At 51.3% G+C, this 57,671-nt stretch carries 41 protein-coding genes (2 of these 41 only partly in view); 11 read left to right on the forward strand and 30 right to left on the reverse strand.

What is annotated here, in order from left to right:
- The 6 genes from thrS to JTN23_RS12280 all read right to left on the reverse strand — a co-directional run.
- A protein-coding gene (thrS, locus tag JTN23_RS12255; protein ID WP_247235120.1) for a threonine--tRNA ligase crosses the window boundary here: on the reverse strand, window positions 1-1,158 show its 5' portion. 798 nt of this gene lie to the left of the window's left edge; only the first 1,158 of its 1,956 coding nucleotides appear in the window; its start codon is at window positions 1,156-1,158; its stop codon lies beyond the left edge, outside the window.
- A 27-nt stretch (window positions 1,159-1,185) separates the two neighbouring features.
- Window positions 1,186-2,427 carry a tetratricopeptide repeat protein gene (locus tag JTN23_RS12260; RefSeq protein WP_247235121.1) on the reverse strand — a complete coding sequence of 414 codons (1,242 nt, stop codon included), beginning with the start codon at window positions 2,425-2,427 and terminating at the stop codon, window positions 1,186-1,188.
- Between the two features lie 49 nt (window positions 2,428-2,476).
- Window positions 2,477-3,364, reverse strand: a complete 888-nt coding sequence (locus JTN23_RS12265) for a class I SAM-dependent methyltransferase (RefSeq protein ID WP_247235122.1) — start codon at window positions 3,362-3,364, stop codon at window positions 2,477-2,479.
- Between the two features lie 6 nt (window positions 3,365-3,370).
- A complete protein-coding gene (locus JTN23_RS12270; RefSeq protein ID WP_247235123.1) occupies window positions 3,371-4,966 on the reverse strand; it encodes a hypothetical protein in 1,596 nt (531 codons plus the stop codon).
- Entirely contained in the window at window positions 4,953-5,366 is a 414-nt protein-coding gene (locus JTN23_RS12275; protein WP_247235124.1) for an EVE domain-containing protein, read from the reverse strand. The genes JTN23_RS12270 and JTN23_RS12275 overlap by 14 nt, the downstream gene beginning before the upstream one ends.
- A gap of 75 nt (window positions 5,367-5,441) precedes the next feature.
- On the reverse strand, window positions 5,442-5,909 hold the full coding sequence (locus tag JTN23_RS12280) for a DUF2452 domain-containing protein (RefSeq protein ID WP_247235125.1): 468 nt from the start codon (window positions 5,907-5,909) through the stop codon (window positions 5,442-5,444).
- A 200-nt stretch (window positions 5,910-6,109) separates the two neighbouring features.
- Between JTN23_RS12280 and JTN23_RS12285 the strand changes: the two genes are divergently transcribed.
- Window positions 6,110-7,180: an AMP-binding protein gene (locus JTN23_RS12285; protein WP_247235126.1), complete on the forward strand. Its 1,071-nt coding sequence runs from the start codon at window positions 6,110-6,112 to the stop codon at window positions 7,178-7,180.
- Window positions 7,181-7,213: 33 nt separating this feature from the next.
- A complete protein-coding gene (locus JTN23_RS12290) occupies window positions 7,214-7,999 on the forward strand; it encodes a hypothetical protein (RefSeq protein WP_247235127.1) in 786 nt (261 codons plus the stop codon).
- Here the strand turns inward: JTN23_RS12290 and JTN23_RS12295 are convergent.
- A complete protein-coding gene (locus JTN23_RS12295; protein WP_247235128.1) occupies window positions 7,976-8,983 on the reverse strand; it encodes a helix-turn-helix transcriptional regulator in 1,008 nt (335 codons plus the stop codon). The two genes, JTN23_RS12290 and JTN23_RS12295, sit on opposite strands and share 24 nt — an antisense overlap.
- Window positions 8,984-9,118: 135 nt before the next feature.
- Here JTN23_RS12295 and JTN23_RS12300 point away from each other — a divergent pair, with 135 nt between their 5' ends.
- Window positions 9,119-10,549: an aldehyde dehydrogenase family protein gene (locus JTN23_RS12300; RefSeq protein ID WP_247235129.1), complete on the forward strand. Its 1,431-nt coding sequence runs from the start codon at window positions 9,119-9,121 to the stop codon at window positions 10,547-10,549.
- Window positions 10,550-10,649: 100 nt separating this feature from the next.
- On the opposite strand, the gene JTN23_RS12305 is transcribed toward JTN23_RS12300, so the two are convergent.
- From JTN23_RS12305 to topA, 4 genes are read right to left on the reverse strand one after another with little or no spacing between them, the layout of a single operon-like run.
- The gene (locus JTN23_RS12305; RefSeq protein WP_247235130.1) at window positions 10,650-11,531 is read right to left on the reverse strand and encodes a bifunctional 5,10-methylenetetrahydrofolate dehydrogenase/5,10-methenyltetrahydrofolate cyclohydrolase; all 882 of its coding nucleotides are present in this window, start codon (window positions 11,529-11,531) and stop codon (window positions 10,650-10,652) included.
- A 46-nt stretch (window positions 11,532-11,577) separates the two neighbouring features.
- Complete coding sequence (locus JTN23_RS12310; RefSeq protein ID WP_247235131.1) at window positions 11,578-12,393, reverse strand: aldo/keto reductase; 816 nt, start codon at window positions 12,391-12,393, stop codon at window positions 11,578-11,580.
- Between the two features lie 28 nt (window positions 12,394-12,421).
- Window positions 12,422-13,123, reverse strand: a complete 702-nt coding sequence (locus JTN23_RS12315; RefSeq protein WP_247235132.1) for an SIR2 family NAD-dependent protein deacylase — start codon at window positions 13,121-13,123, stop codon at window positions 12,422-12,424.
- Between the two features lie 6 nt (window positions 13,124-13,129).
- Window positions 13,130-15,484, reverse strand: a complete 2,355-nt coding sequence (topA, locus tag JTN23_RS12320) for a type I DNA topoisomerase (protein ID WP_247235133.1) — start codon at window positions 15,482-15,484, stop codon at window positions 13,130-13,132.
- Window positions 15,485-15,794: 310 nt separating this feature from the next.
- Between topA and JTN23_RS12325 the strand changes: the two genes are divergently transcribed.
- Entirely contained in the window at window positions 15,795-18,074 is a 2,280-nt protein-coding gene (locus JTN23_RS12325) for an aconitate hydratase (RefSeq protein ID WP_247235134.1), read from the forward strand.
- 135 nt (window positions 18,075-18,209) lie between these two features.
- On the opposite strand, the gene JTN23_RS12330 is transcribed toward JTN23_RS12325, so the two are convergent.
- Together JTN23_RS12330 and JTN23_RS12335 are read right to left on the reverse strand one after the other, a co-directional pair.
- The gene (locus tag JTN23_RS12330) at window positions 18,210-18,923 is read right to left on the reverse strand and encodes a hypothetical protein (protein ID WP_247235135.1); all 714 of its coding nucleotides are present in this window, start codon (window positions 18,921-18,923) and stop codon (window positions 18,210-18,212) included.
- Between the two features lie 171 nt (window positions 18,924-19,094).
- Window positions 19,095-19,583, reverse strand: a complete 489-nt coding sequence (locus tag JTN23_RS12335; protein WP_247235136.1) for a hypothetical protein — start codon at window positions 19,581-19,583, stop codon at window positions 19,095-19,097.
- Between the two features lie 421 nt (window positions 19,584-20,004).
- On the opposite strand from JTN23_RS12335, the gene JTN23_RS12340 reads away from it, so the two are divergent.
- A complete protein-coding gene (locus JTN23_RS12340; protein ID WP_247235137.1) occupies window positions 20,005-22,074 on the forward strand; it encodes a TonB-dependent receptor in 2,070 nt (689 codons plus the stop codon).
- An 8-nt stretch (window positions 22,075-22,082) separates the two neighbouring features.
- Here the strand turns inward: JTN23_RS12340 and JTN23_RS12345 are convergent, their stop codons facing one another.
- The 3 genes from JTN23_RS12345 to JTN23_RS12355 are packed head-to-tail and all read right to left on the reverse strand — an operon-like array spanning window position 22,083 to window position 29,610.
- On the reverse strand, window positions 22,083-23,264 hold the full coding sequence (locus tag JTN23_RS12345; RefSeq protein ID WP_247235138.1) for an Nramp family divalent metal transporter: 1,182 nt from the start codon (window positions 23,262-23,264) through the stop codon (window positions 22,083-22,085).
- Between the two features lie 39 nt (window positions 23,265-23,303).
- Window positions 23,304-27,074, reverse strand: a complete 3,771-nt coding sequence (locus JTN23_RS12350) for a hydantoinase B/oxoprolinase family protein (RefSeq protein WP_247235139.1) — start codon at window positions 27,072-27,074, stop codon at window positions 23,304-23,306.
- Window positions 27,075-27,120: 46 nt separating this feature from the next.
- Window positions 27,121-29,610 (reverse strand): PIG-L family deacetylase, encoded by a 2,490-nt coding sequence (locus tag JTN23_RS12355; protein WP_247235140.1) that lies wholly within the window; start codon window positions 29,608-29,610, stop codon window positions 27,121-27,123.
- 215 nt (window positions 29,611-29,825) lie between these two features.
- On the opposite strand from JTN23_RS12355, the gene JTN23_RS12360 reads away from it, so the two are divergent.
- Entirely contained in the window at window positions 29,826-32,048 is a 2,223-nt protein-coding gene (locus JTN23_RS12360) for a sodium-translocating pyrophosphatase (RefSeq protein WP_247235141.1), read from the forward strand.
- Between the two features lie 77 nt (window positions 32,049-32,125).
- Here JTN23_RS12360 and treY read toward each other — a convergent pair whose 3' ends face one another.
- The 7 genes from treY to trpS form a co-directional block, all read right to left on the reverse strand.
- Window positions 32,126-36,355, reverse strand: coding sequence for a malto-oligosyltrehalose synthase (treY, locus tag JTN23_RS12365; protein ID WP_247235142.1), 4,230 nt, complete (start codon window positions 36,353-36,355; stop codon window positions 32,126-32,128).
- Window positions 36,348-38,192, reverse strand: coding sequence for a malto-oligosyltrehalose trehalohydrolase (treZ, locus tag JTN23_RS12370; protein WP_247235143.1), 1,845 nt, complete (start codon window positions 38,190-38,192; stop codon window positions 36,348-36,350). The genes treY and treZ overlap by 8 nt, the downstream gene beginning before the upstream one ends.
- Before the next feature lie 2 nt (window positions 38,193-38,194).
- Window positions 38,195-40,384, reverse strand: coding sequence for a glycogen debranching protein GlgX (glgX, locus tag JTN23_RS12375; protein ID WP_247235144.1), 2,190 nt, complete (start codon window positions 40,382-40,384; stop codon window positions 38,195-38,197).
- Window positions 40,385-40,787: 403 nt separating this feature from the next.
- Complete coding sequence (locus tag JTN23_RS12380; RefSeq protein ID WP_247235145.1) at window positions 40,788-41,354, reverse strand: 50S ribosomal protein L25/general stress protein Ctc; 567 nt, start codon at window positions 41,352-41,354, stop codon at window positions 40,788-40,790.
- Between the two features lie 46 nt (window positions 41,355-41,400).
- Complete coding sequence (locus JTN23_RS12385; RefSeq protein WP_247235146.1) at window positions 41,401-42,345, reverse strand: ribose-phosphate pyrophosphokinase; 945 nt, start codon at window positions 42,343-42,345, stop codon at window positions 41,401-41,403.
- Between the two features lie 42 nt (window positions 42,346-42,387).
- Complete coding sequence (locus JTN23_RS12390; protein ID WP_247235147.1) at window positions 42,388-42,960, reverse strand: phosphatase PAP2 family protein; 573 nt, start codon at window positions 42,958-42,960, stop codon at window positions 42,388-42,390.
- Entirely contained in the window at window positions 42,957-43,934 is a 978-nt protein-coding gene (gene trpS, locus JTN23_RS12395; protein ID WP_247235148.1) for a tryptophan--tRNA ligase, read from the reverse strand. Before trpS ends, JTN23_RS12390 begins: the two co-directional genes overlap by 4 nt.
- Window positions 43,935-44,118: 184 nt before the next feature.
- Between trpS and JTN23_RS12400 the strand changes: the two genes are divergently transcribed.
- From JTN23_RS12400 to trxA, 3 genes are all read left to right on the forward strand, one after another.
- Window positions 44,119-44,793 (forward strand): DUF2461 domain-containing protein, encoded by a 675-nt coding sequence (locus tag JTN23_RS12400; protein ID WP_247235149.1) that lies wholly within the window; start codon window positions 44,119-44,121, stop codon window positions 44,791-44,793.
- Window positions 44,794-44,878: 85 nt separating this feature from the next.
- Complete coding sequence (dnaE, locus tag JTN23_RS12405; RefSeq protein WP_247235150.1) at window positions 44,879-48,529, forward strand: DNA polymerase III subunit alpha; 3,651 nt, start codon at window positions 44,879-44,881, stop codon at window positions 48,527-48,529.
- Between the two features lie 92 nt (window positions 48,530-48,621).
- Complete coding sequence (gene trxA, locus JTN23_RS12410; protein ID WP_247235151.1) at window positions 48,622-48,945, forward strand: thioredoxin; 324 nt, start codon at window positions 48,622-48,624, stop codon at window positions 48,943-48,945.
- 53 nt (window positions 48,946-48,998) lie between these two features.
- Here the strand turns inward: trxA and JTN23_RS12415 are convergent, their stop codons facing one another.
- From JTN23_RS12415 to JTN23_RS12440, 6 genes are all read right to left on the reverse strand, one after another.
- Window positions 48,999-50,213, reverse strand: a complete 1,215-nt coding sequence (locus JTN23_RS12415; RefSeq protein WP_247235152.1) for an aspartate aminotransferase family protein — start codon at window positions 50,211-50,213, stop codon at window positions 48,999-49,001.
- A 50-nt stretch (window positions 50,214-50,263) separates the two neighbouring features.
- A complete protein-coding gene (locus JTN23_RS12420) occupies window positions 50,264-51,460 on the reverse strand; it encodes a hypothetical protein (RefSeq protein WP_247235153.1) in 1,197 nt (398 codons plus the stop codon).
- A gap of 32 nt (window positions 51,461-51,492) precedes the next feature.
- The gene (locus tag JTN23_RS12425; protein WP_247235154.1) at window positions 51,493-52,335 is read right to left on the reverse strand and encodes a type 1 glutamine amidotransferase; all 843 of its coding nucleotides are present in this window, start codon (window positions 52,333-52,335) and stop codon (window positions 51,493-51,495) included.
- Window positions 52,336-52,371: 36 nt separating this feature from the next.
- On the reverse strand, window positions 52,372-53,469 hold the full coding sequence (locus tag JTN23_RS12430) for a carboxylate-amine ligase (protein ID WP_247235155.1): 1,098 nt from the start codon (window positions 53,467-53,469) through the stop codon (window positions 52,372-52,374).
- A gap of 23 nt (window positions 53,470-53,492) precedes the next feature.
- Window positions 53,493-54,602 (reverse strand): ATP-grasp domain-containing protein, encoded by a 1,110-nt coding sequence (locus JTN23_RS12435; RefSeq protein ID WP_247235156.1) that lies wholly within the window; start codon window positions 54,600-54,602, stop codon window positions 53,493-53,495.
- Window positions 54,603-54,693: 91 nt separating this feature from the next.
- Complete coding sequence (locus JTN23_RS12440) at window positions 54,694-55,404, reverse strand: esterase family protein (RefSeq protein WP_247235157.1); 711 nt, start codon at window positions 55,402-55,404, stop codon at window positions 54,694-54,696.
- A gap of 166 nt (window positions 55,405-55,570) precedes the next feature.
- Between JTN23_RS12440 and JTN23_RS12445 the strand changes: the two genes are divergently transcribed.
- Both JTN23_RS12445 and JTN23_RS12450 read left to right on the forward strand, forming a co-directional pair.
- Window positions 55,571-56,401, forward strand: a complete 831-nt coding sequence (locus JTN23_RS12445) for an alpha/beta hydrolase (RefSeq protein WP_247235158.1) — start codon at window positions 55,571-55,573, stop codon at window positions 56,399-56,401.
- Window positions 56,402-56,446: 45 nt separating this feature from the next.
- A complete protein-coding gene (locus JTN23_RS12450; protein WP_247235159.1) occupies window positions 56,447-56,893 on the forward strand; it encodes a hypothetical protein in 447 nt (148 codons plus the stop codon).
- 43 nt (window positions 56,894-56,936) lie between these two features.
- On the opposite strand, the gene JTN23_RS12455 is transcribed toward JTN23_RS12450, so the two are convergent.
- Window positions 56,937-57,671, reverse strand: partial view of an acyl-CoA reductase gene (locus tag JTN23_RS12455; protein WP_247235160.1) — the 3' portion only. It continues 285 nt past the right edge of the window; only the last 735 of its 1,020 coding nucleotides appear in the window; its start codon lies off the right edge, out of view; its stop codon occupies window positions 56,937-56,939.

Here is a 57,671-nt window from a genome sequence, read left to right on the forward strand (position 1 = left end):
GCCACGTACACGCGTCAGACCATGCAGCTCCCCACTTTGTTCGTAGCGGTATACAGTACCAAACTCAGCCAACCGCAGTGGAAGGTCGCGGTAGGAGCGGGGCTTGGTCTTGTAGATCTCACAGTGGTGAGGACAGTTCATGGGTTTGAGCATGTACTCCTCATCCGCATCGGGAGTCCGGATGGGCTGGAACGAATCCTTGCCATACTTCTCCCAGTGACCGGAGGTTTCATACAGAGCTTTGCTGCCGATGTGAGGAGTCACTACGGGCAGGTACCCGGCCCGCAGCTGTGCCTTGCGCAGGAAGCTTTCCAGACGCTCACGCAGCATGGCGCCCTTGGGCAGCCACAGGGGCAGTCCCTGGCCTACTTTCTCGGAGAAGGCAAATAGCTCGAGCTCCTTACCCAGCCGGCGGTGGTCACGCTTCTTGGCTTCTTCGATCAGTGTGATGTACTCTTCCAGCTCTTTCTGCTTTGGAAACGTAACCCCGTAGATGCGGGTTAGCATTTTGTTCTCCTGGTTGTTGCGCCAGTATGCTCCCGCTACGTTAGTGATCTTCGCGGCTTTGATAAAGCTGGTACCCGGTATATGAGGTCCGCGGCAGAGATCAGTAAAGCTACCCTGGGTATAGAGGGTAATGGAGCCATCCTCCAGACCGTCGATCAGTTCAAGTTTGTACTCATCGCCCTTCTCGGTAAAAAAGTTGATGGCATCAGACTTACTTATCGGCTTACGTATGTACTCGTTCTTCTGACGGGCCAGTTCCAGCATCTTGGCTTCGATCTTAGGAAAGTCTTCCTGTGAGATAGAGTGTTCGCCAAGATCTACATCGTAGTAAAATCCTTTTTCGATGGAGGGACCGGTTCCGAACTTAACACCCGGATACAGCGCTTCCAGCGCTTCGGCCAGCAGGTGAGCCGATGAATGCCAGAACGTAGACTTGCCTTCATCGTCATTCCATGTAAGCAGCTTGATCTCAGCATCGGATTCAATGGGGCGCGTAGCATCCCACACTTCACCATTTACTTTGGTCGCCAGTACATTTCGAGCTAGTCCTTCGCTGATGCTCAGCGCTATATCCAGACCGGTTGCCCCTTTTGGATATTCGCGCACACTACCATCGGGCAGCGTGATGTTAATATTCGATGAATCGTTCATTCAAGAAATGCTATTAATCGGAATGTATTATTTAATAATGATTTTTCGGCTTGAGTCAGTTCCCATGTTAATGGAGCTGCGTGGCTGAATAGTACTGATTTTTACGCGGGTCGTATCCAGTAATCGTGTCGGCTCCGAGCTTACCTGCCGGTCAGAATTCGATGAAGGGGTAGGTACATAGGCCCCGGCCTCTCTTCGCTGGATGCGCCAGATACCCGCACTGGCCAGCGTATGGCCCGGGGTGAACTGCGATTCTACGGTATAGTGCTCCGCAGCTTTATCATGGAAGCCCAGTCGCTCGTAGGTCAGTCCGACGAGGTAGTTGATCTCGGGAAAATCCGGCCGGTCCTTAAGTACTTTCAGGTACGCATTGAGCGCTGGCTGATACAGCTTAAACTTGGTATTGATGTTTCCGATCTGGTAGTAGGCATCCGTTAGTCCTGGGTTCTGAGCCACGGCGTTCCGGTAGCTGATCAGGGCGCTGTCCAGCTGGCTGGTAGCCAGGTAGATCTGCCCCCTTTCAAAATGCAGTTCAGGATCCTTGGGGTACCTCTTCAAGGCCAGGTTATTGTAGTACAGGGCGTTCTGATGGTCACCCAGCGAGTTCAGTATCCGGGTATTTTGCTGGTAAGCTCTGAGCAGGCGGGGGTTCAGGGTCAGGGCCTGCTTAAAGCTCGAAATACTGGTGAGTGAGTCACCCATCCGGCTTTGCAGCATCCCCTTCACATAGTACGCGCTACCGTCGTAGGGCGACATCTGCAGGGAGCGGTTGAGGTAACGCTGCGCGTCCCGGTACCGGTTTTTCTCCTGTAGGATATCCGCCATCAGGATGTACAGCTCGGAGTTGTCCTGCTGGAGTGCTTCAGCACGCTGTGCATCTTCCAGAGCCGCATCCAGTTTGTTCAGCTCCCGGTTGATCTGTCCGCGTAGCAGATAGTACTCGCCTACGTTATCCTTATAATCAATGGCTTCATTGATATCATTAAGAGCCAGGTTATACTCTTCCTGTCCGAAGTAGATACGCGCCCGCTTAAAATAATTAGCGTCCAGGTCGATCTGGCGTCTGATGTTATTAGTAAGTGCTTCCAGGGCATCCTTGTTCCACTCCGACTTGAGCTTGGCGGTAGGGGTAGGAGGTATGCGCGTAGCATTTCGGGCATCACTTTGACACGAAGCCAGAAAGCCTATAGCAACGCAGGCGGTAAGTACTAACACAGAGCTGAATGCGGACCTACTTCCCTTCATACCCGAGCAATAAATAAGTTTCAAAAATTAGTCAGCTTTTTATTACTGCAAAGTTGAGGAATTAAGATGTATTTTACACGGATAGGTCCGAAAAACGGGAAAAAACTCCCAGCGGCAGCTTTTTGTCAAAAGAGTCCTGCAGGTAAAGCTCCCCAAACTCGTGGTTAGGTACCTTCCCAAAATGCGCCCGGACCAGGTTCTCGATGATCAGTGCCGAGAAGCCCAGTGAGTACAGGTTGATGATAAAGAAGTAGTTCTCTTTCTCCAGGAGCTGGGCACACAGTCCGAGCATCTCGTTAATGTGCTCTTCGAGCAGCCATTTTTCACCGTCCGGTCCGCGTCCGTAGGCCGGTGGGTCCAGGATGAGGCCGTGGTAGCGCTTGCCCCTGCGGACTTCCCGCTTCACAAACTTCATGGCGTCCTCTACCACCCATCGGATATTGTCGAGGCTGCTGAGTTCCATATTCTCCCGCGACCAGCTGATCACCTGCTTTACCGCATCCACGTGCGTAACATCGGCTCCGGCCGCCCGGGCCGCCAGGGAGGCGCCACCGGTATAGGCAAATAGATTAAGAACATTGGGCTTCTGGACCGGCATAAGCGAGAGCTTCTCCGTCAGGTAGTCCCAGTTGGTAGCCTGCTCGGGGAAAAGCCCCACGTGCTTGAAGGAGGATAGCGCCAGCTTGGTACGCAGGTGTAGCCTGCCCGTACGGTACTGGAACACCCAGCGCTCGGGCATGTCTCCTTTGGTCAGCCACTGGCCTTTTTCCTGCGAACCTTTGTCCCGCTTAAACACAGCATCGGAGCGCTTGTTCCACTCCTGCTCTGATAACGACTTATCCCAAACCGCCTGCGGTTCGGGACGAGTCAGGGTATAGGGGCCAAAGCGTTCGAGCTTTTCAAAGCCTCCGGTATCGATTAGTTCGTAGTCGGTATGTTGGGTGGGGGTAAGTAGTAGCACCAGGTATTAGAATGAGATTTTACTTAGATAAAAAACGTTGCGGCGTCCGCGGCTCTGTACGTCACCGGCTGAAGCGTTAACAATACGCTGCTCACCCCAGGCCAGGTAGTAGTTGCCGTACCAGTGGTTGATGTCGTCGGTACTGGTTTTGCGTACCTTGTCGCCTTCCATGCTGGTGGCCAGCGCCACCTGACGATCCCCGTCCACGACGGATTCGCCTTTGATAATTTTGCTCCGGATAGCACCATCGTGAGAGTAAACCAGCTGGGTACGTCCGTTGGGAGTTACCTGCAGGTTTATTTTTTCACGCAGTTCCATGCTCTTAACCCCATCGAAGTTGATACTGTTATCCCACATCAGGTTTCCGTCTTTGCTGATACCGGCTACTATCGCATGGGTGTACACAAAGCCATTGAACACCTGGTTGCTGTAAGTGCCCCGAGGGCCATACATCGGATTCCAGAGCCAGGGGTTGTACAGGCCATAGCCAAAGGGTGAGCCGTACATCATGGGATTGCCCCAGAAGGAGCTCATCCCGTACATGCCGGGGTTCTGGGTGCGGTACTCGGGATAAAATACCTCCGAAACCAGGATGTACTGGTTGTCCTTCTGTACAATATCGTGTACCAGCAGGCGGTAGTTCAGCTTCAGGTCGCCCCCGCTTTCTTTCTTCTTGCGGATCCGGCGCTCCATCTTCTCCTGCTGCCTTTCGTTCATGAAGTTGAAGAAGTTGTCGAAGTCCGTAAAGCTGTGGTACTGGGTGTATTTGACTTCATCGTCCACGATCTTACTGATAAAGAGACCCTGAGAAGCCGCGTTGTTCGTGGTTTGCATGTTGCGGTACCCGTAGGTGCCTATCAAAAGTTTGACCGAATCGTTAAGTACCTGCAGGCGGCCATTGAGCAACGAGTACTCGTCCTTGGGATCTACCATTACCTGCGAGTCCAGTTGACCCCTCTCGTCGTAGGAGCGGGCCACTATTTTAATCTGCTTTCCTTTCTTAACGGCAAAGCTCACGTTGACCAGGCGGTGCGTGGTATCAATCTCGATGGACTGGATGGCATTGGAGCCCCGGATGGCCGAAGGCAGCACCTTGGTCTGCAGGTTGAGGAGGTTGGTATGGATCAGTATGGGCTCTTCTTTGACCATACCTGCCATAAACACCGAGTTACCCAGGGTCTTGAAATCCGTGATCTGGAAACGATCCAAGGTATTGATGGTAAATGTCTCGACAAATCCGGGACCTATATTGACCTTTACAATCTGGTAAATATTGCTTCGGAACCGGCTGAACAGCAGGAAAGCCGCCTGCCCGTCGTAGGTGGATGACACTAGGTCAAGATTGGCTTCGATGGTACCATCAATGGACCACACGCGGTCCAGATTCACATCAAACTTTTGGACATTGTAGGTACTGCGCGTAGGCTTGGATACCAGCAGGACGCCCTTTTCCCCCAGCGGAATCGTCTGATAGGCTTCACTGCCGACTGGTACGGGCAGTTCAACACGTTTGACGTCTTGCGAATAGAGGGGGGAGTGGAAGAGTGTAACGGTAAATAGCAGGAGGAATGCTGACTTCAGCATTGCATTAGTTTTGTTCATGGGCTAAACCTAAGATTATATCAAATTCTTCGGGCCGTAGGGGAAGGACGGATAAGCGGGACTGACGAATGAGCGACAGGTCCTGGAGACGGGTATCGGACTTCATCTGGCTGAGACTGACCGTACGGGGAAACCGCTCAACGGGTACCAATTCTACTACCACCCAGCGCGGGTCATCGATAGTAGGGTCGGGGTAGTTTTCCCGGCTGACTTTGGCCAGTCCTACCACTTCTTTTCCTTCATTGCTATGGTAAAAAAGAACCAGGTCGTTCTCCTTCATTGCCATCAGGTTATTACGCGCCTGATAGTTCCGTACGCCATCCCATATGGCTCGCTTTTCATTAACGAAATGATCCCATGAATATTTGAAAGGTTCAGATTTTACAATCCAGTAGTTCATTAGAGTTGAATAGAGATAATATAAAGAGGATTTACTGCTTGAATAGGGGCCTTTGAGGTCTTTGATAACATATGATTATTCGGAAGTGCCTGGCTGAACATCAGCCTGCTCTTCCTCCTGGTTGTACGCTACATCCCAGGTGTGGTCAGCCAGCATATGGGCCCTGGCTACAAAGCGTCGGAAGGGTCGGGAGCGCCCCCACTCATTGGGAGCAATCATGGAGAGTACATCCGTTCCATCCTGCCGCTCGTATAGATAATAGGTATGGTTGATGACCGGCTCAAAACTCATCTGGGCCGAGTAGATCCGCTCCGATACCTCCACCCGTTTTTTTATGAGATTGGCCTGCTCGGCCAGAAGCTGCATTTGCTTGTAGATCTGGGCCATCTGCAGGTCTGTCTGCTGTCGCATAGCCAGCACCGATCGGCCTTTTACCTTACCCATATCCTCCGGACGGATCACGGCTCCACCTACGGTGTGCCCGTATTCCATCAGGCCCGGATTCTGGGCAATTTTTTCATTTTCTTCTTCCTGATCTGACATAGTACCTCCTTTGATTGGCCGAAATTAAGGTTGTTTATCTTACCTTCAAAAACTAATGATTAACTTTCGGGTCTAAAAAACACTTAAAAAGTAGTACCCGAACCACTTGTCATCTACCAGTACCGGACACTTGTTCTGTGATAATATTAAATCTAAGCCGAACTTAGCACACCTATCACCTACACTAGCACCAGCACCCTATGCACTGGCATACCAACCGACGACTGATCGCTTCGCAGGCTGTACCCGAGCCTGAGTACTTCCGGTTGGCTTATGATTTTCTTAGATCCTGGTCCCACAACCAGCCCCACTACCAGTTGCATACGTCCGGCTCCACCGGAGAGCCTAAGCCCATTACGCTGCTTCGGGAGCAGTTGGTAAGCAGCGCGCATCTGACGGGTAAAGCCTTGCAACTACCCAAAGGTACCCGTGCGCTGGTGTGTCTGAATGTGCGCTATATTGCCGGGGTTATGATGCTGGTGCGGGGGATGGAGCTGGACTGGGATCTTACTATTGTAGAGCCGTCGGGGAATCCTTTGCTGCAGGTACCTACCGATCATGCGTTTGACTTCGTAGCTATGGTACCCCTGCAGTTGTCCACTATTCTGGAAAATAAGGAAACGCGCAAACGGGTGAGCAGCCTCGGCAAAGTACTGCTGGGAGGGGCTCCGGTCGGAGTGGCTCTGCACGAGCAGATCCGACGGATGAGCATACCCGTGTGCCAGAGCTACGGCATGACCGAAACGGTATCGCACGTGGCGCTGCGGCTTCTGAACGGAAAGGAGGCCAGTGATGACTTTACGCTACTGGAAGGGGTAGAGTTCGGACTGGACCAGCGGGGATGCCTGTACGTATCAGGACCAATGACGCTCCACCAGACCGTTCAGACCAATGATCTGGTGGAAATTACCTCGGAGCGCAGCTTCCGCTGGATCGGGCGCGTTGACAATATAATCAACTCCGGAGGCATCAAGATACCACTGGACAAAGTGGATCAGCTAGTGGAACAGATTTTATATGACATTGGATGTCCTTTTGACTGTTTCAGCTGGTTTGAACCTGACGAAAAACTAGGGCAGAGGCTAATCCTTGTGGTAAAGAATCAAGATATTTATTTCCCGGCCGATAATGTCTGTAGCGAAATGAAGCGAAGGGAATCGGTATATCTGGTTCCTAAACACATCTACTTCGTGGATGAATTCATTAAGACCCCAACCGACAAAGTTGATAAGAGGCGTACGGTAGCACTGCTGAAACGAGTAGATGAGTAAACACAACAAATAAGAAATACAACGATACCTTGCATGAGAACTGAACATCTGCGATACAATGAGGTACTGATTAACTACCAGACTGCCCCCGTAGTACCTGCTCCTTACTCTTATTACTACACGATGCGTATAACCCCTGCCGATGGAGCTGGTGTACACGTGCAGTTTGATATGAAATACCTGGATAGGGAGGAGCTTGACGAAGACGAGATTATAGGGGAAGGATTTACCCTGAATGATGATTTCTCATGGCAGGGAGATTTGCCCCAGGTGTGGGCTACGGAACTGAACTCTATTCTCACCCACAGCCAGTACGTAGAAGAGGCTGAGGATAACGAATTGGAAGAGTTCATTGAAGTAGTACTGACCCAGCAGGGGGATGCGGAGTCAGGTAGTCCGGAGGATAAGGAAACCTGGGCGTACTTCCTGCAGGAGCTGATGCAGGCTATTTACGAAGCCGCTGGTCGGGAGAAACAGTTTGAGATGGAATACCTGCGGATCAGCAACAAAAAGGAAACCTGTATCAGCCTCAATGCTTCCTTTGTCAATAAGACCTTCTCCGTACAGCTGGATAAGCAACCCCGGGAGCAACTAGCCTGGAAAAAGCTGGAAGATGTAATGGGTACCGTGTTCAAGGCGGAGTTTGTGCCAGATCAGGCGTACGAGAGCCGGCCCAACCAGGATGGCGTCTACCTCACTACCGGAGATGGACTATGGTACAAGCTGGGTGAGTCGGTACTGAATCCTACACCCAAGAGCAAGGTACTGACGCAAATAGAAAATCTGTTCGATAAACTAGAACGACGCGTTACGGTCTAGCTCGTGGCGTAGCTCGTCTACCAGCTCTCTGATCCGGTCTACTGATGGGGCCGGTTCGGGGAGTCCAAGACTTACAAATGCTTTCACTTCCCATACTTCCAGCACGTCCTTGATGGATATCTCCGTGCTGGGTACACTGGCTATATCCGAGCTGAGTAGCAGGATGCCTTTGATCTTGACCTGATTGTAGGCCCGACGGTACACGATCCCCTGATTTCTGAGAATGAATACGTAGTTGGTGCCGTCTTTGATTTCGTACCAGTTACGTACAAATGACCCCACCAGCAGCGCTCCCGGAAAGGCAAAGTCGTCGCCGGCTTCGAAAGCCCGGTAGTTGCCCGAAGGCAGGTTGGGCAGCTGAAACGTAGGCAGCCGGTTCAGGAAAGAAGGGTTCTGGTAGTTGTGCAGGTAGTCAGCTACGGTACTGCTTTTGACCCACTGGATGGACTGGTGGGAAAGCTGATGGTCATCGTGCTTGCTACCCACGCCGTTGCTCGCTCCATCGTACTGATTATTGAACTGAGGAGGCTGGAATCCTGACTTAGCGGTATACACGGACTCCCTTTGGTAAGTGGAGCCACCCGTGTGAACAGGCTTCAGAGCCACCTGGCGGGACACCATACGCAGCGTAGGCCTGGGGCGCTGGTACTTATCAAGTATCGCTGACAAAAGCTGGGGAGCAGCTGGTTCATGTAACAAAGGGGGAGGGGGAGGCGGCGGCGGGGGCGTCTGATGTACAGGGGGCAAGGGAAGACCTAGTTCAGGTGTATCCCTGATTTTCCGCAGATCATTCTTCAGCAGGTTATCCACCGACACCCCAAAGGCCAGCGCCATGTTCTTCAGGTTGGTCAGGTTGGGGTTGGCCCGCGCCTCTTCATAAGCACCTAGTAGCGAACGCTTAATTCCTATTTTACGGGCAAACTGCTCCTGGGTCAGACCATTCAGCCGGCGTAGGTACTTTATATTGTTGCTTACGATGCTCATAGATGATGCTTGTTAAAGCAATATAAAGGATTTTGACAAAATATTTAGTAAAAGCTGATTTAAGCAAGCTATTACCTTATTTTTTCTCGTAATTGTTATTATTTACAGTATATCTTAGGTAGTAAATCATAGGCTATGGATGTACCATTAGTAAAACAGGATATACAGCAGGAGGCCCGTCGGCTCTTCGAGAAGCAGAGGCAGTTTGCCTCAAGAATGGCGCAGACTACTGCATCAGAGCGGATCGAGCGCCTCAACCGGCTGTACAACTACCTGCTCAGCCATCTGGAAGAAGCGCAGGAGGCTACCTACCGTGATTTCAGGAAACCGGCGGCCGAAACCATGCTGGGGGAGATCTACGTCCTGACCAGCGAAATCAAGTACACCAGCAAGCACCTCCGGCGCTGGATGAAGCCCCAAAAGGTACCTACGCCCCTAGGCGCCATTGGTACCAGTAGCTATATCCAGTACGAGGCCAAGGGCAATGCTCTTATTATCTCTCCCTGGAACTACCCCATCAACCTGGCCCTGAAGCCGCTCATCTCAGCCATAGCTGCCGGATGTGTGGCTATTATCAAACCCTCAGAACTCACTCCACATTCATCGGCCTTTGTTCGTAAGGTAGTGGAAGCGGTATTTCCACCTGAAGAGGTAGCGGTCATGGAAGGAGGCATGGACGTATCGCAGGCGTTACTGGCGTTGCCTTTCAACCATATCTTCTTTACGGGCAGCCCCCAGGTAGGTAAAATAGTGATGAAAGCAGCGGCCGAGCACCTAGCTTCGGTAACGCTCGAACTGGGAGGCAAATCTCCCACCATAGTGGACGAAACGGCCGATATAGCTGCTACGGCCCAGAAAATTGCCTGGGGTAAATTTCTTAACAATGGTCAGACCTGCATAGCTCCCGATTACGTGATGGTGCATTCTGGGGTGAAAAGCCGCTTTATCGATGAGTTCAGGAAGGCCGTGGCATCTATGTACAATCAGGACGGAAAACCTACCGAAGACTCCGATAGCTACGCCCGGATTGTGAATGACCGTCACTTTCAGCGGCTGAAGTCGTACCTGGATGATGCCATTAATAAAGGGGCTTCGGTAGAGCTGGGAGGAAAAACCATAGCTGCGGATAACTTCATCGAGCCTACCCTGATCACCGGAGTTAATGATTCGATGATGCTGATGCAGGAGGAAATATTTGGTCCGCTGCTGCCGGTGATGGAGTACCATGATCTGCGGGAGGCCGTCAACTATATCAATGCGCACGAGAAGCCACTGGCCTTATATGTACACAGCCGGAGTGACCGTAATGCCGATTACGTACTATCCAGTACCAGCGCCGGTAATGCCCTAGTAAATGAGCTCCTTTTTCAGTTCGGAAACCCCGAAATTCCCTTCGGAGGGGTCAACAACAGTGGTATCGGCAAGTCCAACGGCTACTTCGGCTTCCAGGAGTTCTCTAACGCCAAAGGAGTGATGAAGCGGAAGTTTGGTACTACCCGTTTTCTGTACCCACCTTACACCGATAAGATCAAAAAGCTGCTCAACTTTATGGTGAGGTACTTGTAAGGTGGGTAGGGTTTATGTGGTTAGGTAGTAGCATAAAGCACTAAAAAAGCAGCAGGAAACACCGTGGTGATTCCTGCTGCTTTTTTATCAATACTGACTACTACTTATATATTTCCTTCCGGGCAGCCATGAGGGTGTTGGTCAGGAGGCCACAGATAGTCATAAGGCCTACACCACCCGGTACCGGGGTAATGTAGCTGGCCTTGGGAGCTACATCCTGGAAGTTTACGTCGCCTTTGATCGCGAAGCCGCTTTTCTTGCTGGCATCGACTACCCGGCTGATTCCTACGTCTATTACTACGGCTCCTTCTTTGACATACTCAGCCGTTACAAATTCAGGACGCCCCAGCGCTACAATCAGAATATCGGCCGACTGGCAGATTTCTTTCAGGTTCTGGGTCTTGCTGTGACAGATGGTGACGGTACAGTTGCCGGGGTAGGTATTGCGCTGCATCAGGATGCTCATGGGCAAGCCTACGATCTGGCTGCGGCCAATCACGACGCAGTGCTTACCGGCCGTTTGGATATCCGCCCGCTTCAGCATTTCGATGATTCCGAAAGGAGTAGCCGACAGGTAGGCAGGTAGTCCCTTGCACATACGGCCTACGTTGATAGGGTGGAAGCCATCCACATCCTTGGCCGGATGTACCGCTTCCATGATGGTATTCTCCGAAATGTGCTTAGGCAGCGGAAGCTGTACAATAAATCCATCTACGTCGGGATCGTTATTCAGTTGCTCTACGGCACCCAGAAGCACAGCCTCGGTCACGTCTGAGTCAAAGCGAAGAAGGGTAGAGGTAAAGCCAATCTCTTCGCAGCTCCGGATCTTGGAGGCTACGTAGGTTTCGCTGGCTCCGTCGTTCCCTACCAGTATAGCGGCCAGATGTGGCTTTTTCCCACCTTTAGAAGTCCAGTAGTCTACTTCGGTTTTGATTTCGGCTTTGATCTGCGAGGAAATCAGTTTTCCGTCAAGGAGTTGCATGCGTTTTATTTAATAAGGGGTAGTTTGGTTTAATAAGGGTCGGGTACTATAAATAGGTCATCGGGTCATCGGCCACGCGGGTACCATCATGAAGCTGATTCAGAGCGTCCATCTCCATAGGAGTCAGCTCAAAGTCCCACACATCAAAGTTCGCTTTGATACGCTCCGGATTCACCGACTTAGGTATCGTGACTACCTGGTGCTGCATGGACCAGCGGATCAGTACCTGGTAGGTTGACTTCCGGTGCTTTTTGGCAATGTCAACCAGTACCGGATGCTGAGCCTTTTCTCCCCGTACCAGCGGAGCGTATCCTTCGGGTTGGATCTTGTGATGGATACAGAAGTTAACCACGTTGGGCAGGTACAGGAAGGGGCTAAACTCAAACTGATTGACCGCCGGAATGACATTGGCATACTCAAACAGTTCTTTGAGGTGAGGCTCGTAGTAGTTGGATATTCCGATGGCCCTGACCCGCTTCTCTTCGTATAGCTTTTCCAGCGCCTGCCAGGTTTCTTTCAGATCCTTTCGGACCGGCCAGTGGATCAGGTACAGGTCTATGTAGTCTGTCTGGAGTCTTTTCAGGCTCTTGTCGTAGGCCCGCAGAGTTTTGTTATAGCCCTGCTCGTCGCGCCACACTTTGGAGGTGATGAATACCTCCTCCCGCACGAGTCCGCTGTCTTTGAATCCCTGACCTACTTCCTCCTCGTTCTGATAAATGCTGGCGGTGTCCAGGAGCCGGTAGCCTACTTCAAGGGCGGTAGTTACGGCATTTCGGACCTCGTTCTTCTCACCGGGCGCGTAAATACCCAGGCCCAAGATGGGCATCTTAACGCCGTTATTTAATAGAACGCTGGATTGCATAGTGGCTCTATGGGTTAATAGTAAGCATTTATTGAAGAAGGTACTCTTTGAGTCGGGCAGCGCCGACTGTAGCCTTCTCCTGAATAAAAGTCATGTTGGATCGTCGGGATACTTCAGGCATGGACGGATCGATGAGGTAGATGGGTACACCACCACGTACGTAGTAGATCAACCCGGCGGCCGGATATACGGCCAGCGAGGTACCAATCACCACGAAGATATCCGCTTGTTCGGTGATCTCCACGGCGGTTTCCATCATGGGTACTTCTTCACCAAACCACACGATATGCGGGCGAAGCTGACTACCGAGTTCACACAGGTCTCCCTGGTTCAGTTCCGTACCTTCCAGCGTATAGACCAGCTCCGGATCTTTGGTACTTCTGACCTTGAATAGTTCACCGTGCAGGTGTACGACATGGGTTGATCCGGCTCTTTCGTGCAGATCATCCACATTCTGCGTGATGATGGTTACGTCAAAGTGGTCTTCCAGTTCGGCCAGGATCCGGTGGGCTGCATTGGGCTCGGCGGTGCGGGCCTGTTGACGGCGCTGGTTGTAGAATTGGAGTACCAGCGCCGGATTACGATGCCAGGCTTCGGGGGTAGCTACGTCTTCAACCCGGTGGTTTTCCCACAGTCCGCCACTATCGCGGAATGTTTTGATGCCGCTTTCGGCACTTATTCCTGCTCCTGACAGGACCACCAGTTTCTTCTTCGCTTCCCCCGTAGCCATAGTTATTTAATCCTTTTTTGTCTTTTTAGCAGCGGTTTTACGCCCTCCCTTGGCTTTGGCGGCAGCCGGTTTCTCTTCTGTACCTTCGGCCAGCTTCAGCACATCCTCATAGGTGAGGGAGGTAGGTTCAGTACCACGAGGTATCTTGATATTACGCTTACCAAAAGCTATGTAGGGGCCGTACTTGCCGTTTAACACCTTGGCGTTTGGATTCTCGTCGTACTCGCGTATGATCCGGTTGCTTTCCTGCTTGCGCTTCTCCTGAATAATCTCAATGAGCCGCTCTTCGGTCACGGCCATGGGATCATCCGTAGGCGAGAGAGAGTAGAACTTATCGTCGTGCTTGACGTAGGGGCCGTACTTACCTATGTTTACCACCATTCCCTTGTCTTCGTAGAAGCCTACCTCACGGGGTAGCTTGAAGAGTTCCATGGCTTCCTCAAAGGTGATGGTCTCCATGAGCTGGCCTTTCTGCAGGCTGGCAAACTTGGGTTTTTCTTCGTCCTCCACATCCCCGATCTGCACGTACGGGCCGTACTTACCTACCCGTACAGATACCTTTTTGCCCGAGTTAGGGTCTTCGCCCAGTTCGCGGGTGGTGAGGCTGCGGTCTATCTTTTCGCCTTCGGCTTCCGCTACTTTCTTATGGAAGCCTTTGTAGAAGTTATCGATCATTCGCTGCCACGATACTTTCCCTTCGGCGATGTTATCGAAGTCTTTCTCTACGTTGGCCGTAAACGAAAAGTCAACTATATCCTGAAAATGATTCACGAGGAAGTCATTTACGATCATACCCGTACTGGTCGGGAATAGCTTGGCTTTCTCGGTACCGTAGGTTTCTTTGCTGACTTTCCCTTTGATCTCATTATTCCTAAGCGTTAACTCCTTGAACTCCCGCTCCTGACCGGGCCGGTCTTCCTTCACCACATAGCCACGGCGCAGAATGGTAGAAATGGTAGGTGCATAGGTAGAGGGACGCCCGATACCCATTTCTTCCAGCTTCTTTACCAGACTCGCTTCAGTATAGCGGGGAGGGTTACGGCTGTATCGCTCGGTAGCTTTCATGTCCGACAGGTTGAGCTGCTGGCCAATATTCAGGGGAGGCAGCATACCTTTCTGCTCTTCATCCGAATCATCATCATTCGATTCAAGATACACCTTCAGAAAGCCTTCAAACTTTATGACTTCACCCTGGGCTACCAGCTCTTCCTTCGTAGTAGAGATGCCGATGGTAGCAGTAGTACGCTCAAGCTGGGCATCGGACATCTGCGAGGCAATGGCCCGCTTCCAGATCAGTTCGTAGAGGCGCTGCTCGTTGCGGTCCTTGCTGGCCACCAGCGTCGAGAAGTCGGTAGGACGAATGGCCTCGTGCGCCTCCTGAGCTGATTCAGACTTGGTTTTATAGGTGCGCCGCTGATGAAACTCGGTACCGTATTCGCTGTTGATCTGATCCTTGGCTTTACCCATGGCCTCTTCCGACAGGTTGGTGGAGTCGGTACGCATATACGATATCTTACCGGCTTCGTAGAGCTTCTGAGCGATGGTCATGGTCTGTGACACCGAGAAACTCAGCTTGCGGGAAGCTTCCTGCTGTAGAGTGGAGGTAGTAAATGGGGGCGCTGGTGATTTTTTAGCGGGTTTGGTTTCAAGGTTTTTTATGGAGAATTCGGCCTGGATGCACTTCTCCAGAAAAGCATACGCTTCGGCTTCCTTGTCGAAGTTCTTGGGAAGCTCCGCGTTCAGGATCTTTCCATTCCCCAGATCAAAACGGGCCGTCACCTTAAAGCTGCTCTTCGACTGGAAGGCATCAATTTCGCGCTCACGATCCACTATCACGCGAACCGCGACCGATTGCACCCGGCCAGCCGAAAGGGATGACTTACCGATACGTATCTTCTTCCAGAGTACCGGCGAAAGCTCATACCCTACCAGGCGGTCCAGAATACGGCGCGCCTGCTGGGCATTGACCAGATCAAGATCTATATTACGGGGACGCTCAATGGCATTCTGAAGCGCTGACTTGGTAATCTCTCTGAACACGATCCGCTTGGTGTCGTCGGGCAGTCCCAGGGCCTCTTTGAGGTGCCATGATATCGCCTCACCTTCGCGGTCGTCGTCCGTCGCCAGCCATACCTGCTCGGCTTCCTTGGCTAACTTCTTTAACTCATTTATTACTTTAACCTTATCAGCTGATATTTCATAAACAGGTTTAAAGCCATTCTCAACGTCAACACCCATATCATGTTCGGGTAGGTCCCGAACGTGTCCAAAGCTCGATTTTACAGTAAAATCTTTTCCTAAATAGCTCTCTATTGTCTTGGCCTTCGCCGGTGATTCTACGATCACCAGATTCTTTGACATAATAACTTTATTTAATGGTAACGGCGCTAAGATTGCTCAAATATAGGTCAGAAACTAACAAATCGTAAACAGCCGGTGTAAATGGATTGTTACAAATCATACAACCGACCTGATTTTGCAAAAGGTTCTGAGGGGGCTTTTTTTATTCTTGGCTACTGATTGTAAATACTATCCTAATTAGAAGAAAATTGAAATTAATCAAGAAAAAGCAGATAAAAATCTCGCAAAAAAGAATCGTGAAACCGGTAACGTACGGGGATTTTTGTAATTTTAGGCGTCTTTTAAATAAAAGTAATCTTTCACAATAATTATGGCATTTGACATAGACATGATCAAGGGCGTGTACGCCCGTATGGGGGAGCGTATCGAGTCTGCCCGTAACGTGGTAGGCCGTCCCTTAACACTCGTTGAAAAAATCCTATACTCACACCTTTGGGAAGGTAATGCAGCCCAGGCTTACGAGCGTGGTAAATCATACGTCGATTTTGCACCAGACCGTGTAGCTATGCAGGATGCTACGGCTCAGATGGCCCTGCTGCAGTTTATGCAGGCAGGTCGTCCGCAGGTAGCGGTACCTTCTTCTGTTCATTGCGATCACCTGATCCTGGCTGAAAAGGGTGCCGAGCAGGATCTGCTTGATGCTAACAATAAGAACAGGGAAGTATATGATTTTCTTGCATCTGTTTCAAAAAAATATGGTCTTGGCTTCTGGAAGCCCGGATCAGGTATTATACATTCTGTAATTCAGGAAAACTACGCATTCCCCGGTGGAATGATGATCGGTACCGACTCACATACGCCTAACGCGGGTGGAGTAGGTATGATCGCCATTGGTGTGGGTGGTGCTGATGCCAGCGACGTAATGTCAGGTCTGGCGTGGGAGCTGAAGATGCCACGACTGATCGGTATCAAACTTACCGGTAAACTAAGCGGTTGGGCTGCTCCTAAGGATGTTATTCTGTGGGTAGCTGGTCAGCTTACTGTAAAAGGAGGTACCGGTTATATCATTGAGTACTTCGGTGAGGGAGCCGAGAGCCTTTCGTGCGCTGGTAAGAGTACAATCTGTAACATGGGTGCTGAGGTAGGTGCTACTACTTCTATCTTCGCCTATGATGACAAGATCGACTCGTACCTGCGTGGTACTGACCGTACAGATGTAGCCGATGCTGCTGCTGCCGTAAGACAGCACCTGCGCTCAGACGACGAGGTATACGCTAATCCTGCACCTTACTACGATCAGATCCTGGAGCTTGATCTTTCGACCCTGGAGCCGCACATCAACGGACCATTCACTCCGGATTTGGCGTGGCCTCTGTCTAAGTTTGCTCAGGCGGTTAAAGAAAACGAGTGGCCGGAGCGTCTGGAAGTAGGTCTGATCGGATCATGTACCAACTCATCGTACGAAGACCTGACCCGTTCGGCTTCTATCGTGGAGCAGGCTGCTGCCAAGAATCTGAAAGCGAAAGCGGAGTTTACCATCACACCAGGTTCGGAAGTAATCCGTTACACGGCTGAGCGCGATGGTATCTTCAAAACGTTCGAAAAGATTGGTGGGGTAGTACTTGCCAATGCGTGCGGACCTTGTATTGGTCAGTGGGCTCGCCACATGGACGATCCTTCACGTAAGAACTCCATCATTACTTCATTTAACCGTAACTTCGCCAAGCGTAACGACGGTAATGCCAGCACGCATGCATTCGTAGCTTCTCCTGAGATCGTTACGGCTTTCGCTATTGCCGGTGACCTTACCTTCAACCCCATGACAGACACCCTTACCAACGAAAATGGTGAGCAGGTGATGCTGGACGAGCCACAGGGTATCGAACTGCCGGTACGTGGCTTCGCGGTAGAAGATGCCGGTTTTGTAGCTCCTGCGGTAGATGGTAGCCAGGTAGAGGTACTTGTAAGCCCTACTTCGGATCGTCTGCAGCTGCTCGATCCTTTCAAAGAGTGGGAAGGTACTGATATCACGGGTCTGCGACTGCTGATCAAGGCGAAAGGTAAGTGTACTACTGACCACATCTCGATGGCTGGTCCATGGCTGAAGTACCGTGGTCACCTGGATAACATCTCCAACAACCTGCTCATCGGTGCCATCAACGGGTTCAATGATAAGGCTAACAGCGTTAAGAACCAGCTAACCGGCGAATACGGTGAAGTACCTGCTACGCAGCGTGCCTACAAAGCCGCCGGTATCGGTACTATCGTGGTAGGTGACGAAAACTACGGTGAAGGTTCATCACGTGAGCACGCCGCTATGGAGCCACGTCACCTGGGTGTTCGTGCGATCCTGGTGAAGTCTTTCGCCCGTATCCACGAGACCAACCTGAAGAAGCAAGGTATGCTGGCCCTGACTTTCGCCAATCCTAACGATTACGAAAAAGTACACGAGGACGATACTATCGATATCGTAGGTCTGCAGAACTTCGCTCCTAACCAGCCTCTGACCGTGGTACTGCACCACGCCGATGGTTCGAAGGACGAGATCACTGTAAACCATACCTACAACCAGCAGCAAATCGAGTGGTTCAAGGCTGGTTCAGCTCTGAACATCATCCGTAAGCAGGTAGAAGCTGGCAAAGTAAGCTAATTGACTTACAGTAGCTTAGCTATTTGTAGCTGAATGCCTGGTTTAATAAAAGAGCGGCAGCCCGTACGGGCTGCCGCTCTTATTTTTGGAATAGTACGTATAATCTGCTACTTAACTATCAGGAATGCTAGGGCTTTACTTAGCGGACAGTTCATTACCATACTTCAGTAGGGCTTTTAACTCTTCTTTATTAGTGAAGTTGGTTTTGTGTTCCTTCATGTACTCGTTAAGTGCCTTTTTATGATCCGAATATAATCTTAGCAGGCTGCCCCTATTAGCCAGGTAAATGGCGTTATTATTATCTACCAGATAGTAATTTTCATGCCTTGCCAGCAGCACATCTCCTTTTATATCCAGATGCTGTACCCTTCCATTATGATCTGAATAGGTTTTGTAGCGTGTAATCGAGGAAGCACCGGACGACTGGTTGTACCCCCCCATCTTTTCACTACGTACCTGGATCAGCATGGGGTGGATAGCGAGCTTCACCCCTTCGGAATCATTCACTACTTCGACAAATCCCACCTTGGGGTTATACAGGTACTGGTCATCGGCTATTTTGATATTCTTGATCGTATACTCATTGGCAAGGGCCATGGTATCACCACGGGGATTCAGGAACTGCATCTCATTCAGAAGTACATTGTAGTTGAGCTTCGTGTCAATCGTAGTACCGTTAAAGAAGAAGATAGTACCTGTGGTGAAGTTAGGGTAACGGTACTGATCTTTTAACGAAACAGACTTACGCAGATCTTCCACATTTTTCACCCGTATGATATTCTGAGACTGAGCCCAGAGGAATGACGTATAGCATGAGCAAATAGCGGTCAATAGCATTATTTTTTTCATAGCTGGATGGGGTTATAGAGATAAAGAAAGAGTGAGTGGAAAGTTCATCCTTAAAAGGAAAACTACACCTAAAGCTACCTGTTTTATAATTTATAAGAACAGAGGCAATCAGAGCAGCTGTCAGGTATAGGGGCGTAGTAAGATGACGGAATAGTAACCAAAAGAAAAAGATTACTGAACAGAAAGCTGATCAATGTACTCAAGGAGCGTGATAAGATCCTTCGTCTTCGTCAGGCTATTGGCGTTCTTTCTGAGGTACTGGTTGATTTCCCGGCGATGGTTCGGGTACAGTTTGAGGAGGATGGACTTGAGGTTGGACGTATTGATCTTATACGGAGTATTGTTTTTATCAACCAGGAAGAAATGGCTGTCCCGGACAAATATCGTATTGCCCCGCATATCCCTCAACTGGCGGCTGGTACTGTCCTCAGTGAGTAGGATAGTCTGGTATAATTTGCCGGTTCCAAACACTCGTGGAGTTGTCATGAGCTGTGCCGAAAGATTTACTTTTTTTAGAGAGGCAAAAATTAAGAGAAAGCCATAGGGAGGTACGTACTGGTAAAAATCATTGTCTATTTTGATTCCTGCTATACCTTCCCCGTTAGCCAGCGCCAGAGTATCTCCTTCTTCCGTAACAAAGTGCATTTCCCGAAGCAGCATGTTGTAGTTAAGAGGAGCCTTTACAAAACTACTGTCATGAAATGTAATGGTGCTGGTAATAAAGGAGGAGTAGCTATAGTTTTTCCGAATAAGCTTCGCATCATAAATAAGGTTCGGATACTCATTTTTCGCACTCTGCACTAATACCTGAGCAAAGCAAGCCCAGGAACAGCCAAAAAGAAAAAGAACACTTGCGACAGCTACTTTAAGAGAGGAGATAGAAAGAGGCATTGATCAATGGTACTATAACTTACCGGCATTGGCCGGTAACATTCAGAATGTACTTGAGCAAAAGTACCATCTACTTATAAAACCGGATCTACCGTATAGTAAAAAATGAGGTACCGAGCCGGTGGTATGACATTTGTTTGGTTAGGAATAGTTAATGAACTTTGACCCCTTACTTTTCAATCCATAACCCATGTCTTTATTTGAACGTAATACTACTTTGTATTCCTGTACGCTGCTGGCTGCCTTACTGACAGGTCCATCGCTCCAGGCGCAAAACGATACCCTCAGGGTGAATCAGCTGGAAGAAGTTACCGTCAACGCTTACGAATCCAGGAGAACCCTGCTGGAAACTCCGGCGGCTGTCAGTGTAGTAACGCCTCGGCTGATGACCCGCTTTGCCTCCACGACCTGGATTAACGCTGTTAATACGGCTCCTGGTGTTAGAATGGAGGAAAGATCGCCCGGGAGTTACCGCTTTTCCATTCGAGGGAGCTTGCTGCGCTCGCCTTTCGGGGTGCGTAATGTGAAGTTTTACTGGAATGGTATTCCCTTCACGGATGCCAGTGGTAATACACCACTGAATGTACTGGACTTTGCTTCGGTGGAGCGGATGGAGATTATCAAAGGCCCCGGAAGTAGCTTGTACGGCGCTGGCACCGGAGGAGTTGTACTGCTTTCGACGCCATCCGGCAATGCAGGTACCCAGCGGGTGGAGCAGCAGGTAGGAGTTGGTCAGTACGGCTTCAGGAGCTGGAACACCATGCTCCAGACGGGCGGAGCCAACGTGCTGTACGGACATCAGCAGCAGGAAGGGTACCGGGAGCATAGCGCTATGGTACGTGATGCCCTTACGTTTACCTTGACCAATCAGCTGAGTGAGCGGGGCTCCTTGTCCCTGCTGGGGCTTTACTCTGACCTCCACTACCAGACGCCCGGCGGTATCACTCTGGAGCAGTACCAGACCGACCCCCGGATGTCCCGTCAGCCTACGCGGGTACTGCCCGGTAGCCGGGAGCAACAGGCCGGAGTATATACCCGCTACGCCATGCTGGGGGGAAGCTACGACTACCGGTTGTCGCCCCGCTGGACGCAGACACTGTCGCTGTACCTGAACACGAACGATTTCAGAAACCCATTTATCAGCAATCAGGAAAAACGGACCGAGCTGGGACTGGGTGGTAGAAACGTGTGGCGCTACAGCTTTGACAATACCAGCTGGAATGCCACCTGGACCAGTGGTATAGAAGCCCAGTACCTGCAGTCCATTCAGCGTACTTTTGAGAATATCCGGGGTACTACCGGCACGCTGCTGACCGATGAAGAGCTCATGACAGGTACCTTGTCGGCTTTCACACAACTGGAAGCTGAGCCTCTGGATGGACTGATCACTACCGTAGGATTGAGCTACAACACGCTACGCTACGACTTTCAGCAGTTCTTCCCGGCCCCCTATAACAGTCAGAAGCAAAGCTTTAACGCCGAACTGGCTCCCCGCATCGCTGTCCTGAAGAAGATAGGTGATGACTGGGCCGTATTTGGTAGCTACAGCCAGGGATTTTCGCCCCCTACCCTGCAGGAGATTCGCCCCTCGGCCGGTGGATTCCGGGCTGATCTGGCGGCTGAGCGGGGTATCAACCGCGAAATTGGTATACGCCGGGCCGGACGCCGACTATCCGGTGAGGTAAACCTATACTCATTCGGGCTACGGGAGGCCATTGTACGCCGCACCAATGAGAACGGATCAGAGTACTTTGTCAACGCGGGACGGACCCGACAGAATGGTGTAGAGTGGCAGGTAGGCTACAATATCTACACGAGTACGGTGGGTACTCTTAACAACCTCCGCGCGTGGCACAATGGTACCTATACCAACTACCGCTTTGTGGATTTCCAGCAGGGCGATGCGCAGCTCTCGGGTAAGCTACTGCCGGGCATACCTCGTCTGAGTCATGCTACGGGTCTTGATGTGGAGGCTGCTCACGGACTGTCGCTCTACCTGACCTACCAGCACGGAGGCAACGTATTCCTGAATGAGGCCAATACCGTGGAAGCTTCACCTTACGATCAGTTTATAGTGCGGGGCAGCTGGAGACGCAACTGGGGCGCCCACCTCTACACGGACCTGTCGGCCTCGGTAGAGCGGGTAAAGGCAGACATTTACAGCCTGGGCTATGACCTGAATGCCTTTGGTAGCCGCTACTTCAACGCAACGCCCCGACAAAACGCCTGGCTGGGTATCAAGGCCGGCTGGCGGTGGTAGTATCGTTATTAGGTGAAATTTTTAAGGGCAGTAAACAGGCTATTGAGCCCCAGCAGTACCGTCACCCCGAATATCAGGTACAGGAAGGAGTTCTGAAGGCGACTGTTCTGATGAGCCACCGGCAAAAGTTGGGTGTCATTGACGGCCCGGATGATCTGCCAGGTTACGAAGGGAAGGAGCAAACCATTGGCCGCTTGTGCCGCAATAATAATAGGGATGGGTTTGATCTGAAGAAGTCCGAAGACTAACCCAACCAGTAGTACACCACGCCACACCCAGTCAGAGTGACTGGGTGTACTTTTTAGTAGAGTGCGGGCAGTAATGGAGGCGGCTAGAGGAGCGGTGATAACAGACGTAAAGCCTGCCCCGAACAAACCTATGGCATAGAGGCTACCACCCGATGGGCCCAGTCTGGCGGAAAGTACCTCGGCGGCTTTAGCAAAGCTAAATGCACCCTCAACAAAGGTACCTCCCAGCAGTATACTTATAGAAATGATTCCGCCAATCAGGACGGCCAGTACAATACCCTGCCGCATCTCCCGTATGGTTTGTCCCTGACCAATGCCGGAGGCCAGGAACAGGTTATAGGGAACAATGGTAGTACCGACAAGCCCGGTAATGATCAGAGCTGAACCAGCGGGAAAAGAGGGAACAAGGGCGTCTCTGACTAATAGAGGTAGGGCGGGTGCGCCCTGTACGCCCACCCACACAAAGGCAATACCCATCAGAAAAACAACTACGCCCAGTATTCGGGAAAGCGTAGTGGTAGAGCGGATGGATAGCAACAGAAAAGCCAGTAGCCCGACGAGCCCGGTCAGTACCCAGGCGGGTACATCTACCAGTAACTGAATACCGGCTACGGCGCCCAGAATGTTACCCGCCTCGTAGGCAGCGCAGCCGGTAATGACACCAAGGGCCAGGAGCCAGTTAATGGTCCGACCCCGGCTGCCGTGCCGGGCCGAGAGTATTTCGCCCAGATTCTTACCCGAACCAATGGTAATGCGGGCGGCGGCTTCCTGAAGTAGGATGGTACTGAACGTTGAGAATACCAGAGTCCACAGCAGCGAAGTACCGTAGGTAGCTCCCGCCAGTCCGCAGGTGGTGACGGTACCGGGGCCGATAAAAGCCGCCGAAATGACCGACCAGAAAAGCAGGCTGGAAAATCCTGACCGGAGGGTGAGGTACTTCATTCAGCAGGAAGATAATTATCGGGTTGAAACATGTACTTGTCAGGCCTGGCCATAACCTCCACCGCCGGGAGTTTCGATAATCAGGCGCTCGCCCGGATGTACCTGCTTGCTGCAGATAGCGGGAGATTTTTCGAGTACTCCATCTTTATGGACAAAGGTAATGATAGAGGTCTTGCCCGCCTCCCCACCTTCCAGCCCGTAGGGGGAGAAATGGTTGTGTTGCCCGATGAGCGTTACGTCCAGGTTTTCCTTGAATTCAAATTCGCGGATAATTCCATCCCCGCCTTTCCATTTACCCGCTCCCCCTGATCCTGTCCGGATGCCAAACCTGCGCAGCCTTACCGGGTAGCGCCGTTCCAGCTCTTCCGGGTCGGTAATGCGGGTATTGGTCATATGCTGATGTACCCCCGAGCGGCCTCCAAAACCAGGTCCGGCTCCGGCTCCTCCACCTATAGTTTCGTAGTACCCAAAGCGGTCATTGCCGAACAGGAAGTTATTCATGGTACCCTGGCTGCAGGCCGCCAGCCCAAATGCCTTCAGGAGCGTATCCACCAGTCGCTGGCTCACTTCGGTGTTGCCTCCCACTACGGCAGGGCATAGCGTAGGATCATCTTCAAAGTGGGGGTGGAGAAAGGAGTCCTCCGGTAGTACCAGGTCTACATGATTCATTAGTCCATCGTTCAGCGGGATTTCTTTGCCTACCAGTAAGCGAAGTACATAGAGGATGGCGCTGTGAATAATGGATATATTGGCATTCAGGTTCTGTGAGTGAACCTTGGATGTACCCGTAAAGTCAAAGCGTATCCGGCGGTTATCTACCGATACCTGCAGGGCAATGCGACGACCGTCGTCAATGTATTCAACAGCCTTCAGTTGCTTCCCGATCAGCGGTTTGAGCGCCTGCCTTACCTGTTGAGAGGCACTGCGCTTCAGTAGTTGCATATAGGTGATTACCTTCCGGACACCGTGCTCGTGTACCAGGTTGAGGAGCTCTTCCTGTCCCCTTCGCAGCGACGAAAGTGCGGCTACAATATCAGCCTCGTTTTCGGCCAGCATACGGGTAGGATAGGGGCTTTCGGTAAACAACTTCTTGATGGCTTCCCACTGCATCTCGCCCTGTCTTACCAGGTACTGGGGCAGTATAGCCACTCCCTCTTCGTGCAGTCGGGTAGCATCGGGAGGCATGGAACCGGGGCGTTTGCCACCGATTTCGGCGTGGTGGGCCCGGTTGACCACGTAACCTACGCACTGTTGGTATTCTGTAAAAACACCCGCGATGAGTGTGACATCCGGCAGGTGCGAGCCTCCGTACCTGGGATGATTGGTGATGACTACATCACCCGGACCTATCTCTAGTACCTCTTTTACCAGTCGGGTACAGATACCCAGACTACCCAGATGCACGGGTATGTGCGGCGCATTGACCAGTAATTCCCCTTTCGGGTCCAGCAGGGCGCAGGAGAAGTCGAGGCGTTCTTTGACATTGACTGAAAAGGCCGAGCGCTGGAGCTGAGCCCCCATTTCTTCCGCAATGGCCGTAAAGCGATTGGTAAACAGCTCCAGTTCTACTTCACGGGTATGGTGAATGGCCGTCGTGGATGCTCCAGTTCGCTTATCCGAAACAATAATATCCCCGGTAGCCTGAGTGATGGCTTCCCAGCCTTCGGGCAGGTAGGTGGTAGAGGTGGCATTGCGAAGTATAGCCGGTCCGGTCAGGACATCTCCGGCCCCGAGTGTCTGCCAATCGTATACCCCTACTTCCTGCTCAGTCATGTAGGGGGATTTGAGGGTGAGCCTGGGTTGAAGCTTTTGAAAATGCTCAGGAGACGAAACGGCGGACGTTTCTTCCTTCTTCTCCTGAATCATCATTCGGAGGCTTTCTACTTCTACGTCGCGGTTATGGGGGAGGTAGCCAAACTGCGTCTGGTAAAGCTGCTCAAACTGCCGGAGTGTATCGGCCCCCTGGTAGGGTACTTCAATACTGCTCTCCTGCCCGCTGTACCGCAGGAAGACCGAACAGAAGCCTACTTCGGTTTCGCCTACCGCCTCCTGTTGTACTTCCTGAATACCTTTGGCCTGTAGTTCCTGGATCAGGTCCGGGAGTTGTGAGGCAATTTCGGTCCATTTCTGTAGTACCTGTACCGATACGATCCGGCTTACCTGTGCTTCTCCCATACCCAGGGCACTGAAGAGCCCCGCGTCAAAAGGAATGATCACGTGCTGGACGCCCAGGATTTCGGCGAGCTGGCACCCGTGCAGACCACCGGCGCCCCCGAAGGTAAGCAGCGCGTAGTCACGAGGATCCACTCCCTTAGCTACTGAGATACGGCGTATGGCTTCGGCCATTTTCTCGTTGGCAATGCGTTCCAGTCCCAGCAGTATTTCCTTACCTGTCAGGCTGCTTCCGCTGCTGTTGGTAATCTCATCCTGCAATTTTGTGAGGGCTTCCTCCGCCAGCTCCCGGTGAATGGGTATCCCCAGCTGCGTAGGGTCCATCTTGCCGAGCAGCAGGTTTACATCCGTAATGGTGAGCGGGCCCCCGGCTCCGTAACAGGCCGGTCCCGGATGGGCTCCGGCGCTCTCGGGGCCTACCCGCAGGCTGAACCCGTCGTACCAGCATACCGAGCCTCCGCCGGCCGCAACGGTTTCGATGGCAAGGGCCGGGCTGTGCATTTCGAGGGAATTGATCCGGGTGGTGTATTGGATATCCGGGCGTCCGGCAATACGGGCGGTGTCGGTACTGGTACCACCCATGTCAAATGTAAGTACCTTATCAAAACCTAGCCGCTGGGCCAGCGAAGTAGCGGCTACCATGCCACCGGCCGGTCCGCTGAGCAGGCTGTCTTTGGCCCGGAAGTTATTTGCCCCGACCAGGCCTCCGGCACTTGTCATTACTTTCAGCGAAGCATCACCCAGTGAGGTTCTGATCCGGCGGAGGTAGGTATCCAGCACGGGCGACAGGTAGGCATTGATGACGGCCGTCTGGGTACGCCTCAGGTAGTGCAGACCCGGGAACAGCCGGGCCGACTGGGAGAGGTAGGGTATCCCAATGGACTTGAGATAGCTGGCGATCTGCTCTTCGTGGATCGGATTGCGGTAGGAATGTAAAAGGGAGATGGCTACTGACTCAAAACCATGGGTAGTGCAGTAGCTGCCAAGCCGGGCCAGTTCGTCCTGCGTAAGGGGTACATCGATGGAGCCATCCGGCTCCAGTCGTTCCCTGATGCCAAATACGGCCTGATAAAGTAAGGTAGGCTCGGGTATATTCAGCTGAAACAGATGCGGTCTTTGCTGCGTCCCGATCCGGAGCAGGTCTTCGAACCCCTGCGTCACTACCAGCAGGGTTTTAGCCCCTTTCTTCTCCAGCAGCGCGTTGGTACCCTTGGTGGTGCCCAGCCTCATGCTGAGCGGAGGGAACGGCTTGCGGAGGGGAGTCCCTGTCACCAACCGGGTAGCTAGTACAGGCGCCTCCTCTCCGGTGAAAAGCTCAAAATCAACGTTATAAATCGGTGTTAAATTATCTTCTAACGTAATAGTCTTGCTTTCGTAGTTGATAGACAGGAGCTTAGTCATGCTATGACTTCCCTGCAGACGAAAATGATACCCATTTAGCAGGTGGCTGGGGTGCTGCCAGGGGGCCTCAAACTCATAGTAGTTGGCGTCAACCTTACGTATTATACGGCCCCGTAGGTATCCACTGCTGAGTACTTTAGCTCGGTGTCGCTGACCCGAAGGGTCGATGGCAAGACAGTCTGTAAAAGTACCTCCGGTGTCAATCCAGATTTTCCAGGGAGTGGTGGCAGTTGTCAATTCGTACGGTGGTTTTGGGTACTTAGTCAGGTAAATAGGGCTTTGATCAGTTGGCTTTACCTACCGAGATCAGATTGGCAAACAACCGGTAGGCTCCGGTAACACCGGCTGGCAACTCTCTGAAAAAGGAAAGACCGGTGTAGATATAGTGTCCCTTTCCGTAGGGAGCATAGATCAGGCTACCCTCTTTGGGAGTTTCTCCTACATCATTACTCGAGAATACAGGCTGGTACTCCGGTGCCCATTCTTCGGCGAAGTAAAGGCCCCGCTCCTGTACCCATCCTTCAAAATCCTTCGGGCCAATCTTGTTCGGAAAGTTCAGCAGGGGGTGGTTGGGTTTGAGCACGCGCATCTCGGCATCTTCCTCCGCCACCCGGTCACGTCCGAGCTTAAAGGGATAAGGTCCCAGCTGAGGTACCTTCTGCCCCTGTGGGGTAGCGTACTGTACTACCATGGTACCACCATTTTTTACGTAGTTCATCAGCTTGTCCTGATAAAAGCGCAGCCGTTCCTCGGTGTTGTAGGCTCTTACACCTACTACAATGGCATCGTAGCCACTCAGGTCCTTGCTTAATTCGCCTTCATTAAGCATCACTACCGTAGCTCCCATCTGACGAAGCGCCGCCGGTACATCATCACCAGCACCGGCTATATAGCCGATCCGCTTAGCCAGATTTTGAACGTCCACCCGGGCCAGTTTGGCCTCCGCCGGAGGGAATATAGTCTGCGTAGGAATGTGCGCGTACTGGATGGTCCTGAGCGAAGTGGCGTACTCCTGACCATTTACCGTAGCCACAGCCCGTAGCGCCGCTTCCTGGTTCTGGGCAGGAGGTACTACCGTAAATTGGTACGTTTCTTCCTGATACTTATCGTTGAACTGGAAACTGTGAGAGGCGGGCTCTACATTCCATCCGGCCGGTACCTGGAGCTTGACGGTACCTTTTACATTTTTCTGCTGAGCCTTTACCAGTACCAGTACCTGCTGGGGAGAACTACTGGTAAATATATAGGCAGACTCATTTAGATTGGTGGTTACGGCAGGTCTGATCTCGAATGGACGGTACTGCTCACCGGCTACCGGATCGGTGAATTTGTAGACCCACGGCTGACTGAATGTAAATGGCTGTCCGTCTATTTCAAATGTATAGCGGGTGACGGTCTGGGAGGTATTTTCAGGATATCCGATGGCGCGCTGGTCGTTGATCTGGAATATACCTTTCTGAAGCGGCTGCTCAAGCCAGTAGGGCTGGCTGCTCTTGAGGCTGGTGGGCAGGCTGGCCCGGATCATCAGGTTTTCGGCTTTGTTGAGCTGCAGACTCTTGTTTAGGGTACTATCGCCCGCCCGTCCGGTCCACTGGATACCTACCAGCTTTACGGGGTAGTTGCCCCGCTTTACTACATTTATTCTCAGGTCCACGGGAGTACCCGGCACGGCTGAGTACTCGGTTGGGTTCGTTTCAAACCACAGCCCCAGGCACTGCTGAATGAGGCTCTCCACCTCCTGCTTTTTGGCCTGTACCAGTACATTCTTCTGGTCCAGCTTATGCAACTCTTTATGAATACGCACCAGGGTAGGTACCGAGGCGGCTGGCTGACTCATGTTGAAAGTACTGATCGCTTCCTTCACCAGACGAGCTACTGCTGCGCTATTAGGTACCCGGGCCCAGCTGGTATCCACCCCATCAAAAATACCCTTTTGGGCGGGTACTCCGGCGGTATGCAGCAGGTAGTCGGTGCGCTGGTCCCTGACCGCCGACGAGCCAAAGCCCTGGCTCTTGTGCTGGCTGCGGCTTTCGGCGGCTATCTCTGTATAGGACTTGCCCAGCAGCGGGTTGAATCCTCCCAGTTCTACCGCTATGTAGGGTACGTTTGTTTCGGTAGGGGCTTCGTTGGTAAAGCCGCGGTTGTAGGAGTTCCAGACGATGCGCTTGGCCTGCCAGGGCTTCACGTACGCCAGCTGATCCGGGTATGACCTGGAGTCGGCCGCCAGTTTGAAAGCTTCTTCGGCCATATAGGCTGACGTTTGGTGATGACCGTGACCAGCCCTGGGGTCGGGCGGAAAACGAGTAATGATCACATCCGGCTGGTACTTACGAATCATCCATACTACATCGCCCAGTACTTTATCGCGATCCCAGAAGTTGAGTGTCTCCTCACGGGTCTTCGAAAAGCCAAAGTCATAGGCGCGCGAGAAGAACTGCTCGGCTCCGTCGATCCGGCGCGCCGCCAGTAGTTCCTGCGTACGTATAATGCCGATGTTGTATCCCTGTTCGGCTCCGATCAGGTTCTGACCGCCATCCCCGCGCGTCAGGGACAGGTAAGCAGTACGGGCCAGTCGATCTTTGGATAAGTAGGCCAGCATCAGCGTATTCTCGTCATCGGGATGTGCGGCTATATACAGGACAGACCCCAACATATTCAGCTTTTTAAGATTCTGAAGAATCTCGCTGGAAGGCACGGCGGGCGACTGAGAGTAGGCTTTGGGAATAAGAAGGAGTAAGAGAAAAAGGTATGATTTGTAAAAAATGCTTTTCATTCTGAACAGGGGTAGTAGGGACATTTTAAAGGTAAAAAGACGTAATCTACTGACAGTAAGGACAAAGATGCAATAATCGAATTGGCTTTCTTAAATATTTCATAAAAAGTATAAAAAATAATCTATTTGGCCTCTTAAAGCATTTTTTTATGAAAGGGCAAAATCTATATTTACATGATTTTGATTCTTAAACACTTAACCAATCGTATTAACGCATGAGTAACATTACTTATCTGGTACCAGTATTAGGACTGGTTGGTCTACTGGTTATGTTTATTAAACGAGGCTGGGTGGTGAAGCAGGATGCCGGTGATGCCCGAATGAAGGAAATTGCCGATGCCATTGCCGATGGTGCCCTTGCCTTTCTTAAGGCCGAATGGCGGGTACTTATTGTGTTTGGTATCATAGTTAGTATCCTGCTGGGGTGGTCGGGTACATTAGTAGAAAATTCAAGCTGGTACATTGGGATAGCTTTTGTTATCGGGGCGTTTATTTCAGCCTTTGCCGGGTACATCGGGATGAACATTGCTACCAAATCCAACGTACGTACTACCCAGGCGGCACGTACCAGCCTAACCAAAGCGCTGGAGGTATCTTTTACCGGTGGCTCGGTGATGGGTATCGGAGTTGCTAGTCTGGCGGTACTGGGGCTCAGTGTCCTGTTCATCGTGTTCTACCAGTTGTTTGTAGGTGACAGCAGCGATGTGAACGGCTTGCCCATGGAAACGGTACTGGAAGTACTGGCGGGCTTCTCGCTGGGAGCTGAATCCATCGCTCTCTTTGCCCGCGTGGGCGGTGGTATCTATACCAAAGCGGCCGATGTAGGAGCTGACCTGGTAGGTAAGGTAGAAGCCGGTATTCCTGAGGATGACCCGCGCAACCCGGCCACCATTGCCGATAACGTAGGTGACAACGTGGGTGACGTCGCCGGTATGGGAGCTGACTTGTTTGGTTCATACGTGGCGACCATTCTGGCTACCATGGTACTGGGTCGAGAGATCATGGCCCGCCAGCCCGATAATTTCGGGGGTATTGCACCCATTCTGCTGCCGATGGTAATAGCCGGCGTAGGGCTGATCGCCTCTATCATTGGCATGATGCTGGTACGGGTGGGTGATGATAATGGGAATGTACAGGGAGCCCTCAATCGGGGTAACTGGGCTTCTATTTTGATCACGCTGATTGCTTCCTATCCCCTTACGATCTGGATGCTACCCGAAGAGAGTCTGACGCTACGTGGGGTAGAGTTTACGTCACTGGATGTTTTCTGGGCTATACTACTCGGTTCTATTGTGGGAGCTATCATGTCAGCTGTTACAGAGTACTATACCGCTATGGGCAAACGTCCGGTACAGTCGATCGTAAATCAGTCATCGACGGGACACGCTACCAACATCATCGGTGGTCTTTCGGTGGGTATGGAGTCTACGGTTATTCCTATCATCGTACTGGCAGCCGGTATTTTTATCAGTTATGAACTGGCCGGTCTGTACGGAGTAGCGATTGCGGCGGCCGGTATGATGGCTACCACGGCCATGCAGCTGGCTATTGATGCCTTCGGACCCATTGCTGATAACGCCGGTGGTATTGCGGAGATGTCGCACCTGCCCGAGGAGGTACGTGGACGTACGGATGTACTCGATGCCGTAGGTAACACCACCGCAGCTACGGGTAAAGGCTTTGCTATCGCTTCGGCGGCTCTTACTTCACTGGCGCTTTTCGCGGCCTTCTGCGGGGTGGCTGGTATCGATGCAATTGATATATACAAGGCCAATGTACTGGCGGGGCTCTTCGTAGGAGCCATGATCCCCTTTATTTTCTCGTCACTGGCCATTGCAGCCGTGGGACGTGCCGCCATGAAAATGGTGGAAGAGGTACGTCGTCAGTTCCGCGAGATACCCGGTATCATGGAAGGTACAGCACGACCCGAGTACGAGAAGTGCGTAGCCATCTCTACGCAGGCTTCTATCCGGGAAATGGTGGCTCCGGGTCTGATAGCCCTGATCGTACCGGTAGTGGTTGGATTTATATTCGGTCCTGAGGTACTGGGTGGATTACTGGCTGGTGTGACTGTATCGGGTGTACTGATGGGTATTTTCCAGAACAACGCCGGTGGTGCCTGGGACAACGCGAAGAAGTCTTTTGAGAAAGGGGCCATCATCAACGGCCAGACCTACTATAAGAAGTCGGAGCCGCACAAAGCAGCCGTGACGGGTGATACCGTGGGTGATCCTTTCAAGGATACGTCCGGTCCATCCATGAACATCCTGATCAAGCTGATGTCGATCGTTTCGCTGGTAATTGCTCCGCATATCGCTGTGGAGGAGGTGACTGATCAGGAATTCATTGAGGACAGCAGCATCCAGATAGAAGCCCCTAAGGTGGCAGCTACGGAAAAAAATCCTTCACGTGTAGAGTGGAAGGATGTAGTGAAATAACTATCTATACTTCGGTATAAAAATAGGCCCTGCCGGTATACCGGCAGGGCCTCCTTGTTTAAAGGTATCAAAACAACTTAGTCACGGTTGTATATCTGAGTCCACTCCCGTAGCTGATCTTCGGCTTCTTTGGTGATTTGTCCGGGTGTCATACGCCACAGCCAGTTGCCTTCGCCTGCACCGGGGTAGTTCATCCGCGAGTTCTCATCCAGTCCCAGTAGGTCCTGCACCGGGATGATGGCGATCTTCGCTACGGATGAAAAAGCCAGCCGGCACATAGTAGGAGCGATCTCATCATCCGGCAGAACACGTCCTACGTATTTATCCAGACGATTTTTGTCCTCCTTGCCCTCCTGGTGGTACCAGCCCATGACGGTATTGTTGTCGTGGGTACCGGTGTAGGCTACAAAGTTGGGAACAAAATTATGGGGAACAAAGATGTTCTTCGGCATGGTCTCGTCGAAGGCAAACAAGATCACCTTCATGCCCGGCAGGTCAAACTCATCACGTAGCTCCAGAACGATATCACTGACATCGCCCAGGTCCTCAGCAATGAAAGGCAAGCCTCCCAGCTCCTTCTTAACCAGATTAAAGAACTCAGATCCAGGTCCCAGCTTCCACTCACCCTTACGGGCGGTTTTCTCTCCGGCAGGTACTACCCAGTAGTCAGCAAAGGCCCGGAAGTGGTCAAGGCGTACGATATCAAACAACTCGATGTTCTTGATGAGTCGCTCGATCCACCACTTGTAGTTCTGCTCTTTCAGTACATCCCATTCAAACACCGGCATACCCCATAGCTGTCCGTCTTCACTGAAGAAATCAGGTGGTACGCCAGCTATGCCGGTCATATTCCCTTCTTCATCCAGGCTGAAGATCTCCTTGTTGCCCCACACATCTACGGAATCGTAGCTGGTGTAGAAGGGCATATCACCAAATAGCTGGATTCCCCGGTTGTTGCAGTAGGTGCGGAGTCGCTTCCACTGCATCATGAATATGAACTGCAGCCACTTGGTCTTCTCTATCTTATCAGCCTGTTCCTTTATGACTTTATCAATGGCTTTTTGGTCACGAAGCTTGTATTCCTTCGGCCACTCAAACCAGGGCTTTTTGTCATTCATGTCCTTGAGCACTATGAAGAGCGCAAAGTCATCCAGCCACAGGGCCTCCTGCTTGCAGAAGTCCAGGAACTGCTGCTTCATGGTAGCAAACTCGCCCTCCTTGAAGTTAGTCCAGGCTATCTCGAACAGCTCGCTTTTGACCCGCTCGGCCTCGGCATAGTCGGCTGTATCCTTGGTAGGAAGCTGGTACTTCTTGAGCTCCTTCGCATCCAGTAGTCCTTCCTGAGCCAGTAGCTCCGGACTGATCAGTAACGGATTACCCGCCCGGCTGGATAGGGCACTGTAGGGCGAATGAGCCTGTCCCTTTTCGGTGGGATTGAGGGGTAGTAGCTGCCAGTACTTCTGTCCGGTACGGTATAGAAAGTCGGCAAATGCCTTCGCCTCAGGACCCATGTCTCCTAATCCAAACGGGGAAGGAAGGGAGGTGATATGGAGTAATATACCGGCGCCCCGCTCATTCTTTGCCTTGAACTTCAGAACCGCAAAGGGTAGTATCGTAAACAAACCACTCAGGGCTAGTTCTTTCTCGACAGTACCCTCCGTTTTCAGGAGCAGATGCTGCCACTCCGTAGCGATACCTTTGGGTAGTTCGATCTTGGTATCCTCCCAATCCAGTTCCAGCAGGTCCTTACCCTGTTGTTCGCAGAGCTGAGCTACGTGCAGAGGTACAACTACCACATAGCTGGTCTGCTGGTAGGTACGGGCGAAGGCAATGATGTTGTCCTTGTACTTACCACTCACCTCCAGGGGTACATAGTCACCCTTGGCAAAGATGTCAGCATTACGCTTCCGCTCGTTGAGCAGGGTATGGGTCAACCACAGTTTGATTCTGGCATTGGATCGCTGTTGCCACAGATCCTGCCATACATCCTCCTGCTTATTAACGTCCTGCGAATCCAGTTCATCCAGCCACTGCTGGCGTTTTTCGTAGTCTACCTTACGACGGTTGTCCGGATCCACCAGGCTCAGGTCCCAGAACTCGGTGCCCTGGTATACATCAGGTACCCCCGGACAGGTAAACTTGAGCAGTACCTGCGACAGGGAGTTGACGATACCGTAGTCGGCTACCTTCTGATGGAAAGCCGAAAAACTCTTCCAGAAAGGTTTGCTTTGATCCAGGAGCGCTTTGGCAAACGCCTTGGTACCTTCTTCGTATTCTTCATTCGGTGTAGTCCAGTTGGAGTGCTGCTTGGCTTCCCGTAGGGCTTTCTGCAGGTACTCCTGTACACGCTCCGTAAACTCGTCTTCGTCTTCACCCGGCATGGGCAGGGCTCCCAGGATGGTCTGGTAGATCAGGTACTCATCGTTATCGTCAGGAGCGCCGTTTTTCTTAAGATCAGCGGTTAGCTTCTTCCATTCCTGTACGGCCTGTAGCCATTCATCGGCCAGATCCGTCAGTACATTGAGCCGGGCGCGTACATCCTCGCCACGCTTTGTATCGTGGGTAGAGGTCGTATTGAGAGCCAGGGGCCAGTTCTTCTGGCGGTCAGCCATTTTCTGGTGGAATTCGTCGGGAGTCAACCCAAACGCCTCCGGACTATCACCTACTTCATTATGCCCTACAAAGCGGTTGTACGTGTACATGAGGGTATCTTCTACCCCCTTCGCCATCAGTGGCCCCGTAAACTGCATCAACCGCTGGTAGAAGCGCAGGGCATTCTTAATGTAGGCGGCATCTCCTTTCGCAGGCTTTTTCAGAATGGCCTCCTCCAGCAGATCAATCCCCGGCGCCAGGTCTTTCTTGCTGCCCCGGATATTGTCAAAGATATCCTGTACGGCTGCGGTTTCCTCCTCATCCAGGGGCAGGCTGTTGCCGTAGTACCGGTACACCGGGCACTGGATCAGTACTTCACCAATCGCCTTCTTGAGTATTTCAGGATCTACTTTGGTAAGCGCCTTTTCATCAGCCAGATTCAGGTCAACAAAAAGATGGTACAGATTATTCAACTCCCCACCCATGTGCTCGTTCAGGATGTAGGCTTTTTTGTCGTGGATCTGATCATGGGCCGAAGCCTCGTCACCTACCATCTTGGTATAGTAGTCGGTAAAGCTTTTTTTGCTGTTGCGGTTGGTAAAGAGGTTGTTGACATCAGACAGAAACTCATAACCGGTAGCACCCTGAATGGGCCACTGCTTCGGTAAGTCTTCGCCCGGTTCCAGAATCTTTTCAACCACAATGTACTTTTCCTCACCCACCAGCTCCCGCAGTTGCTGAAGGTAGCCAGTTGGGTCGAAGAGCCCGTCAACGTGGTCAATACGTACCCCTTGGAACAGGTCTTCCTGCACCAGCGTATTAATAAACTGGTGGTAGGTTTTGAAAACCTCCGGGTTCTGAATATTCAGACAGATCAGACTATTGACGGTAAAGAACCGGCGGAAGTTGATCTGCTTGTCGGTTTCCTGCCAGTGGCACAGCCGGTAGGCCTGCTCATCGGCGATCTGACTGATCAGCTCCTGATCCTCATTGACTGCCTTCAGGGCAGACTCAATGTAAGCCCCCGTCGTCTTGTTTTTCAGAAGGGAAGCAAACTGCTGCAGGAACTCCTCCCAGCGGCTGGCAAAAGCCTCGGGTTCGTCTTCTTTATGAATCTCATCCAGTTTTTCCAGGAGCTGGTTAATGGCTTCTGATTTCTGTCCGCTGCCGGCTTGTAGTACCCGGGCGTAGGATCGGAAGCCCACGGGATAATCAGAGTCGTAGTAGGATAGGTACAACCGTAGCCGGTCCGGCTGATATTTGACTTTGAGTTCTCCATTCTTGATAACCTCATCCACCGGGCTCCCCAGGAAAGGTACCATGATGCGCCCGCTGTAGAGCTGGCTGGTCCAGGCTACGTCGAAAAACGCCGCGTAGGCCGAAAGCTGCCCCTTCTCGAGTACATCCATGAGCCACTCGTTGTTGGGGTGGTAGGCCATGTGGTTGGGCACGATATCCTGGAGCCAGCTGATCCCCTGCTCTTTCAGCCGGGTACATATATCTCTCAGTTGCTCTTCGGTACCTACCTCGGGGTTGATCCGGTGCGGGTTGACGCCGTCGTACCCGTGGGTACTTCCGGGGGTAGCTTCAAAAATAGGAGAAGCATAAAGAGTACCTACCCCCAGTTTCTGGAGGTAGGGTAGTATTTTCTCTGCATCAGCCAGGGTAAAGTTCTCGTGGAACTGTATCCTATAAGTAGCGACAGGATTATGCATGGTTGGTGTAGATTATGATAGACTCAGGTTGAACGGTGACAGCACTTGTACTGTCGGCTTGGTCAGGTGAGGCAGCCGGCCCTTTCCACTCGGGAGCGGCCGAATCCAATACCTTTGTCAAACTATCTGAGTAAGATGGTAACGAGACTTGTTGTGCTGTTTTAGAAAAATTCATCACACATACGACGTGGTCGTTGTCGTGCCAGCGATGAAGTACGAGCGTTTGCTGCTCCTCGTTGGGTACTACCTCCACTTGTTTGCGGTTGAGCTGACGAAGTGCCGGAAGCTCCTTCCGGAGCCGGATCAGGGTCTGGTAGTACCTGAACATCGTCTGGTGTGGATCCTGATTCAGCAACTCCCATTGCAGCTTCGACTCATTAAAGGTATCTTCGGCCATGGGGTCTGGTGCTTCACCCTGAGCGTGGAATGCCGCAAACTCGGCCTTACGTCCCTTACGCACAGCTTCGGCCAGTTCCGGATCGGTATGACTCACGAAGTACAGGAACGGATTCGGCTCGCTGTATTCTTCCCCCATGAATAACATCGGCAGGAACGGACTTACCATCACGGCACCGGCCATGAGTTTCTGCATCTCGAAGCTCGACAACTGGCTGGTACGCTCGCCCAGCATACGGTTGCCGACTTGATCGTGGTTCTGGGAGAACACGATGAACTGCTTACCCGGGTTGTTTTCAGCTTTGATACCGAATATTTTGTCACGATGGGGCGAGTACTGCCCGTCGTATACATACGCGTCCGTATAGGCTTTGGCCAGATGCTGTAAACCGGTAAAGTCAGAATAGTACCCATTACGATCGCCACCAGCGGTTACCCGCAGCGCGTGGTGAAACTCATCCACCCACTGGGCATCCATACCAAATCCCTGCTCTTCCAGCGGATTGATAAAGCGGGTATCGTTCAGATCCAGTTCGACGATCATGTAGTGGGTACGTCCGGTCTGCTGCATGAGCTCATTAACGCACATCTTCATCTCGCGCAGGATATGCGTGGCACTGAAGTCCTTAATGGCATGCACAGCATCCATCCGTACGGCATCAATATGAAAGTCCCGGAACCACATCAGGAGGTTCTCGGTGAAGTACTTTCTTACCCCATCGCAACCGGCATCGTCAAAGTTCAGAGCGGGTCCCCAGGGGGTATTGTACTTGTCGGTAAAGTAGGGGCCAAAGTCGTTGAGGTAGTTACCTTCGGGGCCCATGTGGTTGTACACAACATCCAGTATAACGGCGATACCTTTCTGATGACAGGCATCCACCAGGTGCTGTAGCCCTTCGGCTCCGCCGTACGAGTTCTGGGTAGCGAAGGGAAGTACCCCATCGTATCCCCAGTTGCGTGAGCCAGGGAACTGGGCCACCGGCATGATCTCGATAGCATTAACGCCCAGTTCTTTCAGGTAATCCAGCTTTTGCTCCATGGAAGCAAAAGTACCCTCGGGTGTAAACGTACCGGTATGCAGCTCGTACAGGATGTAATCCTCGAGAGGAATGTTGTTCCAGTTGCTGTCGGTCCACTTAAAGGTATTGACATCTATGGCCTGCGAGGGACCGTGTACTCCTTCGGGCTGTGCCAGCGAAGCCGGATCCGGACGCTCCAGATCATCATCCAGTACTATTTTATACAGATCCCCGGGTTTGATATCCGTAGTGGAAGTGTGCCAGTAGCCCATATCCTCCTTCGCTAACGAGATGGTCTTGTTCTTGTCCGGAAGTACCAGGGCAACTTTCTTGGCTATGGGTGACCAGACATATATATCGGCCTGTCCCTCGGTGTTAAAACTAACACCGAGGGATCTTTTTCTTACATCCAATAGATTCATACTTACTTTTTGAATGGGTATTTAAGAAGTACTACTGATCGGCTCTGGACTACCACCGTGTCACCCGGGTTGTAGGTGTCACTACTTTTTTCATCGATAAAGTTTTCACTGGTATCCATAATCTTGATCCATTCTTCACCATACTTCTTGGATGGTAACTTGTACTCCAGGGGTTCGTGGTGGGCATTAAAAATAACGTAGAACGAGTCATCTACGATCTGCTCACCTTTGGGGCCTACTGAGCGCAGGCCGCGTCCGTTCAGGAACACCCCCAGCGACTTGGCAAAGTCATTGCTCCAGTTCTCTTCGTTCATTTCGGTACCTTCGGGCAGGAACCACGCGATATCCTCTACACCTGTTCCCTTGATAGGCTGCCCCTGGAACCAGCGACGACGGCAGAATACCGGATGGTTTTTCTGGAGTTCAATCAACTTCTTGGTAAACTGCATCAGGTCCATATCCGCATTCTTCCAGTCAAACCACGATATCTCGTTATCCTGGCAGTAGGCGTTGTTGTTGCCCCCCTGGCTGCGCCCGATTTCATCACCGGCCAAAAGCATAGGTACCCCCTGTGACAGGAATAGTGTTGCCAGGAAGTTGCGCTTCTGACGGTTGCGGAGTTCTATGATTTCCGGATCATCAGTAAGGCCTTCAGCACCACAGTTCCAGGAGCGGTTGTGACTCTCGCCGTCGTTGTTATCTTCCCCGTTGGCTTCGTTATGTTTCTCATTGTACGATACCAAGTCATTCAGGGTAAACCCGTCGTGCGCCGTAATAAAGTTGATACTAGCGATCGGGCGTCGGTTGTCACCCTGGTACAGGTCAGGACTACCGGTAAAACGGGTAGCAAATTCGGCCAGCATACTGTTTTCGCCGCGCCAGTAGTCACGCATACAATCGCGGTACTTACCATTCCACTCGGTCCAGCCCGGAGGGAAGTTACCTACCTGGTAGCCGCCTTCGCCAATGTCCCAGGGTTCAGCAATAAGCTTAACTTGTGATATGATAGGATCTTGATGGATGATATCAAAGAAGGAGCCCAGGCGATCTACAGAGTGAAGCTCACGGGCCAGGGCCGAAGCCAGGTCAAAGCGGAATCCATCCACGTGCATCTCCAGGATCCAGTAGCGCAGGCTGTCCATGATCAGGCGGAGTACACTGGGGAGCTGGGCATTTAGGGTATTACCAGTACCCGTATAGTCCATATAGAAGCGCTTGTCTTCTTCTACCAGGCGGTAGTATGAACTATTATCTATCCCCTTGAAGGAAAGAGTCGGGCCCATATGGTTACCTTCACCGGTATGGTTATATACTACGTCCAGAATCACCTCGATACCGGCTTTATGTAGTTCTTTAACCATGCTCTTAAACTCGAATACCTGTTCGCCACGGGTACCACTGCTTGAGTAGCGTACATCCGGAGCAAAGAAACCAATGGAGTTATACCCCCAGTAGTTGGTAAGGCCTTTTTCTTTCAGGTGCCAGTCGGTAATAAAGTGATGTACCGGCAGCAGCTCAATGGCCGTAATACCCAGTTCCTTCAGGTAATTGATCGTAACCGGATGCGCAATTGCCGCATAGGTACCTCTGATCTCTTCGGGAATCTCAGGATGTTGTTTAGTAAAGCCCTTTACATGCGTTTCGTAGATTACGGATTTGTGGTAAGGTACTTTGGGTGCTTTATCATCACCCCAGTCAAAGCTGGGATCTATTACGACTGACTTAGGAATGAACGGAGCACTATCCGACTCACTCATACTCATATCTTCCTCGGCGTTACCTACCTCGTAACCGAATAATGCCTCATTCCATTCTATAGTACCTGATATGGCTTTCGCGTAGGGGTCAATCAGTAATTTATTGGGGTTAAAGCGATATCCGTTCTGCGGATCGTATGGACCATGGACCCGGTACCCATATAGCTGGCCTGGTTGCAATTCAGGAACGTACACGTGCCATACGTGATGGGTGCGTTCGGTCATTTTGATTCGGGATGATTCGGACTCATCATCGGGTGAATCAAACAGACATAGTTCGACCCCCTGTGCATTCTCAGCGAATAAAGCAAAGTTTACTCCCTGACCATCCCAGGTAGCTCCCAGTGGATAGGGGGTGCCCGGATATACCTTATGATTCTTCTTACTCACTTTGCCAGAAGGTTCTGCGGCAACGTTGCTGAGTTTTTTTCCCATTTTTAGTGTTGAGTTGGTTTATAGGTAGTACTAGTCCGGGGCAGATAAAATATTCCACTGTCGCTCACTGCCCGTTCCGATGTAATTCAGATGGTTTTCAGGTGAGACGCCCGTAGTTTTTCGGATCTGTAAGCTGTCCGGATTTACACTTGACTCTAAATATTCATGCCACTCACACTGTACCTGTTTCTGTTGAAGTTTTTCTCAACTAGTACCCTTACGTATAGTTAAAAACTGCTACATGTGGAGAAGCAGCAGCAGGATCAACCGGAAGTACCCGTAGTAGGAAGGATCGGGAGGACGCAGGTACCTGTGCAGGAGGGAAGGACCGGAAAGGGGCTAAAACAAAAATGCCGACCAAAGGTCGGCACGTTTGCATCTATTAGCCATGAAAAATAAATTACTATCCACGCATTTGTCCACGCAGTGCACGTGGGATCTCAACTGAAGCAACAGGGTTGCTTGTTGGGCTTAGGATGGTGTATCCTTCTGGTTGGATAGCACCTACCTTAACCGATTTGCCAAGGTCGAGGTTTGTTATATCAACTTCAATATAGTCAGGAATGTTCTTAGCCAAACCTTGCACACGCAATTTACGCAATTTTTGGTTAAGTTTTCCACCTTTCATTACTCCGGTTGAAGCACCTGTCAGTTTAACGGGTACCTCTACCTTTATCTCTTTCCCTTCAACGATCTCAAGGAAGTCAGCGTGTAGCAGACTGTCGTTAACGGGATGGTACTGTGTATCTTGCAAAATGGCAGTATATAGATCGCCTTCGATGTTCAGGGTTACTTCGAATACATCAGGAGTAAACAGCAGCTCACGGAAAAGGATAGAAGGTGCATAGAAATGTACCTGTGAATTTCCACCGTAAAGTACTGAAGGAATGTAACCTTGGGCACGCAGGTCTTGAGACTCAGACTTGCCGAGATTCGCTCTTTTATACCCTACAATCTCATGTTTTTTCATAATTTGAAAAGATAAACTAAGTGTAAAATAACTACGATTAAAAAAATTACTGATTATTTATGAATAGTGAGCTAATAGAATCATGATCACGTATACGGCCAATGGCTTTGGCAAAAAGCTCCGCTACGGATATGACCCGTATCTTAGGATTAGTCTGCTTTAAAGGAATAGTGTCCGTAACAATTAATTCTTCAAGAACGGAGTTGGCAATGTTTTCGTGTGCCTTTCCGGACATTATAGGGTGTGTACAAATAGCTCTTACTGAGCGTGCTCCCTTCTCCAGGATAATCTCCGCGGCCTTGCAGATAGTTCCACCCGTATCGATCAGGTCATCAACGAGTACTACATCCGCTCCCTCCACATCACCAATCACCTGCATGGAAGCAATCTCATTGGCACGCTTACGTTGTTTATCGCATAGAATCATATCAACGTTAAGCATCTTGGCAAAGTTCCGGGCGCGTCCGGCACCTCCCACGTCAGGAGAAGCAATCAGCAGACGATCCAGGTTCAGGGACTTAATATAAGGCACCAGTACCGTAGTACCTTCCAGATGATCAACCGGGAAGTCAAAAAAGCCCTGGATCTGACCGGCGTGCAGGTCAATGGTCATCAACCGATCGACTCCCGAAGCTGAAAGCAGATTCGCCACCAACTTGGCCGCGATGGGTACCCGGGGCTTGTCCTTACGGTCTTGACGGGCGTAGCCAAAGTAAGGAATAACCACATTGACATAGTGCGCTGAGGCCCGGCGGCAGGCATCTACCATCAGCAACAGCTCCATGAGGTTATCAGTAGGCGGAAAGGTAGACTGGATCAGAAAAACATCACAGCCACGTACGGATTCTTCAAAGCTTGGCGAGAGTTCTCCGTCACTGAATTTGCGCAGGGTATACCCACCAAGATCCTTCCCGAAGAATCGGGCAATATCCTTTGACAAATATTCGGACTGACTACCGGAGAAGATTTTTACTGTGTTGATGGAGCCCATGGCTTTTTCAAAATTTGCGCAAAATTAGAGAATATCAATTAATTATGACAGCTTTTGCTGTAAAACATTTTTGTATATCAGGATACATACCGCTCCCGACAGGATTCCAACGAGGGCTCCTACCGTAATATCGGCCGGATAATGTACCCCTACATAGATGCGGCTGAATGAATAGATCACCGCCCACAGGTACAGCCAGCCTGCTCCTTTAAGCCGTCCTCCGGTCAGTACCTGAACTGAAAGTGCCAGCGCAAAGGCGGTGGCGGCGTGGGAGGATACAAAGCCGTACTGTCCGCCGCAACCGTCCACGACATGCACCAGCGAGCCAATCTCGGGATCGTGGCAGGGGCGGAGCCGGGCAAAATACGGCTTGAAGAGGCCGGAGGCGATCTGATCGGCCAGACCAATGGCCGCTATGATCGTCAAAAGTATACCAATGGACTGTTTGCGAAACTCCCGCACCAGTACATAGATCAGAAACAGGTACATGGGGATCCAGGTGAACTTGTACGTAAAGAACTCCATGATCCGGTCGGCCCAGGGGGTGTGAAGCCCGTTGAGCGCCAGGAACAGCTGCTGATCGGCCTGTACGAGAGCCTCTATGGCTGAGGTCATGAACCGTATCCCAGAGCTTTACGTACTTTTTTGATGGTTTCCTGAGCTATCTGGCGGGCTTTCTCTTCACCCTCTACCAGTTTCTGTTCCAGTTCGGCGGTGTTTTCCATGTAATAGTTAAAGATCCGGCGGGGCTCGCTGAATTTTTCCAGGATCATCTCATACAGGGCCTGCTTGGCGTGTCCATAGCCGAATCCACCCTTCTCGTAGTTCTGGCGCATGAGGGCTACTTCTGGTTCGCCGGCTATCAGAGAGTACAGCTGGAATGTAATGTCTGTGTCCGGATTCTTGGGTTCTTCGAGCGGGGTAGAGTCCGTCATGATCTTCATGACCGCCTTCCGTAGCTCCTTCTCCGGGAGGAATATATCAATGTAGTTGTTGTACGACTTGCTCATCTTCTGGCCATCCACACCCGGTATCACCATCAGCCGCTCGTCAATACGCGCATCGGGTAGTACCAATATATCCTGACCTACCTGCCGGTTGAGGGCGGTAGCGATGTCACGGGTCATTTCGAGGTGCTGCTTCTGGTCTTTACCCACGGGTACTATGTTGGCATCGTACAGAAGAATGTCGGCCGCCTGCAGGACAGGGTAGGTAAACAGACCAGCGTTGACGTCGGCAAGTCGTTCCGATTTGTCCTTAAATGAGTGGGCATTGGCCAGCATCGGGAATGGCGTAAAGCAGTTGAGGTACCAGGCCAGTTCGGTATGCTCCTGTACCCGCGACTGCCGCCAGAACACGTTGCGGTCGGTATCGAATCCAAAGGCCAGCCAGGTAGCGGCGATAGCCCGTACATACTCCTCGCGCAGGGGGCCGTCCTTGATGGTAATCAGGGAGTGCAGATCCGCTATAAAGAAGAATGACTCATTGTTGGGATCTTTGGAAAGTTCAATAGCTGGTGCAATAGCGCCAAGTATGTTGCCAAGGTGAGGCCTTCCGCTGCTCTGGATGCCGGTCAGGATTCTTGCCATGTGGGGAAGATAAATGCTGTTAGATTAGTGTCGAAGCTTCAAAATTCGTTAAATTAGGCCAATATTTGCAACGAAAATAGTGATTAATCATTAGTGGGCTCATTTGCAGCAGATAAGGCACTTTGCTCCAAAACTGCCGGCAGTGCCCCCTGGTCTTCCTCCTTATAGTAATCCAAGAATACCTATGATTCAGGCCGAAACGCTCCACTTTCTGCGTGACTTGAGTGAAAATAACAACCGGGACTGGTTTCAAGACAACCGCAAACGCTACGAGACCGCCCGAAAGGATTTTGAGAAAACCATAGAAGCCCTGCTGGACGAGGTGAAAAAAGTAGATGAATTGGGAAATACGCAGGTGAAGGATTGCATCTTCCGCATCAACCGGGACATCCGGTTTACCAACGACAAGACTCCCTACAAAAGCTGGCTGAGTGCCGCCATCGGGCCCGGTGGGCGTAAGTCCGGCCGGATCGACTACTATCTGCACGTACAGCCGGGCGGAGAGTCTTTCATCGGGGCCGGTATGTGGAACCCCACGGCCCAGCAGCTCGCCAAGTACCGCCAGGAAGTAGACTACAATGCCGATGAACTGAAGCGGATCATCCACGCTGATGCCTTTCGTACTTACTTTCCGGAGGTGTGGGGGGAGACGATGAAAACATCTCCCAAAGGCTACGCAAAAGATCATCCCGAAATAGAACTACTCCGGCGCAAGCAGTTGTTCTTTATGCACTACTTTACCGATAAGGAGGTGCAGCAGAAAGGGTTTGTGCAGGAGATCATGAAGGGCGTTGTCCTCATAAAGCCTTACTGCGAATTCCTAAACTACATTTTCTTCGACGAACCGGAAGAGGAGTAAGGGCTTATATCCTGAACTACAGAATCGAACGTTTTATACTTAAAAAAGCTAGTAGCTAACACCTAACAGCTTAACACCTATTTAAATGCAATTTTCTCATTTACACTGCCACACTCAGTTTTCTCTGCTCGATGGAGCGGCTGATATCAAGAAGCTTTTCAAAAAAGCCAAAGCTGATAACATGCCTGCCATTGCCATTACTGACCATGGAAACATGTTTGGTGCTTTTGAATTTGTAGCTGAGGGCAATAAGCAGGGTGTGAAACCCATCGTAGGATGTGAGTTCTACGTGGTGGAGGATCACCATAAGCGGCAGTTTACCAAAGAACAGAAGGACGTACGCTACCACCAGCTGCTCCTGGCCAAAGATGCCGAAGGCTACAAGAACCTGGTGAAGCTCTGCTCGCTGGGATTTATGGAAGGTATGTACGGAAAATATCCCCGTATCAGTAAGGAGCTTATTGTCAAGTACCACAAGGGCCTGATTGCTACTACCTGCTGTATTGGTGCCCAGGTACCCAAGACCATCCTGAAGAAAGGAGAGGCCGAAGGTGAGAAGGAGTTTAAGTGGTGGCTCGACTTGTTTGGTGAAGATTACTACGTGGAGCTACAGCGCCACGATATCCGGGAGCAATTAATCGTAAATGAGGTGCTGGTGCGGTTTGCGCGTAAGCACGGGGTGAAGATTATCGCCTCCAACGACTCCCACTACGTAGATCAGGAAGACTGGAATGCCCACGATATCCTGCTGTGTATCAACACCGGCGATAAGCAAAGTACTCCGTCGGCCAAAGACTTTGACGATGAAGTAGGGATACCCAAGGGCTCACGTTTTGCCTTCTACAACGACCAGTTCTACTTCAAGAACACCAACGAGATGCTTACCCTGTTCAACGACCTGCCCGAGTCGCTGGATAATACGAATGAGATCGTCGGGAAGATCGATAACCTTGAGCTGAAGAAGGATATTTTGCTGCCCAACTTCCCGATTCCTGACGAGTTCAAGACCCATACCATATCGGAAGTAGTAGGTAAGAAGGAGCTGACGCCCGACGTACTGAACCAGTGGGAGTACCTGCGCCACCTGACCTTTGAAGGGGCACGGCAGAAGTACGAAACTATTACGCCAGAGATAGAGGAGCGCCTCAACTTCGAGCTGAATACCATCCGGAACATGGGTTTTCCGGGCTACTTCCTCATTGTGGCGGACTTTATCAAGGCAGCCCGTGAGATAGGCGTATTCGTGGGGCCGGGTCGTGGTTCGGCGGCGGGTTCGGCGGTGGCCTACTGTACCGGTATCACCAATATTGACCCCATCAAGTACGACCTGCTTTTTGAGCGTTTTCTTAACCCCGACCGGGTGTCACTGCCCGATATTGATACGGACTTTGACGACGAAGGACGGCAGCGGGTAATTGACTACGTAGTAAAAAAGTACGGCTATAATCAGGTAGCGCAGATCGTGACCTACGGTACCATGGCGGCCAAGTCATCGCTCAAGGACGTAGCCCGCGTGATGGACCTGCCCCTGCAGGATGCTAACTCCCTGGTGAAACTGGTGCCCGACAAGCCTACCTACAACATGACCCTGAACCGGATCTTTACGGCGCCGCTGGAAGGGGAGGGAAGTCTGCTGAAGAAGGAGGGCATCTCACCCGACGAGATGGAAAACGTGAAGCGCCTCCGGGCCATAGCCTCCGGCAAAGACCTTCAGGCCAAGGTAATTCAGGAGGCGCGTCGTCTGGAAGGTACCGTGCGTAACACCGGTATCCACGCGGCGGGTATCATCATTGCCCCCTCGGACCTGACAGAGATTATCCCGGTAAGTACCTCCAAGGATTCGGAGCTGCTGATTACGCAGTTTGGTGGTAAGGTAATCGAGGATGCGGGGGTAATCAAGATGGACTTCCTGGGGCTGCGCAACCTGACCATTATTAAGGAAGCCCTGCGGCTCATCAAGCAGAACCACGGCCGGGAGATAGATATTGATTACATCCCGCTGGACGACCAGAAGGTATTCGAACTGTTTCAGCGCGGGGAAACCAACGCCATATTCCAGTTTGAATCCGACGGGATGAAGAAGTACATGCGCGAACTCAAGCCTGACCGCTTCGAGGACTTGATCGCCATGAACGCCCTCTATCGACCCGGACCTCTGGCTTACATACCTAACTTCATCAAGCGGAAGCACGGACTCGAAGAGATCACCTATGACCTGCCCGAGATGGAGGAGTACCTGGCCGATACCTACGGTATTACGGTATACCAGGAGCAGGTGATGCTACTCTCGCAGTCGCTGGCGGGCTTTACCAAAGGTCAGGCCGATACCCTTCGTAAAGCGATGGGTAAAAAGCAGATCGAAATCCTGAACAAGCTCAAGAACGACTTCATGAAGGGCGGCGAAGAGCGCGGCCACGACAAGAAGAAACTGGATAAGATCTGGACCGACTGGGAGGCCTTTGCATCCTACGCCTTTAACAAGTCGCACTCGACCTGTTACGCCTTCGTGGCGTATCAGACAGCTTACCTTAAGGCACACTACCCGGCTGAGTACATGTCGGCGGTATTGACCAGTTCGCTGGGTACTATCGAAAAGATTACCTTCTTCCTCGAAGAGTGTAAGAGCCTTGGCATACCCGTACTGGGTCCGGATATCAACGAATCAGACCGGCAGTTCAACGTCAACAAGCGGGGCGAGATCCGTTTCGGGCTGGGAGGTATCAAAGGGACGGGTGACGCGGCCGTAGAGTCGATCATTGAAGAGCGTAATATCAAGGGACCATTCTCCGATATTTATGACTTCATAATTCGGGTAAATCTCAGGACAGTAAATAAAAAAACACTGGAAAGCTTGGCCTACGCGGGTGGATTTGACTGCTTTGAGGACATTCACCGGGCGCAGTACTTCGATTCAGTTGATGGGGATAATTCCACCTTTATCGAAAAGTTGATCAAGTACGCCAACAACTACCACGCTGAGAAAGCCTCCAGCCAGGCCTCTCTCTTTGGTGCCTTTGGTGGTAACGATGCCCTGATGGTCAAGCCCAAGCCCGCTCAGGTACAGCCGTGGAGCGATCTGGAAAAGTTGCGGTTTGAGCAGGAGGTAGTTGGCTTCTATATCTCGGGTCATCCGCTGGATACCTTCCGGATCGAGCTCGACAACTACTGCAACTGTACGCTGGACCGGGTGATGGAAATTCCCGAAGGAGAACGGAATCCTACTTTCTTTGGTAAGGAGATCAGTGTAGGGGGGATCGTGAGTAGTGCCCAGGAGCGTATCTCCCGCAATGGTAATCCATTTATGATATTCAAGGTGGAAGATTACCGGGGATCAATGGAAATGTTGCTGGGTGGCGAGGAGTACGTGCGGCTGAGCAACTACATACAGCCGGGACGCTTCCTGTACATCAAAGGCAAGGTACAGAACCGCTGGAAACAGGAGGATCAGTTTGAGTTTAAACCGATAACTATCCAGCTGCTGACCGAGATCAGGGAAAAGATGTGTAAAGAGATAAAGGTGCAACTGTCACTGGATCAGATTGATGAGCGCTTTGTGCTGAACCTCAATGAAGCCATTAACAACAACCCCGGCAACTGTGCTCTGAACATGACCGTGGTGGATCCTGAGACCCGTATGGAGGTAGAGATGCTCTCCCGACGGTTTAGGGTGTCGGCTTCCAATGAATTCTTCAACTCCCTCAAAAATCTGGGGGGCGTGAAGTTTTCCTTGAACTAGCAATTCCCATTGTACAGCAGAGGAACTTTTGGTCTGATTTTTTGATTGTACACTCAACAACACTTTTTTCTTATTTACACTTTCTAAACATTATGGGAAAAGCACTTGAAGTAACCGACAGCAACTTTGAAGAAATCATTCAAGGTGATAAGCCAGTACTTGTAGACTTCTGGGCCGAATGGTGCGGGCCTTGTAAGATGATCGGACCTGTTGTAGAGCAACTGGCCGGTGAGTACGAAGGCAAAGCCGTTATAGCTAAGATGGACGTAGATATGAATGCTCAGGTACCTGCAAAATTTGGTATCCGCAGCATCCCTACTCTGATGATCTTCAAAGGTGGACAACTGGTAGATAAAGTAGTAGGTGCAGTACCCAAGTCTGTACTTGAGCAGAAACTGAATGAGCAGTTGGGATAATGACCAAAGCTTTACCAGACTATATAGAAAAGCCCTCAATTTGAGGGCTTTTTTTATTGCTCGTCCAGTACGTCAAGTATAGTCTGTAGGGCCTCGCGCAGCTGCTCTTCTGTGATGGTGAGCGGGGGAGCGATGCGCATGGAGTTATCACAGAATAAGAACCAGTCGGTGATTACACCCCGCTCTATACAGGTATCTATTACCTTCTTAAGTACCTCGAATGACTCAAATTCTGCCGCCCGCATCAGTCCCTTACCCCGTATTTCCCTGATCATGGGGTGCTGAAGCATGGTTTTTATTAATTCACCCTTTTGGGTGGCAGACTGATGCAGAGCCTGGTCGCAAATAGTCGTAAGGGTAGCCAGCGAGGCAGCGCAACTTACAGGGTGCCCGCCAAAGGTAGTAATGTGCCCCAGGACAGGGTTGTTTTTGAACACGCTCATTACCTCCTGCGAAGCCATAAATGCTCCGATGGGCATACCACCCCCCATGCCCTTGGCACTTAGTAGTATATCCGGGTAGATATCATACCCCTCAAACGCCCAGAAGGTACCCGTCCGGCCGAATCCTGTCTGTATCTCATCAATAATTAATAGAGCACCCACATCGGTACAACGCCGACGCAACGTCTGCAGGTACTCTAGGGAAGGTACCCGTATACCCGCTTCACCGCCAATTACTTCTATCACTACCGCCGCGGTCCTGGTGGTAATGAGGTCAAGGTCTGCCATAACGCCGTGGTGGATCTGACGTACACCGGGGAGCAGTGGACGGAAGTTGCGCTTGAAAAACTCAGCGCCCGACAGGCTCAGGGCCCCCTGCGTAGCTCCGTGGTAGGCATTGAAGCAGGAGATGGTTTCGTAGCGGCCGGTAAAGCGCTTGGCCAGTTTCATGGCTCCTTCTACGGCTTCGGTACCGGAGTTAGTGAAGTAAACATTGTTAATCTTTCCATATGGAGCCGTTTGGGCCTGTGGAAGATCCAGTGTCTGGGCCAGGGCCTCGGCCAGCTTCACCTGCGGGCTCTGAACGTACTCGCCGTATACCATCAGGTGCAGGTACTTGTCCAGTTGTTGCTGAATGGCTGCCATGACGGCCGGGTGCCGGTGGCCTACGTTACTCACTCCGATACCGGATATGAGGTCGAGGTAGCGCATGCCGTCGGTGCCGTACATATATACCCCCTCGGCTCGCTCTATTTCGATAGCCAGGGGGAAATCAGAAGTCTGTGCGAGGTGATCAAAAAATAGCTGTCGCTGACTGATATGCATTAGTAGTAATTCTTAGTAATGTAATAGAAGAGGGAATTGGAGCCACCGGATCAGATGGGCTCAAAAAAGCAGGCGCTACCACCGACCCAGGTAAAGTCTTTGTTGAACCGGGTACCGATCATTTCGCCCCGGCTGAGTCGGCTCAGGCTGGTGAGCAGGGTAGGGCGCTCGTCCGCATCCGGCCATACGTACAGCATCCGGATCTCGCACTTCACCAGACCATCGGGGGCTTTCACCACGGGCGCATACACTACTTTACGCTGTAGTATATAGTTGTAGGGGTCGCGTAGCTGGAGCAGCATGTCCGGCGTTACGTGCAGCTGCACCCCCGTACCCGCAAAGGAAAACAGGGGCTTGAGTACGTAGTTCTCCAGATCCTTCGGAAACGAGTCGGCGTAGTCACTGACGTAGCGCGTTTCGGGTATGTACTTGCTCTGCAGAAGCGGAATCGTAAACTTACTGATCCGAAAAAACCAGTTGGGGTGTCCCACCCACTCCACATCTACTTCATCTGCGAAGTGGTAGTCGGTAGTCAGGTCGGGGAAGTTGTTGAGGTCGTCAAAGATCAGCCGGTTGTAGATGCGCTTCACCTCTACCTTTCGACCATCTTTTTCGTAATAAAGCTTCCGATCCTCTTTAATGATTTTGGTATAGCATACCGCCTTTACGCCCAGCAGCTGTTCGGTAATCGCGAAGTCAATCCGGGTCTTTTGCTGCTCAGGATAGATCTCGAGCAGGATTACATTTTCCGGATCGTGATCGCCTACAATGGTTTCTTTCAACTTAGCTACGTACTCATCAAAGGTACTGACGCCGAATGCCCAGGCAAAATGGTCCGGTACCGGATAGTTTTTCTTATAAAGCTCTGAAATGTAAGCCTGGTACCCAAATAGTGAAGGAAAGCCCTGCAGCTCGATGAGCCGGGGCGTGAGCTGGCCCTGCTCGTCCTGGCATATAGCAAAGTCAATCGCCAGAAAGGAAGTATGTCGGTTCTCGTTGGGGACGTACTGCTCGGCCGGAATAGCCCGGTCGGTCTTGTCTCTGAAATCATCAGCAGTGATGGTGCTGATGATATCCTCACTGGCTTCAATCAATTGCCGACCCAGCTCCCGGGGCACCAGCACCGGACTTTCTGCTACTCTGAATTCCAGCTGACCCGGATAATCATTCAGAACAGCCGACACGAATCCCTGGTACTTTTCTTCGCTGAATGATTGATTAAATCGGTCCCGAGCTTCTTTATGCATAGGTAGCCTTGTGATAAAACAATGAGTACTAATTAAGCCTGCTGGGTAGATAGAAGGGAGTGTGCCGCCATTTCAAGAAAAGTAGGTATGATGGTGGCGCCCGTCTGCATGATCTTGTCCGGATCGTTGAGGTGCTCAATCATGGCGTGGTACTTCTCTTCGCCGTGGTTTTTTATGATGTTCGCTTTTTTATCCTCTAACAAAAAGAGTCGCAGCATTCCTTCGGCATCCGCTTCGGGATGAAACTGGGTACCAATGATCTCCTTCGAAAAGCGAATGGCCATAATGGCCCGTTCCAGCTTCACGTGCGGACGTATCTTTTCCAGACACAGAATCCGGGCTCCCATTTGCTCCAGTACATGGTGCCTGGGCTGCGTAACCTGATAATCACGGGAGTCTACGACCCAGAATGGATCACCCAACCCTTTGAACAGGGGCTCTTTGTGAGAAGTACGGGTCAGGTGTACCGGGAAAGTACCAAACGAGGTAGAACGGCGCTTGCCGACGTAGCCCACCTTCCAGTGCTGACAGGCCAACTGAAAGGAGTGACAGATCAGGAACAGGTACTTCTTGCTGGTGTTGCGGCGGCTGGCATTATAGTCCCACAACTGGTCCAGAAACTTAAAGTAGCGCCGCTCCCACAGGGTACCTTCCAGGATAGGACTGCCGGGGCCACCCGTTGAAAAGTAGGCATCAAAGCTCAGGTCCGGTACTTCCTGGTTCTGACGAACGTCAAACACCTGGTACTGTACCGGCAGGTTTTCCTTCTTACTAAAATCTTCTATATGCTGCTTGATACAGCGCATCCCTTCGTTGGCTACCCCCGCGTACATATCGAGTATGGCTATCCGAAGAGCTGGTTTATCGGTATTCATTTTCCCTTGTTCAGTTCCACATTTCATCCTGCAAAACTAAGCGATTCCGGCCTTAGTTTCGGATACAATATAGTCAACAACGGCGGTCAGGTTATTAGTTTCCTCAAATACAGCTAGTTGTCGGTCGGCGCCTGTGCCCATCTCCATAATCTTGTGCACGTACTCCACTTCGTGGCGGCTACCCAGATCATCCACCACATCATCAATGAAGTCGAGAAGTTCCAGGACCAGCTGCTTGTATTCCACCTCCTCCTGCTTCCCAAAGTCAATCAGTTTGCAGTGGATGCCGTAGCGGGCCGCCCGCCATTTATTCTCGTTGATCAGGATGCGGCGGTAATTGCGGAAGTTGAGGTTCTTTTTCTGAAGTCGGTAGATCTTCACTACCAGCGCCTGCATAATAGCGGCCAGGCATACCGTTTCGTCGGTACGCATGGGTACATCGCAGATCCTGAACTCAATGGTGTCGAAGAACGGGTGTAGCCGGATATCCCACCATATCTTTTTGCCATTATCGATGCAGTTGGTCTTAATGAGCAGGTTGATGTACTCATCGTACTCGGCGGCACTGGCAAAAAAATCAGGTATACCTGTTCGAGGGAATTTGTCAAATACCTTGGAGCGATACGACTTGAAGCCAGTGTTGCGCCCGCACCAGAACGGCGAATTGGTGGACAGGGCGTATACATGGGGCAGGAAGTAGCGAACAGCATTCATGATCTGTATGGCGTCGTTCCGGTTTTCGATGCCGACGTGTACGTGCAAGCCAAAAATCAGATTACCCCGGGCTACGTCACGCATTTCATCGATAATCTTGTCGTAGCGGGGGTCATCGGTAATGAGCTGGTCCACCCAGTCGGAAAACGGGTGCGTACCGGCAGCGGCCACCAGCAGATCCTGTTCGCCGGCCATATCGAGGATCATCTTCCGTAGGTAAGTTACCTCTTCCCGAGCTTCCTGAATGTTGTTACAAACATTAGTACCTACCTCTACGACCGACTGGTGCATCTCCGCCTTGACACGTTCCTTCAGCACTATCTTTCCACCATCCACCAGTTTCGACATATGCGAGCGCAGATTCCGCGTAACTGGATCAATGGTCATAAATTCCTCTTCGATTCCCAGCGTGAAAGGCATACCGTTAGTATTTGTGTTTCTGATTAAGATTTTTTCTTCGAAGCCGCTGTTTTGGGAGTCGAAGCTTTGCCGGGTGTGGCTATTTTTTCGGGACTATCTGGTGCTGCCTTTTTCGCGGCGGTTGCTTTGGCCTCCGGCAGGCCCGGTAAGTCTCCGCTTTTGGTGGTAAGCTCCGCGCTAGTGGTGCCAACCGCCGTCCGTACAAAGGTACCCCAGGTAAGGTTGTCCTGCCCATCCTTCTGCTTTTTGGCACGGGCTATAGCCATGTTGGCCGCGGCCTCTACTACCCATTCAAAGTTTTCCTGCCCAACGGAGTGTACATCAGCGTCGGGAGCCGGATTACAGAAATCAATGGCGTAGGGGATACCATCCCGCACCGCAAACTCTACCGTGTTGAAGTCATAGCCCAGCGCTTTGTTGAGGCGCAGTACGTAGTCTTTCATGGTGGCCAGCAGCTTTTTGCCCGCAGGGCCTTCGGTATTCATGTTGGCGGTGTAGCGCAGGTGGTGCGGGTTGCGTGGTTCGTAGGGCATGAGCAGTACGTCTTTCTGCCCGATGCAGTAGCAGCGGAAGTAGTCACTGAATACAATCTCTTCCTGCAGCATCATGACCAGCTGGCCCGTTTCCTGGTGCTTGCGCCATAGGTCCGTAGCGTCCTCAACCCGGTAGACACTCTTCCACCCACCACCGGCGTGGGGTTTCATGTAAGCCGGAAAACCTACGTACTCAAACATAGCCTCCCATTCTAACGGGAATCTGAGGTTGCGGAAGGAGGTTTCGAAAGTATCAGTAGGGCGCTCGTGGGAGGGAAGTATGACGGTCTTGGGTACAGGAACACCTATTTTCTCAGCCAGGCAGTTGTTAAAGAACTTCTCATCGGCGCTCCACCAGAAGGGATTATTGATCACCGCCGTACCGCATAGAGCCGCGTTCTTGAGATAAGACCGGTAAAAAGGCACATCCTGCGAAATACGGTCGATGATCACCGCATAGTCGGTAGGCTCGGCCTGTACTACTTTGCCAATAGAAACGGCCTCGGCCACTATACCTTTTTCTCCCTTGCTGTTAACACGATCTATAAAAGCCTGCGGGAAAGTGTTTTCCATGCCAAAGAGAATACCAATTTTTTTCATGCGAGCTACTGATTTAAACGTTACAGTTATTAGCAATCCACAAGGAGGACACTCCTCCTGCATTATCTTTTATAAATAATCAACCTTCCTTTTAGCTAACCATTCTGGACAGATAGTCCGGGAACATCTGCCGCCACAGGGGCCAGTCGTGTACCTCCCAGCCCCGGATGTCCAGCCAGTGATCAATGCCTTTGTTGTTTAGGATGCGTGACATATTCTGGTTGCCCTTCAGGCAGATGTCCCACTCCGAACTCCCCAGTACAATGTTCATGTGGCCGTACCGCCAGCCTTGCTCGTGCGGTATATAGTCTACCGGATTATTGTAGTATACATTGTCATCGTAGTAGCCATTCATGAAGCTCCTGATGTCAAAATCACCGCTCATGCTGAGCAGATACGATACCTGATCGGGGTGTTTGAAAGCGAAGTTCAGCGAATGAAATCCACCAAAGCTACATCCGCCTACGGCAATGCGATCAACGCCGCATTCGTGCTGGATGTAGGGCACCAACTCGTGGGTAAGGAACAGATCGTACTGTATGTAGTTAAGTACCCGCTGCCGTGGATCAAGGTGCTTGCCGTACCAGGTTTCCGAATCAATGGAATCCACGCAGTAAATCTTGAAGTGACCAGCCTCAACAAAACCTCTAACCGACTCAATGAGACCCTGGTCTTTGGCTTCGTAGTAGCGGTTGAGGGTACTTGGGAATAGCAAGATAGGGTACCCCCAGCTGCCAAAAACCAGCATTTCTATGTCGCGATTAAGATGGTGGGAATAGTACCGGATGTAGTTTTCCTGCAAGGTGGTATGGATTTGATTCGTGTATGTAATATATAAAGTATAGGTGATGAAGCAAATCTCTGTGGAAGATTTATCCCCTCCGGGACCTGTGACACCACCCGAAATAACCGTATATTGCTACCAATAAACTACGAAATCTGATTTTAGTTATTTAGCGATTGTATTAGTGAGTTCTACCAACTTAGGGGCGCAGCCCCACCACCGAGTCCGGCAGGTACAGGATAGCCTAATTTCTGTCCACCTTCAACGTGCCGTCAAGATTACGCTGCTCATCCCTCATGTACCTACTACTGATCAAAGTACCTATCCACTTTTGCTGGTACACGATGGGCAGGATTTTCCGGCGCTTAAGCTTAGGGAGACTGTGGAAGACCTGCTGCGACAGCAGCGCATCCCGCCCTTAGTAGTGGTAGGTGTACATGCCAACGAAGGCCGGCTTCAGGAATACGGTACCGCCCACCAACCCGACTATGACAACCGCGGGAGAAAGGCGGGATACCATACGCAGTTTGTGCTGAAGGAGCTTTTGCCTTACCTTGAAAGTAAGTACCCTGTAACAACCTCCGCGGCCGAGCGGGTAGTAGCGGGCTTTTCACTGAGTGGACTGATGGCCCTGGATCTGGCCTGGAACCATCCCGATATTTTCTCGAAAGTAGGGGTATTCTCGGGAGCGCTCTGGTGGCGCCGCAGGGCCTTCGGCAAAGACTATCAGGACAGTGACCGCATCATGCACCGGCAGATACGTGAAGGTACCTTTAAGCCTGATCTGAAATTCTGGTTCCAGACGGGTACCCTCGACGAAACTGACGATCGGGATGAAGATGGGGTTATTGACTCTATTGACGATACCCTCGATTGCGTAGCCGAACTGGAACGAAAGGGGTACCGCTGGGGCAAAGATGTACAGTACGTGGAAGTAGAAGGAGGAGAGCATAACCCAAAGACCTGGGGCAAGATCATGCCTGAATTCCTGAAATGGATATTTTTAAAGTATTGATAGATTTCATATATTAGCTGGGATTCAACCAGTTAATTACTTCTTATGAGAAAGCTTGTATTTCTGGTACTCCTCATTCCTTGTATAGCCTATGGACAAAGGTCCGGATCTAGAAAGGGGCATGATATAGTCAGTGAAGCTAATGTAATCCTGATTACTTCGACGCTTCCCGATGCTGAGATATACAATCAGGCGAAGAAATTACTGATGTCGAATGGTATGCCTGTAGATAGTACAGTATTTGGTACCGACCGGATCAAGACTGTGCTTTTCAAATTGAATTCTAACTTCTACATGAATATCAGGACCGGGATCAATGAAGGTGTGATCAGAATAACGGGTGAAGCCTTTGATCGGTTTGGTACTGCATTCACGGCAACAATGGCCTCGGATAGAAGGGGAGTCTCCGAAGCTTTCCAACGAATGAACTATTATGCATTGGTACTTAGAGACAAACTCGGAAGTCATCAGATCGAGTATAGAAAAGAATAGCTTACAAACAGAAAAGGGAGCCACTGGCTCCCTTTTCTGTTTGTTATAGCTTACTTAAGAAGTCCATGGTATCTATACCATCGGCGAAGTCGCTTAGACCTGGCTTTTGCGCCTGTCCAAAAGGCAGGCTGGCGACACCGGTTTCAGGCTGGCCTACTACACACTGGATCTTATCCCGATCTTCCGCCAGCCGAGCCTTCACTTCCGCCAGATCCTGATAGGTCTCGTAGTTTACGATACTCAGGGGCGATACCAGCGCCGGATTTTCGAGCACCATCAGGAATCCATTGTCATAGTGGGGGGTACCATTGACCAGCAGGATGGACTTGTTGTATTCGTAGTTGTTGAAGAACTTGTGGTGGTTGCGGCAGTACTCCTCAAAAGGCTGGATGGCCTCGAAGAAAGGAACAAAGTCATAACCTAGTGGTACAAAGAGCTTGGCTACGTTGCGGCAGCCCAGCCCGTAGTAGCGCAGGATGTCGCTGCCCAGGGCCGCTAGTTCTTCTTTGGATTCGTCTCCCGTCAGCAACGCCACCGATACCCGGTTGCGTCGGATTATATTTGGTTTCTTGGAAAAATAGTACTCAAAGTAGCGGGAGGTATTGTCGCTGCCGGTAGCAATGTAAGCATCGGCTTCATTGAGACGATCCGCAAACTGGATATAGTCGCGGAAGGCCGGCTCGATCAGGCTGAGCTTATCCAGCAGGAACTTGATCAGTACCGCGTCATCAGTACTTAGCTTGGCCATCAGGATGTGTCCGCTGAGCAGCACGGCCAT

The sequence above is a fragment of the Telluribacter roseus genome, from assembly GCF_017355915.2.
Taxonomy (GTDB): domain Bacteria; phylum Bacteroidota; class Bacteroidia; order Cytophagales; family Spirosomataceae; genus Telluribacter.

Coding starts and splice junctions, on each gene's coding strand:
- JTN23_RS12325 (WP_247235134.1), top strand. CDS start 15,795: ATGGCATTTGACATAGACATGATCAAGGGCGTGTACGCCCGTATGGGG.
- JTN23_RS12385 (WP_247235146.1), bottom strand. CDS start 42,345: ATGGGCTCCATCAACACAGTAAAAATCTTCTCCGGTAGTCAGTCCGAA.
- JTN23_RS12430 (WP_247235155.1), bottom strand. CDS start 53,469: ATGCCTTTCACGCTGGGAATCGAAGAGGAATTTATGACCATTGATCCA.
- JTN23_RS12280 (WP_247235125.1), bottom strand. CDS start 5,909: ATGTCAGATCAGGAAGAAGAAAATGAAAAAATTGCCCAGAATCCGGGC.
- JTN23_RS12340 (WP_247235137.1), top strand. CDS start 20,005: ATGTCTTTATTTGAACGTAATACTACTTTGTATTCCTGTACGCTGCTG.
- JTN23_RS12345 (WP_247235138.1), bottom strand. CDS start 23,264: ATGAAGTACCTCACCCTCCGGTCAGGATTTTCCAGCCTGCTTTTCTGG.
- JTN23_RS12295 (WP_247235128.1), bottom strand. CDS start 8,983: ATGAGCATCGTAAGCAACAATATAAAGTACCTACGCCGGCTGAATGGT.
- JTN23_RS12400 (WP_247235149.1), top strand. CDS start 44,119: ATGATTCAGGCCGAAACGCTCCACTTTCTGCGTGACTTGAGTGAAAAT.
- JTN23_RS12425 (WP_247235154.1), bottom strand. CDS start 52,335: ATGAATACCGATAAACCAGCTCTTCGGATAGCCATACTCGATATGTAC.
- topA (WP_247235133.1), bottom strand. CDS start 15,484: ATGTCAAAGAATCTGGTGATCGTAGAATCACCGGCGAAGGCCAAGACA.
- JTN23_RS12415 (WP_247235152.1), bottom strand. CDS start 50,213: ATGCATATCAGTCAGCGACAGCTATTTTTTGATCACCTCGCACAGACT.
- JTN23_RS12270 (WP_247235123.1), bottom strand. CDS start 4,966: ATGAACAAAACTAATGCAATGCTGAAGTCAGCATTCCTCCTGCTATTT.
- JTN23_RS12305 (WP_247235130.1), bottom strand. CDS start 11,531: ATGCAACTCCTTGACGGAAAACTGATTTCCTCGCAGATCAAAGCCGAA.
- JTN23_RS12360 (WP_247235141.1), top strand. CDS start 29,826: ATGAGTAACATTACTTATCTGGTACCAGTATTAGGACTGGTTGGTCTA.
- JTN23_RS12355 (WP_247235140.1), bottom strand. CDS start 29,610: ATGAAAAGCATTTTTTACAAATCATACCTTTTTCTCTTACTCCTTCTT.
- JTN23_RS12330 (WP_247235135.1), bottom strand. CDS start 18,923: ATGAAAAAAATAATGCTATTGACCGCTATTTGCTCATGCTATACGTCA.
- glgX (WP_247235144.1), bottom strand. CDS start 40,384: ATGGGAAAAAAACTCAGCAACGTTGCCGCAGAACCTTCTGGCAAAGTG.
- JTN23_RS12335 (WP_247235136.1), bottom strand. CDS start 19,583: ATGCTGCTTCGGGAAATGCACTTTGTTACGGAAGAAGGAGATACTCTG.
- JTN23_RS12310 (WP_247235131.1), bottom strand. CDS start 12,393: ATGCAATCCAGCGTTCTATTAAATAACGGCGTTAAGATGCCCATCTTG.
- treZ (WP_247235143.1), bottom strand. CDS start 38,192: ATGAATCTATTGGATGTAAGAAAAAGATCCCTCGGTGTTAGTTTTAAC.
- JTN23_RS12390 (WP_247235147.1), bottom strand. CDS start 42,960: ATGACCTCAGCCATAGAGGCTCTCGTACAGGCCGATCAGCAGCTGTTC.
- trpS (WP_247235148.1), bottom strand. CDS start 43,934: ATGGCAAGAATCCTGACCGGCATCCAGAGCAGCGGAAGGCCTCACCTT.
- JTN23_RS12435 (WP_247235156.1), bottom strand. CDS start 54,602: ATGAAAAAAATTGGTATTCTCTTTGGCATGGAAAACACTTTCCCGCAG.
- JTN23_RS12300 (WP_247235129.1), top strand. CDS start 9,119: ATGGATGTACCATTAGTAAAACAGGATATACAGCAGGAGGCCCGTCGG.
- dnaE (WP_247235150.1), top strand. CDS start 44,879: ATGCAATTTTCTCATTTACACTGCCACACTCAGTTTTCTCTGCTCGAT.
- trxA (WP_247235151.1), top strand. CDS start 48,622: ATGGGAAAAGCACTTGAAGTAACCGACAGCAACTTTGAAGAAATCATT.
- JTN23_RS12420 (WP_247235153.1), bottom strand. CDS start 51,460: ATGCATAAAGAAGCTCGGGACCGATTTAATCAATCATTCAGCGAAGAA.
- JTN23_RS12450 (WP_247235159.1), top strand. CDS start 56,447: ATGAGAAAGCTTGTATTTCTGGTACTCCTCATTCCTTGTATAGCCTAT.
- JTN23_RS12380 (WP_247235145.1), bottom strand. CDS start 41,354: ATGAAAAAACATGAGATTGTAGGGTATAAAAGAGCGAATCTCGGCAAG.
- JTN23_RS12285 (WP_247235126.1), top strand. CDS start 6,110: ATGCACTGGCATACCAACCGACGACTGATCGCTTCGCAGGCTGTACCC.
- JTN23_RS12275 (WP_247235124.1), bottom strand. CDS start 5,366: ATGAACTACTGGATTGTAAAATCTGAACCTTTCAAATATTCATGGGAT.
- JTN23_RS12290 (WP_247235127.1), top strand. CDS start 7,214: ATGAGAACTGAACATCTGCGATACAATGAGGTACTGATTAACTACCAG.
- treY (WP_247235142.1), bottom strand. CDS start 36,355: ATGCATAATCCTGTCGCTACTTATAGGATACAGTTCCACGAGAACTTT.
- JTN23_RS12315 (WP_247235132.1), bottom strand. CDS start 13,123: ATGGCTACGGGGGAAGCGAAGAAGAAACTGGTGGTCCTGTCAGGAGCA.